The organism is Pseudomonas sp. Pdm06 (assembly GCF_014851795.1).
Lineage (GTDB): Bacteria > Pseudomonadota > Gammaproteobacteria > Pseudomonadales > Pseudomonadaceae > Aquipseudomonas > Aquipseudomonas fluorescens_AA.
Genome location: NZ_JACVAH010000001.1, coordinates 1 through 57,671, shown reverse-complemented (window position 1 = coordinate 57,671; position 57,671 = coordinate 1). Strand labels below are relative to the sequence as shown.

42 protein-coding genes are annotated in these 57,671 nt (G+C 61.3%); 11 read left to right on the top strand and 31 right to left on the bottom strand.

Translation table 11 applies throughout. The annotated features are described in order from the left end of the window. Window positions 1-102 precede the first annotated feature (102 nt). From IB266_RS00210 to IB266_RS00100, 23 genes are all read right to left on the bottom strand, one after another. Window positions 103-399, bottom strand: a complete 297-nt coding sequence (locus IB266_RS00210) for a flagellar protein FliT (RefSeq protein WP_072408529.1) — start codon at window positions 397-399, stop codon at window positions 103-105. An 11-nt stretch (window positions 400-410) separates the two neighbouring features. After that, on the bottom strand, window positions 411-806 hold the full coding sequence (gene fliS / locus IB266_RS00205) for a flagellar export chaperone FliS (protein ID WP_053178499.1): 396 nt from the start codon (window positions 804-806) through the stop codon (window positions 411-413). A 132-nt stretch (window positions 807-938) separates the two neighbouring features. Next, complete coding sequence (fliD, locus tag IB266_RS00200; RefSeq protein WP_192259444.1) at window positions 939-2,369, bottom strand: flagellar filament capping protein FliD; 1,431 nt, start codon at window positions 2,367-2,369, stop codon at window positions 939-941. 82 nt (window positions 2,370-2,451) lie between these two features. After that, a complete protein-coding gene (locus tag IB266_RS00195) occupies window positions 2,452-2,817 on the bottom strand; it encodes a flagellar protein FlaG (RefSeq protein ID WP_192259442.1) in 366 nt (121 codons plus the stop codon). A gap of 72 nt (window positions 2,818-2,889) precedes the next feature. Further along, window positions 2,890-3,738 carry a flagellin domain-containing protein gene (locus IB266_RS00190; RefSeq protein ID WP_053178496.1) on the bottom strand — a complete coding sequence of 283 codons (849 nt, stop codon included), beginning with the start codon at window positions 3,736-3,738 and terminating at the stop codon, window positions 2,890-2,892. Between the two features lie 274 nt (window positions 3,739-4,012). Continuing rightward, window positions 4,013-4,939 carry a ketoacyl-ACP synthase III gene (locus tag IB266_RS00185; RefSeq protein ID WP_027912745.1) on the bottom strand — a complete coding sequence of 309 codons (927 nt, stop codon included), beginning with the start codon at window positions 4,937-4,939 and terminating at the stop codon, window positions 4,013-4,015. 330 nt (window positions 4,940-5,269) lie between these two features. Further along, window positions 5,270-8,164, bottom strand: a complete 2,895-nt coding sequence (locus IB266_RS00180; protein ID WP_192259440.1) for a TIGR00180 family glycosyltransferase — start codon at window positions 8,162-8,164, stop codon at window positions 5,270-5,272. 64 nt (window positions 8,165-8,228) lie between these two features. Then, a complete protein-coding gene (locus IB266_RS00175; RefSeq protein WP_192259438.1) occupies window positions 8,229-11,810 on the bottom strand; it encodes a glycosyltransferase in 3,582 nt (1,193 codons plus the stop codon). A gap of 109 nt (window positions 11,811-11,919) precedes the next feature. Further along, window positions 11,920-13,485 (bottom strand): flagellar hook-associated protein 3, encoded by a 1,566-nt coding sequence (locus IB266_RS00170; protein WP_192259436.1) that lies wholly within the window; start codon window positions 13,483-13,485, stop codon window positions 11,920-11,922. A gap of 13 nt (window positions 13,486-13,498) precedes the next feature. Next, a complete protein-coding gene (flgK, locus tag IB266_RS00165; RefSeq protein WP_192259434.1) occupies window positions 13,499-15,565 on the bottom strand; it encodes a flagellar hook-associated protein FlgK in 2,067 nt (688 codons plus the stop codon). A 10-nt stretch (window positions 15,566-15,575) separates the two neighbouring features. Then, entirely contained in the window at window positions 15,576-16,880 is a 1,305-nt protein-coding gene (flgJ, locus tag IB266_RS00160; RefSeq protein ID WP_192259432.1) for a flagellar assembly peptidoglycan hydrolase FlgJ, read from the bottom strand. 10 nt (window positions 16,881-16,890) lie between these two features. Next, the gene (locus IB266_RS00155; protein WP_161798353.1) at window positions 16,891-17,961 is read right to left on the bottom strand and encodes a flagellar basal body P-ring protein FlgI; all 1,071 of its coding nucleotides are present in this window, start codon (window positions 17,959-17,961) and stop codon (window positions 16,891-16,893) included. Between the two features lie 45 nt (window positions 17,962-18,006). Beyond that, a complete protein-coding gene (flgH, locus tag IB266_RS00150; protein ID WP_060738659.1) occupies window positions 18,007-18,702 on the bottom strand; it encodes a flagellar basal body L-ring protein FlgH in 696 nt (231 codons plus the stop codon). A gap of 70 nt (window positions 18,703-18,772) precedes the next feature. Continuing rightward, a complete protein-coding gene (flgG, locus tag IB266_RS00145; protein ID WP_053146447.1) occupies window positions 18,773-19,558 on the bottom strand; it encodes a flagellar basal-body rod protein FlgG in 786 nt (261 codons plus the stop codon). A 49-nt stretch (window positions 19,559-19,607) separates the two neighbouring features. After that, entirely contained in the window at window positions 19,608-20,345 is a 738-nt protein-coding gene (locus tag IB266_RS00140) for a flagellar basal body rod protein FlgF (RefSeq protein WP_060738660.1), read from the bottom strand. A 174-nt stretch (window positions 20,346-20,519) separates the two neighbouring features. After that, entirely contained in the window at window positions 20,520-21,671 is a 1,152-nt protein-coding gene (gene rffA, locus IB266_RS00135) for a dTDP-4-amino-4,6-dideoxygalactose transaminase (RefSeq protein WP_192259430.1), read from the bottom strand. Window positions 21,672-21,722: 51 nt separating this feature from the next. Continuing rightward, window positions 21,723-22,400 carry a metallophosphoesterase family protein gene (locus IB266_RS00130; protein WP_192259427.1) on the bottom strand — a complete coding sequence of 226 codons (678 nt, stop codon included), beginning with the start codon at window positions 22,398-22,400 and terminating at the stop codon, window positions 21,723-21,725. Then, window positions 22,381-23,358, bottom strand: a complete 978-nt coding sequence (locus IB266_RS00125; RefSeq protein ID WP_192259425.1) for an ATP-grasp domain-containing protein — start codon at window positions 23,356-23,358, stop codon at window positions 22,381-22,383. Before IB266_RS00125 ends, IB266_RS00130 begins: the two co-directional genes overlap by 20 nt. Beyond that, on the bottom strand, window positions 23,355-24,203 hold the full coding sequence (locus IB266_RS00120; protein ID WP_192259423.1) for an NAD-dependent epimerase/dehydratase family protein: 849 nt from the start codon (window positions 24,201-24,203) through the stop codon (window positions 23,355-23,357). The genes IB266_RS00125 and IB266_RS00120 overlap by 4 nt, the downstream gene beginning before the upstream one ends. Further along, entirely contained in the window at window positions 24,200-24,928 is a 729-nt protein-coding gene (locus IB266_RS00115) for a class I SAM-dependent methyltransferase (RefSeq protein ID WP_192259421.1), read from the bottom strand. Before IB266_RS00115 ends, IB266_RS00120 begins: the two co-directional genes overlap by 4 nt. Before the next feature lie 45 nt (window positions 24,929-24,973). Next, window positions 24,974-28,510 (bottom strand): glycosyltransferase, encoded by a 3,537-nt coding sequence (locus IB266_RS00110; protein WP_192259419.1) that lies wholly within the window; start codon window positions 28,508-28,510, stop codon window positions 24,974-24,976. Between the two features lie 50 nt (window positions 28,511-28,560). Further along, window positions 28,561-29,262: a WbqC family protein gene (locus IB266_RS00105; RefSeq protein WP_192259417.1), complete on the bottom strand. Its 702-nt coding sequence runs from the start codon at window positions 29,260-29,262 to the stop codon at window positions 28,561-28,563. Window positions 29,263-29,383: 121 nt separating this feature from the next. After that, window positions 29,384-30,943: a sigma-54-dependent transcriptional regulator gene (locus IB266_RS00100; RefSeq protein WP_192259415.1), complete on the bottom strand. Its 1,560-nt coding sequence runs from the start codon at window positions 30,941-30,943 to the stop codon at window positions 29,384-29,386. A gap of 344 nt (window positions 30,944-31,287) precedes the next feature. Between IB266_RS00100 and phhA the strand changes: the two genes are divergently transcribed. The 3 genes from phhA (at window position 31,288) to IB266_RS00085 (ending at window position 33,722) form a co-directional block, all read left to right on the top strand. Further along, the gene (gene phhA / locus IB266_RS00095) at window positions 31,288-32,073 is read left to right on the top strand and encodes a phenylalanine 4-monooxygenase (RefSeq protein ID WP_060738668.1); all 786 of its coding nucleotides are present in this window, start codon (window positions 31,288-31,290) and stop codon (window positions 32,071-32,073) included. 99 nt (window positions 32,074-32,172) lie between these two features. Next, the gene (locus IB266_RS00090) at window positions 32,173-32,529 is read left to right on the top strand and encodes a 4a-hydroxytetrahydrobiopterin dehydratase (RefSeq protein WP_003184087.1); all 357 of its coding nucleotides are present in this window, start codon (window positions 32,173-32,175) and stop codon (window positions 32,527-32,529) included. After that, a complete protein-coding gene (locus tag IB266_RS00085) occupies window positions 32,529-33,722 on the top strand; it encodes an amino acid aminotransferase (RefSeq protein WP_192259413.1) in 1,194 nt (397 codons plus the stop codon). The genes IB266_RS00090 and IB266_RS00085 overlap by 1 nt, the downstream gene beginning before the upstream one ends. A 195-nt stretch (window positions 33,723-33,917) precedes the next feature. Here the strand turns inward: IB266_RS00085 and IB266_RS00080 are convergent, their stop codons facing one another. Beyond that, window positions 33,918-34,481, bottom strand: a complete 564-nt coding sequence (locus IB266_RS00080) for an NAD(P)H nitroreductase (protein ID WP_060738670.1) — start codon at window positions 34,479-34,481, stop codon at window positions 33,918-33,920. A 119-nt stretch (window positions 34,482-34,600) separates the two neighbouring features. Between IB266_RS00080 and IB266_RS00075 the strand changes: the two genes are divergently transcribed. Continuing rightward, window positions 34,601-36,055, top strand: coding sequence for a TrkH family potassium uptake protein (locus IB266_RS00075; protein WP_158457036.1), 1,455 nt, complete (start codon window positions 34,601-34,603; stop codon window positions 36,053-36,055). Here IB266_RS00075 and IB266_RS00070 read toward each other — a convergent pair. Beyond that, window positions 36,012-37,073: an AraC family transcriptional regulator gene (locus IB266_RS00070; RefSeq protein ID WP_192259411.1), complete on the bottom strand. Its 1,062-nt coding sequence runs from the start codon at window positions 37,071-37,073 to the stop codon at window positions 36,012-36,014. The genes IB266_RS00075 and IB266_RS00070 overlap by 44 nt on opposite strands. 139 nt (window positions 37,074-37,212) lie before the next feature. Between IB266_RS00070 and IB266_RS00065 the strand changes: the two genes are divergently transcribed. Together IB266_RS00065 and IB266_RS00060 are read left to right on the top strand one after the other, a co-directional pair. Beyond that, window positions 37,213-37,524 carry an Mpo1-like protein gene (locus IB266_RS00065; RefSeq protein ID WP_192259409.1) on the top strand — a complete coding sequence of 104 codons (312 nt, stop codon included), beginning with the start codon at window positions 37,213-37,215 and terminating at the stop codon, window positions 37,522-37,524. 12 nt (window positions 37,525-37,536) lie between these two features. Further along, window positions 37,537-38,115 (top strand): HD domain-containing protein, encoded by a 579-nt coding sequence (locus IB266_RS00060; RefSeq protein WP_192259407.1) that lies wholly within the window; start codon window positions 37,537-37,539, stop codon window positions 38,113-38,115. A gap of 136 nt (window positions 38,116-38,251) precedes the next feature. Here IB266_RS00060 and IB266_RS00055 read toward each other — a convergent pair whose 3' ends face one another. After that, window positions 38,252-39,070: a UDP-2,3-diacylglucosamine diphosphatase gene (locus IB266_RS00055; RefSeq protein ID WP_053162093.1), complete on the bottom strand. Its 819-nt coding sequence runs from the start codon at window positions 39,068-39,070 to the stop codon at window positions 38,252-38,254. Window positions 39,071-39,205: 135 nt separating this feature from the next. Between IB266_RS00055 and IB266_RS00050 the strand changes: the two genes are divergently transcribed. Both IB266_RS00050 and IB266_RS00045 read left to right on the top strand, forming a co-directional pair. After that, a complete protein-coding gene (locus tag IB266_RS00050) occupies window positions 39,206-39,955 on the top strand; it encodes a helix-turn-helix transcriptional regulator (protein ID WP_192259405.1) in 750 nt (249 codons plus the stop codon). Between the two features lie 228 nt (window positions 39,956-40,183). Next, on the top strand, window positions 40,184-41,074 hold the full coding sequence (locus tag IB266_RS00045; protein ID WP_192259403.1) for a DMT family transporter: 891 nt from the start codon (window positions 40,184-40,186) through the stop codon (window positions 41,072-41,074). Here the strand turns inward: IB266_RS00045 and IB266_RS00040 are convergent. Beyond that, window positions 41,068-41,355 carry a SelT/SelW/SelH family protein gene (locus tag IB266_RS00040; protein WP_060738678.1) on the bottom strand — a complete coding sequence of 96 codons (288 nt, stop codon included), beginning with the start codon at window positions 41,353-41,355 and terminating at the stop codon, window positions 41,068-41,070. The genes IB266_RS00045 and IB266_RS00040 overlap by 7 nt on opposite strands. 71 nt (window positions 41,356-41,426) lie before the next feature. On the opposite strand from IB266_RS00040, the gene IB266_RS00035 reads away from it, so the two are divergent. Then, window positions 41,427-43,628 carry a patatin-like phospholipase family protein gene (locus IB266_RS00035; RefSeq protein ID WP_192259401.1) on the top strand — a complete coding sequence of 734 codons (2,202 nt, stop codon included), beginning with the start codon at window positions 41,427-41,429 and terminating at the stop codon, window positions 43,626-43,628. 140 nt (window positions 43,629-43,768) lie between these two features. Here IB266_RS00035 and IB266_RS00030 read toward each other — a convergent pair whose 3' ends face one another. From IB266_RS00030 to recQ, 3 genes are all read right to left on the bottom strand, one after another. Next, window positions 43,769-45,727 (bottom strand): FimV/HubP family polar landmark protein, encoded by a 1,959-nt coding sequence (locus IB266_RS00030; protein ID WP_192259399.1) that lies wholly within the window; start codon window positions 45,725-45,727, stop codon window positions 43,769-43,771. Between the two features lie 119 nt (window positions 45,728-45,846). Further along, window positions 45,847-46,281, bottom strand: coding sequence for a MarR family transcriptional regulator (locus IB266_RS00025; RefSeq protein ID WP_003199001.1), 435 nt, complete (start codon window positions 46,279-46,281; stop codon window positions 45,847-45,849). A 117-nt stretch (window positions 46,282-46,398) separates the two neighbouring features. Beyond that, complete coding sequence (gene recQ, locus IB266_RS00020) at window positions 46,399-48,525, bottom strand: DNA helicase RecQ (protein ID WP_060738681.1); 2,127 nt, start codon at window positions 48,523-48,525, stop codon at window positions 46,399-46,401. Between the two features lie 422 nt (window positions 48,526-48,947). Here recQ and IB266_RS00015 point away from each other — a divergent pair, with 422 nt between their 5' ends. Then, the gene (locus IB266_RS00015) at window positions 48,948-49,535 is read left to right on the top strand and encodes a YecA family protein (RefSeq protein ID WP_060738682.1); all 588 of its coding nucleotides are present in this window, start codon (window positions 48,948-48,950) and stop codon (window positions 49,533-49,535) included. A gap of 8 nt (window positions 49,536-49,543) precedes the next feature. Further along, window positions 49,544-49,939: a YbaN family protein gene (locus tag IB266_RS00010; RefSeq protein ID WP_103307884.1), complete on the top strand. Its 396-nt coding sequence runs from the start codon at window positions 49,544-49,546 to the stop codon at window positions 49,937-49,939. A gap of 369 nt (window positions 49,940-50,308) precedes the next feature. Here the strand turns inward: IB266_RS00010 and IB266_RS00005 are convergent. Further along, a partial coding sequence (locus IB266_RS00005; RefSeq protein ID WP_225613360.1) for a beta strand repeat-containing protein occupies window positions 50,309-57,671 on the bottom strand: 7,363 nt, incomplete at its 5' end.

Below are 57,671 nucleotides of genomic sequence, written 5' to 3'. Positions count from 1 at the left end.
GTCATGCCTGTAGACGCCTTAAATCTGTAAACAGCTACTAGTTAAGTCAAAAAACCGTGCACAGTCAAATTTATGGCGCAACGGACTCGGATTAACTGAGCATTAACCGAACAGATGGTAAACCTTTGCGGCGTTCTGTGCTTGATGGATCTGTTGCATCTCGTCGACGATCGCCTGACGCTCTCCTGTGGCCGCCTCCAGCAATTGCCGGTACACCCCCAGTAGCTCCTCAAGGTTATTACGCAACGCTGCCTCATCCACCTCGGACTCGCTCAGGACGTCTTCCATGCAGGAACGGCAGGCCAGGTCCAATTGTCCGATGGCCTCCCAGTTGCGCTCAGCCAAGGCATCGACCAGGGCATCACGGGTGTGTTCGATTCGCTGCAGGACAAGACTCATGAGAGCACTCCTTAGAATTGCGGACCAGGTGCGGCAATGGCATCCCAGCCTTCCTTGACCGTACGAAGCAGATCGGCGACTTCATCGAGGATCTTCGGATCGGCCTTGATGTTGGCTTCAGCCAGACGTTTCATCATGTAAGCGTAAAGAGCATCCAATTCAGCGACCGACTCGGCCTGGTTTTCCAGGTCCAGGCCTTCACGCAAACCACCGACGATGCCGATGGCCTTGCTGATCAGGATGCCTCTGTTTGCAATATCCTTGCGCTCCATCGCGCCCTTGGCCTGGGCGATACGATCCAGCCCCCCTTCCATGAGCATCTGCACAAGACGATGGGGACTTGCTTCGGAGGTTTGCGCCTGGGCGCCAATCTTCTGGTATTGGCGAAGGGCTAACATCGGATTCATGTTCTACCTCATCAAAAAACTTCGGTTCGTATAAACAGCGTATCGACGCTGCGTCAAAAAACTTTAGACCGAAAAGCCGAAAGCCCGGAACGTTGTCAAAACGCTGCCGGGCTTTTTTGCATCGGTCGAAAATCAGCTGTTTTTCTGTTGCGCCGCCATTGCTTCAAACATCGAGGTGATATTGCTGGCAGTGGCCTTCAACTTGCCGACCAAGGCGTCCATGTCGTTGTACTTTTTGGTCAGCGTGGCGGTCAGGGTCACGACCCGGCGATCCAGGGCCTCCTGATCGTTCTTCAGGCGGGTCTGGGTCCTGGTCAGCGTCGTGCTCCGTTGATCGAGGATACCACCCGTCTGGCTGTAGGGTTCGATCGCCTTGCCCATGCGCTCCAGCAGGCCATTGGTGCCCGTGAACAACGTCTGGACTTCACCGCTGAGCTTCTTGTCGTTCATCGCCGCGCTGAACTTGGTGGTGTCGAAGTTCAATGCGCCCGTCTTCTGATCGGTGGTAATACCCAACTGGGCCAGCGACGTCAGCTTGTCGCCAGCGCCAGTTTCAGACAAAGGCGTTCGAATCGATGCCAGCAGCGCGCGAGGCAACGCATCACCAGTCAATTTTGCCGACACCGTCAGCTTCCCATCATCGTCGAGCGACGGCTTGGTCAGTGCGGTGACGCTATTGGCGATCGCGTTATAGGCATCGACGAATTTCTGGATCGAGGCTTTCAGGCCGTCGTTGTTCGGCGCCACCGTTAGGGTTGAAGTGCCGTCGCCTGCCACTCCGACCAAATTCAACGTCAATCCGGAAATCGCCGTGCTTACCGTATTGCTCTTGCTGGTCAGCACCATGCCATCGACAGAGAAATTGGCATCCAGGGCCAAAGCACCGATGGCACCCGCCGAGGTAGCCGTCAGCGGAGTATTGCCGGCACCTACGACATTCGTTCCATCGATCTCCAGCCCCGCGATGCCGCTCACCGAGATGTCGGAACCTGCACCGGTAGTGGTGGAACCCAGTACCAGGCGCGATCCGAACGAGTCGGTCACGATGTTGGCACTGACACCGGCGGCCTTGAGCGAAGTGTCGGCATTGATTGCGTCGCGAACCGACTGCAAGGTCGAACCATCTGGCACATTGAGGTTGTAGTTGACCCCCTTCTGCGCGATGGTCAGCGTACCAGTGGGGATGGCACTGGTCGTCCCCCCGGCAAAGGCCGCCGAGGTGACCTTGGACGCCGTGGCAAGGTTTGTGACCTTGATTGCGTAAGTGCCATTCACCGCCGAGTTGCCGGCGGTAGCCGTGACAACACCTGGAGCGGAGGATGTGGCAGCAAAACCCGAGAATTGCGGGGTCGTGGTGCTGGACAAGTCCTTCATGGCGGTCTTGAATGCCGCCAGCAACGACTTCAGGGTTCCCACCCCGGAGATACTGTCGTTAGTCTTCGTCGTCGCTCGGGTGATCTGACCTTGCTTGGCAGCCTTGTCGGAATCGACCAGTACCTTGACGATCGCGGTGGTATCAAGGCCAGAGCCTAGACCCAAGCCAGGTAGAATTGGACTTGCCATGTGGGACTCCCTTCAGTGTGTCGCCGGCCTTTTGACCTTTACAACGCCCAAAAGAACATAACAACAAAATTCGTGCCGGTTGTCAGGCTTCGGCGCTGAACAACAAGCTGTTTGCATCATTCAAACTGTTGGCCAGTTTCAGAACTTCTTCGTTCGGGATCTGGCGAATCACTTCACCGGAACCACTGGCAATTACTTTGACCACTACTTTGCCTGAAGGCTCATCAATAGAGAACTCCAGGTTGCGCTTGACCGACTGGACGAACTTCTCGATTTCCTGAACGGCCTTCTTGAGTTTGTCCTGCTCGGCGGCAGCGTCCTTAGGAGTTTCCTTGACCGGGGTCACGGTAGCAACTTCGGCTTGAGGCTTCTCCACGGGCTTGTCGGCCACTGTAGGTGCCGGCTTCGCCGCTGGATAAGACAAGTTCAGCTTCACGCTCATATCCATGTCCATCACCTCTTGAACGGAAAAAGCGAGAGAGCACGCAAGCGCACTCCCCCGCTAAAACTCATCCAGCTATTACTGAAGCAGCTTCAGTACAGCGGATGGCAGTTGGTTGGCCTGGGCCAGAACCGAGGTAGACGCTTGCTGCAGAGTCTGCTGCTTGGTCAGTTGTGCAGTTTCAGCAGCGAAGTCGGTATCTTGTACGCGACCCAGTGCAGCACTGGCGTTTTCGTTGATGTTTTGCAGGTTGGAGATGGTGCTGTTCAGACGGTTCTGGGCAGCACCGAGGTCGGCACGAGCACTGTTGATGGTGTCGATCGCGCTGGTGATTGCATCCATGGCGGCCGAGAAGTTGGTTTCCGAAGTAGCGCTGTCGGAACCAACGATGGTGATTGCCGAGTCAACACCCAGGGTGGCGGCGTCGAAGCTGGCGCTCAGAGTCAGGGTGATCTGGTTGTCAGAACCGTTTTCAGCACCGACCTGGAAGGTCATGGTGCTCGCGGTGCCGTCCATCAGGTTCTTGCCGTTCAGGTTGGTGCTGTTGGCGATACGGGTCAGTTCGTCGCTCATCTGCGAGAACTCTTTGTTCAGAGCGATACGGTCATCTGCGCTGTTGCTGTCGTTACGAGACTGGATGGCCAGTTCACGCATACGTTGCAGAATGTTGGTCTGCTCCTGCATCGCGCCTTCAGCGGTCTGCGCCATGGAGATACCGTCGTTGGCGTTTTTGATCGCCATGTTCTGACCGCGGATTTGCGAGGTCATACGGGTAGCGATCTGCAGGCCGGCGGCGTCGTCTTTGGCGCTGTTGATTTTCAGGCCGGAAGACAGGCGGGTCATCGAAGTGGACAGAGCATCGGAAGCCTTGTTCAGGTTCTTCTGAACGTTCAACGATGTGACGTTAGTGTTTACTGTTAAAGCCATGACGAATTCCTCGTTGGTTGGGTACTGCGGCTTCCGGCCCTGGCAACCGCCGGGTGTGGCCTAGAGAACCTTCGTAATAGTTATCGTCGGATTGGGAACTTGCTTGAGGGCTTTTTTCAAAAAATTTGCTAGCAGACTGCCACCCCTTGTGAAACAAGGGTTTAGCCATGGGGGAAGGCCCGAAAAATGGCGTCAATAAACCGCAGAACAATGTCGCGGGCAAAAAAAAGCGCCACAGGCCAACCTGAAGCGCTATTGGAAGAACGTGATTCGATCAATCGCGATACAGAATCGCCGAGCCCCACGACAGGCCCACACCGAAACCGCTGATCGCCACGCGCTTCCAGTCGGCATCCAGAACATGCTTTTCCAGCAGCAGCGGAATGCTCGACGACACGGTATTGCCGGTCTCGACCATGTCCTTGATGAATTTCTCAGGCTCACCCTCGAAACGCCGCGCGACGGCATCGACAATCGCCGCACTGCCCTGATGGATGCAGAATGCGTCGATGTCGCTGGCTTGCAATGAGGATTCGTCCAGCAATTCGTGCAAATGAGCCGGTACTTTCAGCAAGGCAAAGTTGAACACCTGACGACCGTTCATGAAAAACACCCCGTCGCTGACCTTCAGGTGTGGCGCGCCGGAACCATCGGTGCCGAACTTGGCCTTGCCCAACTGCCAGCTGGCGCCCTCGGCCATCCACGTGGCGGTGGCGGCATCGCCGAACAACATGGTGGTGTTGCGGTCTTCAGGGTCGACGATTTTCGAATACGGGTCGGCGGTCACCAGCAACCCGTTCTTCAACCCAGCGGCCTCCATGAAGCCTTTCAGGGCATAAATGCCGTATACATAGCCCGAGCAGCCCAGCGATATATCGAACGCCGCCACATGGGTCGGCAACCCGAGCTTGTCCTGCACGATGGCGGCCGTGTGCGGCAGCCCTTCTTCATCACCGTTCTGGGTGACAACGATCAACGCGTCGATGGATTCGCGCGAAAGCTGCGGGTTGTTGGCGAACAATGCATTCACTGCTTCGACACACAGGTCCGAGGTTTCCTGGTCAGCGTCTTTGCGCGGCAGGAACGCCGAACCAATCTTGCCAAGGATGAACTCTTCATCCTTCTCGAATTTGGCACCCTGAGCGTAGTTATCCACACCAGCGGTCGGCACATAACTCGCTATGCTTTTTATGCCAATCATCATGGCTTCCCGATCATGAACTGCGACTAGGTTCACCCCCGAAAGCTCAGGGGCGCGTCAAAAATGGTTGATTTCCAAGGGCGGACGCCTTATCAGGCGAACGAACAGGCCTCCACTCCGGGGAATACAATACAGTGAAGATGCACTTTATGACCTATGCGTCACGCTGTTTTGTCCTGAAGGGGCATTTTTTCATGACAAACGAAGCCGTGTCATTTCCCGCGACGGTATTGGGTACTGGACAGAAATCTTGAGGATGGCGGTGCAATTGGGCGAGAGCGCCGGCAGGTTTTACCTGCCAGCGTCGATGGCTCGCCTCGGAAGGCGGGGTTATACCAACAAGTCGGTCCAGGGTACGTTGCGCACCGGCCCCAGGGCGAAACCAGCGCCTTGCAGCGCCAGGTTAGCGTTATAGAACCGATCCTGAGCGAACACCGCGGACCACTTCTCACGCAGCGCCGCACGCGCCTGTGGCGTACTCGCCAGCACGCCGGACTGGATAACCTGCACATGCGGCGTCCATACCGTCAGGTAACCGGCCTGGCCGACCCTGAGGCACAGGTCCACATCACCCAAGGCATCGTCGAACAAATCGCTGTCTATGCCGTCAGCCGCTTCGAACAGTTGCTTGGAAATCATCAGGCAGGCAAACGACACCGCCGAACAGTTCTGCTCGACGACCAACCTGTTCATGTAGCCTCTGGCAGTCTTCGGCTCGCCCACGAATGCCGAGCCGACTGCGTCGTTCAAGCCCAGAATCAGGCCCGCCTGGGTGATACGTCCGTCGCGCTCGACCAGCTTGGCACCGACCACACCGACTTCCGGACGCAAGGCCTGGTTAAGCAGCGATTCGATCCAGTTGACGTTGACCACTTCACCGTCTGCCGCCAGCGTCACCAGATAGTCGCCCTTGGCCTCCTGGCTGGCAGCGTTGATCAATGAGCCCGTCGCCATACCTGGTTCGATATCCAACAAGCGAACACGACTTGCCTGGTGCCCCTGCCCCGGGAGCCAGGTACGCAGCACAGCATTGTCTGCCGCGGCGGCACAGAGCAATACCTCGTAGCGCTGATATCGCGTGCGCTGCAGGACGCTGAGCAGGCAGCGTTGTCGGGTCGTCAGGTCGCAGGCACCGTGGACAATGATCGACACCATGGGGCGCTCGGCAAAGCGGTAGTCGATTTTATGCGTGCCCGGCACGACCGCGCTCACATCGGCCTGATAACCGCGAACCGCCAGATGACGCAGCAACGTCTTGCGCTCATCGACGTTGTCTTCCACTGGAGGTGCCTGGCAAATCAGCAGCGGCTCATCCAGATGGGCAAGCCCCTCCAGGCCGTCCTGCTCGATAAGACGCAGCAGCAGGTCGAACTCCATCGCGTTCTTGAACTCGCGCGAATAACCGCCGAGTTTCACCAACGTCTCCCGGCGTACCAGCCAATGACGGGCCATCAACGCCGGGGCGCTTTGCAGCAAGTCGAGGTTGAACCCTGGCCGGAAGACATCGGCCAGGGTCCCGTCAGGCTGACGCTGGAACTCGTCCATTGCCACGGCCTGGCATTGCGGCGCGGCCAGCAATTCCACACCTGCGCGGAACAGCCCGCCGGGCGTCAATTCATCGCCGGCCTCGGCCATGACCATCCAATCGCAATCGCTCTGGCTGACAACCTGATTGATTTTGTCGATGTAATTGCTTTCGTTGACTTTGACGAAATGCAGGACTTGCTTTGGCGTCGTCTCGGCCGGCAGGTCGCCAGTGGTGAAAACAACAATCTTGAACGCCCGGCAATAGCCATTGAGCACACTATCGAAGGTGGCCTGCATCTTGAAAATGTCGGCCTCCAAATCCAGGATCAAAATGCCGAACGTAGGACCACCGTTGCGAGCAGCCAGGTACTCAGACACTTTCTGGGCTTGCTTGGCACTCGGTTCACGTGCTTCGAGCCAGCGCAGCAATTGACCGGAATGCATGGTGTCGAACAACCTGGCGGTATTTTCAAACGCCGCCGCCTTGAGCCGTTGGTCCCAGGCCTGGAGCATTTGCACGTAGCGCTTGTCACCTTTGGCCTGCATGACCTCCAGCAGTTGCTTCACCAGATCCTGGTTGAACGCATAGCTCAGGAAAGCCCTCGCCAGCTGTTCATCAAGCGGCTCGGCGCTGGTGTTGCGCTGGGGGCGAGACAGCTCCTTCTGCTTGAGCATGACGGCTTCCAGCTCTTTCAACTGCACCTGCCCGCTTGGCGCCGCATGCAGCAGGAATTCCAGCGAAGTGAGCACATCGAAAAAAGCCTGGTTGTAGAACGGCATCTCGACGTATTGGGTCGGTTCGAAACGACGGACCGGCTCGCCACGCCGCGAATCCCAGATCGACTCGAACAGTTTCCTGGTCTGTGGCACTGAACGCTCGTCCAGTTTCTTGACGATGACCTTGGCATAGTCCCGCACCGGGGCATCCGTACCGAAGGCACTGGCCAAGGCCGTGGCAAAACGCTCCTGCTCAGCGACCGCACGCAAGTCCACGGAGCCTGGCGCCGTGGCAAGCAGGCTCTGTGGCTTCGCCACGCGGCTACGTTCATGCAGGCCATAAGGAATGTCCAGCAAGCGAACCCTGGCATCCGCCACCACCCCATAGCAATGGCCGGCCTCCTGCAACCGCGAATCAAAACCGGCAGGCAACGCAGCGTAACTGCGCCGCAGGGTTTCAGTGCGCGTGAGGGCATTCACCAGGGACGGGCAATCCTCGGCAAACACGGCCAGCCGGGCTTCGGCCGATGGGCCGGAATAATCCTCACAGCCCTTGCGATCGAGCAAGTAATAGTCGACACGATCGGCATGGGCCTCGAACGCCAGGCTGTAGCCTTGGCAGGCACTGTAGTCAGCGTGCGCTTCCAGGAAATTCAACGCCTGTTCCAGCGCCGGCGGCAGCAGGAAAGTCTCGGCTTCGGCTATCGCCAGGTAAGGCGTGGCGACGCGCTCGACGGCCTGGCGAACCTTGTCGCCGAAACCAATGGCCGTGGGCGCGTGCAGGTATTGCACACCGGGGAACGCTGCCGTGATATCAGCGTCGACCAGGCTCGACGAGTCGATCACTAGTACGGCGAACGAACTGTCGCGGTAGTGGCGCAACGCCCGCCGCAGGGCAGTCGACTGGTCGTGAGCAAGCAGCACCAGGGTAAACCGTTCATTCAACGGCGCAGTCGATCCTGTTGGGACATTGCTTTGCATATTCATTCCTTAACAAGTGGGGTGACCGCATCAGCGATACCGGGAGTTTCGTGAGTTGAAACTCTCAATCCGGTAGCCAACCATTGGCCCAGTACTGCAGGTTATCGCCGCGCAAGATAAAGTCGCGCAGCACCACTTCACGTAATTCGTCGCCCATCCGGTAGCTGGCAATCGGATCCGCCAGGTGCATACGGATTGCCTCCAGCCATTCTTCGGTGCTGTTGGTGAGGACCCGGGTACAAGGCAGGTGCCCCCGGTAAGCCTCGGTATCCGAGCAAATGACCGGATAGCCGCACGCACCGTATTCCAGCAGGCGAAGGTTGCTCTTGCAGTCGTTGAAGATATGGAACTCCAACGGCGCCAAGGCCAGGTCGAGGTTCAGGCTGGCAAGCTTCGCCGGATAAGCCGCCAGGCTCACGCCCGGATGAAACTCATGGATATAAGGTTTGAGCAAATCGGGGCACATGCCAAAGAACACCCATTCGACTTCGTCGGCCAATTCCCGCACGACATCGGCAATCAGCTCCAGGTCGCCACGATGGCTGGTGCCGCCGCCCCAGCCGATACGCGGCTTGCTGGAGGTTGCACGCTGGCTTCTGAGCTGGTTCCACAGGCCGGCAGCAAGCATGTTCGGTACCACGCGGATATCGTGATGCATGCTCGACAAAGCATCCGCCAACGGATGAGTGGACACTACCACCCGATCACACAGGCCGATCCCCTGGCGCAGCAAGTCCTCGAGGTTGTCCGGCATATTGCGGCGGTGTTCGTTTTTTTCCGGGACCCTGGCGATGTAGTCATCCAATTCGTAGATGCGCATGGCGTTGGAGTAAGTCTTGACTTGAGCGATGTCCTTGAACTTACCCACGTTATAGCGACCCTGAAGGATGATCACATCCGGTGACTGGCGCTCGATGTCGATGATCGAGGGCGTATCGTAGGCAACACGCCCCACGATTCGCCCAGCCGCTTCCAGTTCGAATAACGGCTGGCTGACCCGGTAGTGCCCCACCGCCGAGGTATTGACCGCCAGCCCCAGGATCGAAGGGACGTTGCGGGTGATCAGCGGATTCCAGCCGGTGCGTGGCCCGGGCTCGAGACTGAAGCTTTTCCCGGTCAGGGTCAGGTTACGGTTGTAGGCAGGATCGTTGGCGATCCTGGGCAGCCAGCGCTGATAGAACGCCTCTTGTTCGAGTTCCAGCCGCTGCTTCCACGAAGGATCGCGACTGGCTTCCACACCGGACACCAGCACGACATCACTGTAAGGCGTGGTGACGATCAGGTAGCCGTTTTTTCCGACCTGCAGGCATAGCTCCAGAGCGTTGATGCGCTGCGTCGTGATCGACTCATCGAACCCACCGGCTTCTTCCAGAACCTGCTTGCGCACCAACAGGCAGTGATCGCCGACAGCGCTCCAGTTCTGCACCGTCTGCAAGCGTTGCATATAGCCGCCAGACGTTACCGACTCGTTGACGAAGGCCCTGCCCGCCAACCCACCCAGCCCCATGATCATGCCGGAGTCGATGACCCGGCCTTGCTGGTTGAGTGTGCGAGGCCCCACGATACCGACCTCGGGACGTTGCCCATGATTGAGCAACTCATCCAGCCAGGCGGCTTCCAGCACGATGCAATTGGGGTTGAGCAACAACAGGTATTCGCCACGAGCATGCTGCACGGCGAAGTTGCGGATCACCGCTTCGCTGCCGCTTTCCGGGTGCAGGAATATTCGCAACTTTTCACTGCCCAGCTCGGCCATGGCCCGCAGCCAATGCTGCAGCTCGGCGTTTTCACTGGCGTTATCGACAATGATGATTTCGTAATGCGGATACGCGGTCGTGCTGATCAGGCTGTTGACGCAACGCTCCAGCGTGCCCAGGTCATCCTTGATGCTGATGACGATCGACACCAGGGGTCGCTCGTCGAACAGGTATTCGATGCGCGGGACCAACGCCAGGAGCGGTCCTGGGTGAAGCCGGTAAGGCACGCCGATACGCTGTAGATGAGCTTCGATCAGCCGGGCGTTTTGCTCGATGACTTCCGGCAACGACAGCCATTGGGCAAACGAAAACGTCGACTCGACCTGGACTTCAGGAATGTGACCAATGACCTGTGGCCCGTCCGTCTCCACCAGCCGCCAGATCAAGTCATGGGGTGCCAACTCGCCCAGGCTCGAATCGAATCCACCCGAGGCCAGGAATCGGGCACGCTCGAAAGCCAGTGTCCGACCGACATAGGGGTAACCGCGCATCAGGTCGAGATTGAAGTCGGGTTTGAAGATCGGCTCCACCGACTTGTCATCCACCAGCGCACCTTCATCGCTGTAGAGACAGGCAGCAACCGGCGAGCTGACAATCCGATCGGCCATGATCAGCAGCGCAGACTCCGTCAAGCGATCGCCGGCACGCAGCAGGTAGAACCAGTCGGCGCCGTCCAGTTGAGGCAACAGCCCATTGAGCTGCTGCGCCCAGTCCGCTTGCAGGCCAAGGCGCAGGACATGGTTGTCCACGGCCTGGCGCCCATTGGACAGCAACAGCACCGATTCGCAGGCATAGGCTTGGGCAGCGATACTCTGCAGGGTAATACCCAGCGCATAAGGATCGTCCTGCTCATCGATGATGACGGGAACGATCATCGGCCGATAGGCCCAGCGGGCAATCTGTCGGGACAAGACTTGCTTGCGCAATGGACTGAAACGTCGACATGTCAGCCACTGCGCATAGAGGTCTGCGTAGCTTTCGATGTCCGTACCGACTTGCGAGCCGATGACGCCCTGGCGAGTCGCAATGACTGAATAGACGTTGATTTCTTCCCACTCGTGCGCCCCTGGCTCCTTGGGCTGCCCCAGCGACTGGTAACGCACCCAGCCACTGGCTGGCGCCGGCTCGCCGCTGCGCTGGGCCAGCATTTCCTTGAGCCAGGTCAGCTCCACCGTGGCCGCTTCAAGCATCTTGGCCTGACGCGCCAGGCGCTCCGGGTGCAACCGCTGGCCGCTTCCCTCGGCATAAAGCTGGACCATATTGCCGCGGCGCAACAGGCAGATGAACAAGGCAAAATCGAGGACAGCCTCGAAGCCTTCACCGGGCCGCGCCAACGCTGGCAGCAAGGCCTCGACATCTGTGCGGCGCATCAATGCGCCACTCAAACCACCGAGGATATTACGGGTGGTCTTTTCAAAATACGCCAGCATGTCGTTGCCGTTGAACAACGCATCGAACTGCGTGATGCCCGTATTTTCAACGCGGATCGGCAAGGCATAGTTGTCGGCATCGATTAAATGATGCTTGTTGATCACCAGCGATACTTGAGGATGCTCCTGCAAGATGGCCGCCTGTTGGCTGACGCAGAACGCCAGCAACTGGTCGTCATCGCACAGGAACTTGATGAACTCGCCCCGGGACTCTTCAAGGCAACGCAACAGATTCTGCTGGAACCCCAGTCGGGTCGGGTTGCGCAGGTAACGCACCGCAACAGTGGAGCCCATGCCAACTTCCTGGACAATCTGCTCGATGCCATCGGTGCGGCAGTCGTCGCAGATGACAATCTCCAGGTTCTCGTAGGTCTGCTCGAGCGCGCTTTGCAAGGCGAGGCGGAAAAAGCGTGGGTGGTACGCGGGGATGGCAATGCTGACAAGAGGAGCTGATTTCACACGCTTGGCTCTCAACCGGTGGGCGTCAACTCAGGCGAGAGCAGGACGTCCTGAATCTTATAAGGAACGAGTCAGGGACCGCTTATAGCGTCACGGTCCCTGCCCTGGATCAGATTTTGTTGAACAATCCCAATTGCGTGATTTTGCTGAACGCCAACTGCGACGCCTGCAGCATAGTCTGCTGCAAGGTCAGGCGCGTCATCACTTCGGCCGGGTCGGAATCACGAATCGCCGACTGGGTCTGCGAGTTGGCGAGGACAAAGCTCTGATTGGTATCGCTCTGGGTATCGAGCGACTGGCCACGACCACCGACCGAACTCAATGCACTGGTCAAGTGGTCAGTGCCGCTGGCCAGGTTACCGATAGCCGAAGCCAGTGACGCATTCAGTTTCTGGATGGCGATGTTGTCGCCATCGGCCGGCGTGTTCAAAGCCGTCCGCAACTGGTTCACGGTGTCCAGGACGTTCTGCGTCTCGTGGGTATTGACCGCGATGTTGAACTGATCGTTGGCGGCCGGGGCACCATTGAGGGTGAAACTCACACCGGATGCGGTGGCGACGTTACCCGCCAGGGTGCCGCTGGACACCGGTTTGCTGTCAGCGGTCAGTGGCGCGGCGTACAGATCGAAATCCGTGGCACTGGTGAACTTCAGCACCGCAGCTCCCGTCGGGAAGCTGGCGTGGTAGGCCGTCGGATCGGTGATTGCGCTACCGGTGACCTGGGTCGCGGTGGCGTTGCCCGGGCCACGGGCCGGAGTGAACGTATCGGGTTTGGCGGCCAGGGTGAACGTGTGGCCGGGCAAGACCGTGCCTGCAACGTCACCCGCATGAAGGTTGACGTTCAAGGTCAAGTCGACACCGCGAAAGCTCACCGTCTGCCCGATCTGGTTACTAGGCTCGATGACCCCGCCCTTGCTGGCTTCGGCGGTCACATCGTTACCACCCGAGTCGGTGATTTTCAATTGGGTGCCGCTGACGAATTCCACTGTGTACGGCTCGCCACTGCGGAACTGGCTGTTGTAGGTCACGCTGGACGACACTTGGCCGTTGGTCAGTACCACGCGACCATCATCCACCGCCGGCGCAGTCATGGTGACTTGGGTGCGACTGGTGTTGACAGCCTGTTGGAACACTTCCCAGCCGGTGCTGTTGGTGGCCATCGACATGGTGTCGCCAATCGGCAGATCCAGGGTCACCTGGTCGCCGTTGTAGCTGTAGGTGCCATCGCCGTTGCGGGTGAACGGTACGACATCGCCCTTGGAACCGGAAAAGATGTATTTGCCGTTTTCATCCTTGGTGTTCATCAGGCTCAGCAACTGATCCTCGATCGACCCCAATTCCGAGGCAACCGCTTTACGGTCCGCGTCGGTGTAGGCGGCGTTACCGGCACTGACGGCCAATTCCTTGGCGCGCTGCAGCACGTTGCCGATGCTGGTCATGACCGCTTCGGTCGTGCCCAGGGTCGCCTTGATGGTGGTGACGTTGGTTTCGTATTGGGAAAGCATCGAAGCCTGGTTGCCCAGTTGCAGCAAGCGCGAGGCGCCCACCGGATCATCCGCGGCGGTGTTCACGCGCACCAGGCTGCTGGCTTCCTCGCTGGTCTTGACCACCTTGGCGAAGTTTTTCTGGTAGTTCGCAGCCGTGCTTTCGTAGAACTGAGAGGTGGAAATGCGCATGGGCTACGGCTCCTTAAAGGCTGTTGATCAATGTGCTGAAGATTTGCTGCGCCGCCTTGATGATCTGCGAAGACGCGGTGTAGTACTGCTGGAACTTGACCAGGTTGCCGGTTTCTTCATCCAGGTCCACGCCCGACAGCGAATCGCGAGCGGTCTTGGCGTTGTCCAGGATCGCCCCAGTGGCGGCGCTGTCGAGCTTGCCCTGGGCGGCCTTGGCGCCGACGCCTTCCACCAGCTTGCCGTAGGCATCGTTCAGGGAAATACCCTTGCTGGCCGAACCGGTGTCGACGGTCTTGGCGGTCTGCAAACCGGCCAGGACAGTACCGTTACGGTTGTCCAGGCTGCCGGCCTGGCTGAGGCTGACATTGATCGAGGCGCCGTTGGATGGAGCACCGGCAATGGACATGTCGAACGTGACGGTGCGTTGTACCGGCGGCACGGACGAATCCATGATCGGGTTGCCACTGGCGTCCTTGAGCGGAACACTCAGGTTCAAGGTGTTGCTTTCGCCGGGCTTGATCGTGCCATTGCTGATCTGGACACCTTTGGCATCGAGCAATTGATAAGCCTGGCTGGTGCCATCGGCAGACGTCGCGCCGAACACCACCTTGACCGGCATGGAGTTCTTGATGCCGTTCTGGATAATGGTCGTGGTGGCTGCGTCGTAGATGTCCAGCTTGGTGGTCATGCTCGGCTGGCCGCTGGCCGGGATGGTCAGCGTGCCGCTGCCCCCTGGCACGATGGCGGCGCCCAACGGCGCGGCAATCGCCAGCCGCTTGGAGTCGGTCATCTCGGTCTTGATGTTGGTCGCCGCGTTGCGGGTCGGCGTGAGCTTGAACGAGTCGCCGGCGACGGCGGTGCCGTTGGCGAACGTCATCGAAAAACCGTCGATCACCGGCGGTGGCGTGGTCGCAGTGTTGAACGCGCCCATCGAGGTACCGTCCGGCAGGCGCTGGACGGTGTAGTCCGTGCCGCTGGTGAACGTCACCTTGTAGTCGTTGGTGGTCAGCTTGCCGGAGTCTTTGATGGCGATGTTGAAGTTGCCGGAGCCGGCGCTGTTGTTCAACGACGCAACGCTGCGCTGGCTGATCTGCGCGGCGCTGTTGATGTTAGTGAACAGGTTGGAGCCAAAGGCCCCGTTCATGTCGATGCCCGAGGCCTGGACGCTGTTCATCTGGTCGGCGACCACCAGGGCCACGCGCCCCAGCTCGTTCATGGCCGGGTCGAGTACGGTACTGCGGTAGCGCATCAGGCCACCGATCTCGCCGCCGGTGAGCACCGAGGTCAGGTCCATGGAGCTGGAACCGCTGTTGAGCTGGATGCCCATGCGCCCCGGATCGTTCTTGTCCGGCACCGCTTCCAGGGTATTGACGATGTTGCCCATTACCAACGGCTGACCGGAGCCCAGGTAGATGTCCAGGCTGCTGCCGTTCTCGACAACCTGCGTGCCGGTGAAGGTCGACAGCTGGCGAATGGTTTCGCTGCGGGCATCGAGCAAGTCGTTGGGGGCGCCGCCGGCGTTGGAAACTTCGGCGATTTTCTTGTTCAACTGCGCAACGGTGGCCGCCAGGTTATTGACCTGGTCGACCATGTTCGACAGGTTGCCATTGATGTTCTGGCTCTGCTCCGTCAACTGGTTGGAAATCGAATTGAAACGGTTGCTCAAGGCCTGGGCATCGCTGAGCAGCAACTGCCGGGATGCATCGTCACCCGGCTTGGCATTGACGTTCTGCACCGAGGCGAAAAACTTGGTCAGTGCGCCGTTGAGGCCGGTGCCGCTGTCCGACAGCAGCGAGTCGAGCGGAGTGATCTGCCCTTGGTAGGCCGCCGCGTCACTGTTGAGCGACGTGGTGGTTTTCAGTTGTGCTTCAAGGAAGGCGTTGTACACCCGGCGCACATCGGCCAGGGTCGTGCCGGAACCAATGAACACGTTGCCGTACTGGTTCGAGGCCTTGGTGGTCTGCACGGTCTGCTGACGCGAATACCCTGCGGTATCGACGTTGGCAATGTTGTTACCCGTGGTCACCAAGGCAGTCTGGCTTGCTGACAGACCCGACATCCCTATATTGAGCAAACTCATGGTTCAGACCTTATAAAGTCGTGGTGGCGCCTGCAGAAGCGTAGTTTTGGTAACTCGTCATCTGCCGGGCTATGTTCGAAATCTTGCTGGCGTAGTGCGGGTCGGTGGCGTAACCGGCCTTCTGCAACTCGCGTACAAACTGTTCGGGGTTATCGGCCGACTTCAGCACATCTTGATAGCGACTGTTGCTTTGCAGCAGGTTGACCAAGTCATGGAAACTGTCCCGATACGAGGCGTAGGAACGGAACTCGGCCGTCTCCTTGACCATCGCGCCATTGCGGAATTCGCTGGTGATCGCCCGTGCCGAATCACCCTTCCAGTTGGCGCTGGCCTTGATGCCGAACAGGTTGTGACTGCTGCTGCCATCGGGCTGGCGCATCACCGACTTGCCCCAACCGGTTTCCAGGGCGGCCTGGGCCACCAGGTAGCGTGGATCGACACCGATGCGGTCGGCGGCTTCCTTGGCCATTGGCAGCATGGCGTTGACGAATTCATCGGCATCGCGGAAGGCCTTGCGCGCCGGTGCCAGCGGTGGCTGGGCCACGGCACGACCATAGACCTGCATGTCCCCTTTCGACTCGGAAGCCTTGAGCGCGGCCAGCCAGTCGCCATTGGCCAGTTCGCCGGTGGCCGGCTTGACGGCGGCGATGGCGCGATCCGGCAGCAGGTTCTGCGCAGGGACATCGGCATTGGCCGAGGCCGAAGGCACCAGCCCGGCGAGCAGACGGTCGGCCAGTTTCGGCGGCAGGGCCAGGCGACGCTGGTTGAGCAATTCCATGTCGTTGCGGTGGACGCCCTCGGCACCTTGCGGCGCACTCACGGCCCGCGAAGCCCACAACGGACGCTGGCCACTGGTACGCGACAACGGACCGTCGGTGGGCAAGGTCCCGGCCGCCACCGGCGTCGGGACCGGCGCCTTGGCGACCTTGTCCAGGGCCTCTTGCTGCTTGGCCGCCGACAACGTCGCCGCCTCACCGGGCGCCAGTGGCTTGTTCTTCGACATCTGGCGCAGCAGCACATCGGCCAGGCCGATACCGCCACCCTCGCGGGACATGGAAACGGCCAACTGCTGGTCGTACATTTCCTGGTATTGCTTGGCTTCCGGCGTGTTCATCGGGTTGTCCTTGCCCAAGGCCTCGGTGGCCGAACGCATGGACTTGAGCATTTCACCGAGGAACAGCGATTCGAACTCCTGCGCCACTTTACGCAGGTTGCCGTCGCTGTTCTTGTCGCCGACCTTGAGCTGGTTCAGGCGATTCAAGTCCGAGTAGGAACCTGAATCTCCGCTGATCAAAGCGCCCTTGCGCATATCCATGACTCGCCCCTCAAATCACGATCAGGTCGGCTTGCAACGCGCCGGCCTGTTTCAAGGCTTCGAGAATGGCCATCAAGTCGCCCGGCGCCGCGCCGACCTGGTTCACCGCCCGGACGATTTCATCCAGGGTCGTACCCGGGCCGAACTTGAACATCGGCTTGGCTTCCTGTTCGGCATTGACCCGCGAACGCGGGACCACGGCGGTCTGACCGTTGGACAATGGGCCCGGCTGGCTGACGATCGGGTCTTCGGTGATGGTCACGGTCAGGCTGCCGTGGGTCACGGCGGCCGGAGAAACCTTGACGTTCTGGCCGATCACGATGGTGCCGGTGCGCGAATTGATGATGACTTTCGCCACCGCCTGGCCTGGATCGACCTCGAGGTTCTCCAGGATCGACAGATAGTCGACCCGCTGACTCGGATCCAGCGGCGCGGTGACACGGATCGACCCACCGTCGATGGCCTGGGCCACGCCTGGGCCAAGCATGTCGTTGATCTTGTCGACGATACGCTTGGCGGTGGTGAAGTCGGAACGGTTGAGGTTCAGCGTCAGGCTGTTGCCCTGGTTGAAACCGCTCGGTACCGCACGTTCCACCGACGCACCGCCGGGGATGCGGCCGGCCGACGGAACGTTGACGGTGATCTTCGAACCGTCGCGACCCTCGGCATCGAAACCGCCCACCACCAGGTTGCCCTGGGCGATGGCGTAGACGTTGCCGTCGATACCCTTGAGCGGCGTCAGCAGCAACGTACCGCCACGCAGGCTCTTGGAGTTACCGATGGACGAAACGGTGATATCCACTTGCTGACCGGGCTTGGCGAACGCCGGCAGATCGGCACTGATCGACACCGCCGCAACGTTCTTCAACTGCACGTTGCCAGAGCCGGCCGGCACCTTGATGCCGAACTGCGACAACATGTTGTTGAAGGTCTGCAGGGTGAACGGGGTCTGGGTGGTCTGGTCACCGGTGCCGTTCAGGCCCACGACCAGGCCGTAGCCGATCAACTGGTTGGAGCGCACACCGGAAATGCTGGCGATGTCCTTCAAACGCTCGGCCTGAGCGGTAAAGGCCGCGGACATCACCAAGGCACCGATCAACAGCTGCTTAAGATTCAACTGGGCCACCTAGAAAGGGAACTTCGGGCTGAGGAAGAAACGGTCGAACCAGCCTGGCTGACTCGCATCGGCAAAGGCACCGGTGCCCGAATAGGTGATGCGCGCATCGGCCACACGGGTGGACGAAACGGTGTTGTCGGTGGCGATGTCGTCGGCGCGAACCATGCCGGCGATGCGCACCAGTTCGTCACCGGTGTTGAGGGTCAGCCACTTCTCGCCGCGCACGACAATGATGCCGTTGGGCAGTACATCGGCGACGGTCACGGTAATCGAGCCGGTCAGGCTGTTGCTCTGGCCGGACTTGCTGTCGCCCTTGGTGGCACGGTCAGCGTTGTACCCGGCGTTCAGGCTCAGGTCGCCGCCACCGACCGGGTTGTTGGTGGTCAGGCTGGAGCCGAACAACGAGGTCAAGCCGACGCTGGTCTCGCTGGTCTTGTCGATCTGCGAGTTGGCGTTCTTGCTGGCCTGGGTCCGCTCGTTCAGGGTGATGGTGATGATGTCCCCCACCCGGAAGGCCTTGCGGTCGCTGTACAGGTTCTGCTCGAAGCCGGCCTGGTAGATCGAACCATTGTTGGCGGCAGCCGGCAACGGCGTACGCGGCAACACCGGAGCGTAATACGGGTCATTGGGCCTGGGTGTCGGCGCGACACAGCCCGCGAGTGCGGTGATGCCACTCAGTGCCAGAACAGATACGAAGCGTTTCATGACCCTACCTCTTGGTGTTGCAGGCGACCCTGGGGCCGCCCTGTCTACGTAATGACGGGCGTTGTGACGATTACAGATTCTGCGTAACGAACGAGAGCATCTGGTCGGCGGTGGAGATCACCTTGGAGTTCATCTCGTAGGCACGCTGGGTGGTGATCATGTTGACCATCTCCTCGACGGTGCTCACGTTGGACGTTTCCAGGGTGTTCTGCAGCGTGGTGCCGAAACCGTTCAGGCCCGGGGTGCCGACTTGCGGCGCGCCACTGGCAGCGGTTTCCAGGAACAGGTTGTTGCCCACCGCTTGCAGGCCGGCCGGGTTGATGAAGTCGGCGGTCTGCAGGTTGCCGATCACCTGGGCGGCCGGGTTGCCCGCCACGGTGATGGACACGGTGCCGTCACGGCCCACGGTGAAAGTCTGGGCATCGTTCGGAATGATGATCGCCGGCTCCAGGGCGAAACCGCTGGCGTTGACGATCTGGCCGTTGGAGTCGAGGTGGAACGTACCGTCACGGGTGTAGGACGTGGTGCCGTCCGGCTGCAGAATCTGGAAGAAACCGCGACCGTCGATGGCCATGTCCAGCGGCTGCTCGGTGGTCTGCAGGCTGCCGGCGTTGAAGTTCTTCTGGGTGCCGACAATGCGTACACCCGTACCCACTTGCAGGCCCGACGGCAATTCGCTGTCTTGGGTCGACTGGGCGCCAGGCTGGCGTTTTACCTGATACAGCAGGTCCTGGAACTCGGCGCGATCACGTTTGAAACCCGTGGTCGAAACGTTCGCCAGGTTGTTGGAAATGGTCGTCAGGTTGGTGTCCTGGGCGGACAGACCTGTTTTGGCAACCCATAGAGCCGGAAGCATTCGATTCTCCTCGTACGCCTGTTTTTCGGCGCGACGCTTTAATTAATGGTTAGATCTGCAAGACCCGAGCCATGGCCTCGTCGCCTTCTTTGGCGGTGTTCATCATCTTCACGTGAAGCTCGAACTGCTTGGCCAGGGCCAGCACCGAAGTCATTTCATCCACGGCGTTGACGTTGCTCGCCTCCTGAAAACCCGACACCAACTGCACGTTGGCATCGATGGGCGCCGGCTGGCCGTCCTTGGTACGGATCGAGCCGTCCAGGCCCTTGGTCATGTTCTTGAGGTCCGGGTTGACCAGCTTGATGCGGTCCACTTCAGCCATCACCCGCGGGCCTTCACCCATGGCGCGAATGCTGATGGTGCCGTCCTGGCCGATTTCGATTTTCTGTTCCGGCGGCACGGCGATCGGACCGCCGTTGCCCATCACCGGCATGCCGTTGCCGGCCCGCAGTACGCCCAGGGCATCGACATTGAGACTGCCGGTGCGCACGTAGCTTTCACCGCCGTCAGGGTTCTGCACGGCCATCCAGCCCGGCCCGCTCACCGCAACGTCGAGGTCACGACCGGTTTCCACCAGCGCACCTGGGGTGAAATCCGTGGCAGGACGCTCGGACAGGGCAAAGGCCCGCGCCGGAAAGCTGTCGCCGAACACCGGCATCGAGCGCGCCTGCTCCAGGTCTTTCTGAAAGCCATTGGTGGAGATGTTCGCCAGGTTGTTGGCATGGGCCCGCTGCGCCAGTGCGTTCTGGCTGGCGCCGGTCATTGCCACATAAAGGTACTTGTCCACTGTCGTTCCTCTGCATGCCGGACGTTTGCCGCCCACTGCTGTGTTGCACAGCCTCAAGCAATTTGCAGACCAACTTTTTTCTGGCGGGCCCAGGCCCGGGAAACAAAGGGCTCTGGGGATTCAGAGGGCACCGTTCAGTTGAGTCGAAGTCGAAAAACCGGCGGTGTTATGCCGCTAAGTGGCAAGGGCTGCCAAAGCACCGCCGAGCACATCGACCACCCGGTCTTGTTGATCCTTGGAGAGACCGAGCCACATCGGCAAACGCAACAGCCGCTCGGAATAACCATCGGTGATCTCCATTGAGCCATGCACACGCCCATAGCGCGCTCCACCGGGGGATGAATGCAGCGGCACGTAATGGAACACCGCATAGATGGCATGGCTCTTGAGCGCCTCGAGAACAACCTGGCGCTCCATACCAGGGGCCAGGAGCACGTAGTACATGTGCGCATTGTGCTGGCAATTTTCAGGAACGATCGGACGACGCAGCAACCCTTGCCGCTCAAGCCCCGCCAAAGCGGCATGGTAATGCTCCCAGATCGCCAGGCGGCGCTGGGTGATGGCTTGCGCCTCTTCCAACTGGGCCCAAAGGAAGGCCGCAGTCATTTCTCCAGGCAGAAACGAGGAGCCCACCTCTTGCCAGGTGTACTTGTCCACCTCGCCCCTGAAGAATCGACTGCGATCGGTTCCTTTTTCCCGGATGATCTCGGCTCGCAGCGCCATTGCCGGGTCATTGGCCAGCAAAGCGCCGCCCTCCCCCGAGATCACGTTCTTGGTTTCGTGAAAACTGAAGGCCCCAAGGTCCCCGATGCTGCCCAAGGCCCGGTCCTTGTAGGTAGACATCACCCCTTGCGCGGCGTCTTCGACCACCGCCAGCCCATGCTTACGTGCAATGGCCACGATAGTGTCCATCTCGCAGGCCACGCCGGCGTAATGGACGGGCACGATGGCCTTGGTCCGTGACGTGATCGCCGCCTCGATCAGGCGCTCGTCCAGGTTCAAGGTGTCAGGACGTATATCGACGAAAACCGGCACCGCGCCACGCAACACAAAGGCGTTGGCCGTGGACACGAAGGTATAGGAAGGCAGGATGACTTCGTCGCCGGGCTGGATGTCCAGCAGCAAGGCCGCCATTTCCAGCGCAGCGGTACAGGAGTGGGTGAGCAATGCCTTGCTGCAACCCGTGTGGGACTCCAGCCAGCGGTGACACTGCTTGGTGAACGGACCATCACCGGCGAGCATGTTGCCGAACTTGGCCTGGGCAATGTAATCCAGTTCCTTGCCGGTCATGTAGGGGCGGTTGAAGAGTATCGTTTCTTGGCTCATTGCAAACTTCCCAGGGTGGGCATGGTCATGGGTGACGCACAGCACAAAACTTCAAACCGCACTGATCCGCCCACCTATCTGACTGCCGATATCAAGATTTTCATAGAAGTACGGGGTGAACCCGGCCTTCTTCATTGCCTGTTGGGTTTCACTTCTATCGTATTCAACCCGATGCAGGTTGAAGACCTCGCCATCCCAGGTCGCGAAACCCGCCCGGGGATCACCATCACGTGGCTGGCCGACTGAACCGGGGTTGCAATAGGCCTTGCCTTCACCACTCCACAGGTACTGGACATGGGTATGGCCTGACGCGAAATACCGGCCAGGCAACGGGGCGAAATACGCCTGCGAGGGTCGTACGTATTCATCCAACGGATCGTTCCAGCCGCCATGGACAATGCTCAACTCATCCTGGGTCGAGCGCTCCGGAAGTGATCCCAGCCAGGCCAGGTTCTGCGAAGTGATGACGCCCTGTTGATAGTCCAGGCAGGCATTGGCGCTATTGGAACGAGGGCAGCGCTCATTCCTGGCCAGGTACCAATCATGGTTGCCCATCACGGAGAAGATGTTTCGCTCGCGCAGGGCCTCGCAACACTCATTGACTTGGCTGTAATAACCGGCCGTGTCGCCCAGGCAGATAATCCGCGACACACCCAGCCCATCAAGTTTGGCAAGCACTGTTCGAAGGGCGCTGTAATTGCCATGTACGTCAGAAATGATCCCGATCATAGACAATGAAATCCTCTATAAAACGAACAGCGAAACCACTGCGAAGGGTCGGCGGGGCCGGTGTCTTGCCGTCGAGATAATAGTCCAGGCACATCGCCGCCTCGTTGTAGCCAAATGCGCGACGTATCGAACTGGTCGAGGAGATTCGCGGATTGATCTCAAGCAGGCTCCATTCGCCATCGGAGCCCCGCCGGAACTGCAAGTTGGTCGGCCCGACCGGTTTGAAGGCGCGGCACAGCCTGGTGACCGTCTCGTCCAGCGAATCATCCTGATACACCCAGGCCTTGGCGGTAGACCCGTCCGAGGCCAACTTGCGCTGGAAGGCGATGATCGGACCGGTGTCGCCACCGCCATCACCGAACGCCGCCACGGTGAATTCGTCGGCCGCGCTGCCAATGATGGGCTGCGCCATGAGGTAATCACCGAGCAGGGCCGCGTGAGGCGTAAAGTCGCGTTCCTCGCGAACCCAGACCAGCCCTTTGGAAGCATAGCTTCGGCGCGGCTTGAGCAGAAACGGCAGGCCCAAGGTCGCCTTGAGCACGTGAAAATCCCCCGACAGCAGGCTGGGAATACGGCTGGCATCCCCCAGCGCCACCAGCGCCTGGTCCATTGCCCATTTGTCCTTGGAAAGATCGATCAATTGCTGGTTGTTGAGCACGACCTGACAATCGAATGTCGCCAACAACGCTCGGTTGTCCGACAGCCAATGGACGTCCTGTTCGATCCCGGGAATCAGCAGATCGACCTCGTGCCTGGCCAGGGTGTCATTCAGCCACTGGCCGTACCCCGGGTCGGCGGTCAAAGAGGCCTGCACGAATACATCGCTCCAGCCCCGACCGACAGCATCGTCGTAGATATCGGTGCCGACGAGCCGAACAGAAGGGTCGGCAGCGCGCAGCGACTTGAGCAGGCCGTAGCCCATGATGGCCCCTACACCCGTCACCATGACGGTCTTCATGACAGGCGCTCCCGGTGCGCTCTCATCAGCCCAAAGCCCCGGCGGACATCTATTTGCGGGACGAAACCTATTCGCTCGTACAACTCATGCCCGCAGTCGAAGGGGGGCAGATCGGGAATATCGTTTTTTTCTGGCAGGAAGCGGACATCCAGCGGCTTGCCAAATGCCTCGAACGCAGCCTGGGCAATCTCGGAAAGACGAGGGCTTTCGGGATGACCGCAGTTGTACAAACCAGTAACACCCTGCTCTGCCAGCCGTGCGCAGACCTCGGCAAGGTCACTCAGATGCAGGTAGTTGCGCCTGGCGTCGTTGCTGCCATACAGCTCGACGGTTCGCCCCGCCTGCGCCTTGTCGGCGATGGCGTACAACAGCGGTTGGTGAGGCCTGCACTGCTCGCCGTCGTCGTAGACCTGACTGATGCGCAGCACGCTCAATGCCATGCCGCGCTCTTGGCAATACAGGCTCGCCACTTCCTCGGCATGGCGCTTGGACAGCGAGTAGATGCCGAAGTAGGGATCTGTCGCCTGGTCACAGGCCGAACGCGACGACAACAGAATGAAATGACGCGCCCCGCATTGTTCAGCCAGGCGGCAGGCAACCAATGTACCGACACTGTTGACCCGTTCGGCGCGAACCAGGTCATCCGGCTCACGGCCGCCAAAATCGGCAGCGGCCAGCACGACGATGTCGAAGCGCTCGTCGATAGCAACGGCCACCGGGCCGCTCAAGTCAAAGGTGATATCGGCCTCCCTGCGCCCCGCCAACTTGACCTGGCCATAGCGCGACAGCGCCTGGGCGACGGCCTTGCCAATGACCGAAGTACTTCCGATTACCAGGCTTTTCATGGCTGGGGGACTGTCGCTTCGAGCATCAGCGCGCAACTGAGCTCTGGGTAATCGATACCTACGGTGCACATGGCCTGGACGATGTCTGCACCCAAGTTCAATTCCTTCAATTGTCCGGTGGTGAATGGCTTGAGGAACACGCCTTCCTTACGCACCACCTGGAACCCGGCGGCTTCCAGCTCAGCGGTCAGGGTCTGGACCGAGTAGCTGCGCACATGGCCCAGTTCCAGATCACCGCGTCCCAGCGCCATCATGTCGTCAAGCAGTCCGGCAGCATGACCGAACCGCCGATGCAGAGACTCGCCATTGGGAACCAGCACGAAGCAACGTCCACCCGGCGCAAGAAAGCGCTTGAACCTTTGCAGTACGGTCTGTGGATCTTCGACATGCTCCAGGACAAACCCCATCACGATGAGATCGAAGCGCTTGTCGGTGTCGAATGTCTCGAAGTAACTTTCGACGATCTCGGCCGTGCTATCCGGGTACTGGGCCTTGAACTGGGCGATCACCGAGGCAGAACCATCGATGACCGTGTGCCCACTGAAGAACTGCGAGAAGCGGTGGGTGCTGAAACCATGGCCCACACCGAGCTCCAGCAGGCTTTGCGCCTGGGTGCATAGCGCCATGATGCGCTGGGGATACCAATTGAGAATGATGTTGTTGTCATACGCATAGCCAAAGCTGTCGCTGTAGGCTGCGATGAAGGTATCCAGATCGCTACTCATGTCACATGCACTCCGCTGGGCGGCCAAAGTAATAGTTCATACGGATCAATCGGCCAACCAGGCCCGTCGCCAGGCGTCCAGGCGCTCACCTTCGAGCAGCCATTGCGCCCGCACGGTCGACTGCAAGGCGTCCCCCAGCGTCGCGGAGGCCTCACGGTCTTCCAGGTGCAAGCGAATCGCCCGGATCCAGTCTTGTGCCTCGTTGCTCACCCGTGACAGTGGCAATACCTCGCCGCCGACAAAACCCGGCACCCGACTGCAAATGACCGGATGGCCGCAAGCGGCATGCTGCAGGACACGCAGGTCGCCAGAACAGGCATTCCCCAGGCTCTCCGCCATGGGTACCAGCGCAAGATCCAGATTCAATGCGGCCAGGGCCGCTGCCAACTGCTGCTGCGCGACAGCTGGGTGCAGTTCCTTCAGAAAAGGCTGCAGTGACGCGGGGCAGTCGCCCAGCACCACCCAGTCTACTTCACCCGCGAATGCAGGCAGCACGTCGGCCAGCAGCTGGGTATCCTTGCCGCCCAGCCAGCCCAGGCGCGGTTTGGCCCCCATGCGCCGCTTGCTCTGCACACGCCCCCAGGCGGCCGGCAGCAAGGTTTCCAGCACACGGATGTCGTGGTGCTGGCCCTGCAACAGTTCGGCCAGCGCCGGCGTGGGGACCAGCACCCGATCAGCCTGCATCATCCCGACCCGCAGGCGCTCCAGCAGCTCATCGGCAGCGTAATCCCCCTTCAACTCCATCTGCGGCAAATAACCGTCCAGCTCGTAGACGGTGAACGCCTTGGAAAACGCCCTCAGGCGGCTCAGAGCCAGTAGCCCGGCGTCGTCCAGCGGGCGCTGCAACACCACGGTGGTCGGCGCCAGGCGCTCGAACTCCACCGGCGACAGCAAACTCGAAACAGCGGCGCCTTCGATTTGCCCCGCTTCAAGCAATGTGCTGAACGGCTGAACCAGTCGCGAATAAGCCCCCGCCTGCTGTTCGGTGACACAAACCAGCACCCTTGGCACGCTACCTTGCAGCGGATACCAGCACAGGTCGGTGTTTTCCCGGGTAAAACCCTCGCCGACACGCAGCGAAAAGTTGGCATTGTAGGCAGGGTCGCGTGCCAACTGCGGCAACCAGCGCGCGAGCAAGGCATCCTCCTGCTCGCGACTCGCACGGGTGTCTGCCACCGGGTTCATCAACAGTCGCGCGTAAGGCGTCCAGACGTTCAGGTAGCCGGCCTGCTGCAGCTTCAGACACAGGTCGACATGGGTCCAGGGCGCCAGCAGCGGATCGGTGTCGAAGCCATCGGCCTCGAGGAAAAGCCCTCGCCGCAGCATCAGGCATTCACCGCCCACTGCGGAGCAGTTCTGCTCAAGCCCCAGTCGCCCCATGTAACCCGCTGCCTGGGATGACAAGCCCTCAAAAGCCCGACCGACGGTGGCACCCAATCCCAACACAAGGCCCGCCTGGCGTATGCGACCCTGGCTATCCTGCAACTTGCCTCCCACCGCGCCAACTTCCGGGCGCTGGGCATGATTGAGCAACGCGTGTATCCACCCCGGCTCAAGAACAGCGCTTTGCGCATCGAGCCAGAGCAGATACTCGCCCCGCGCCTCCTGCGCCGCCGCATTGCACATGGCCGCACGAGACTGTCCCGGCATGAAACGCAACACCTGGAAACGGCCCTCGCCCATTTCCTCCACCAGCCCCAGCCACTCCAGCAATGCGGGCTCGTCGTTGCCCGGTTCTATCAGCAGGACCTCGAAGTCCACCGCGTCAGTCTGCGTCAGCAGGCTTTCCAGGCAACGCTGGAAATTCGCCAGCTGTCCTTCCAGGTAAATCAGAATACTGACCGAGGCCTGCCGCTCGTGGCCGTAGTCGATACGATAGCGGCCCGGCTCCAGTGCAATCGCTCGCGCCTGACCGTAGCCACGCGCTTGCAGGTGCGCATCAATGACCGCACGCTCATCGGCGCATTCCGACTGCCGCAGCTCGTTGGCGATCAACAGGGGTTCGCTGACATGACCCACACTCGCCACGCCCAGTTCGCTGATCAGGCGCAGTTGGTAGGCCAATTCGAAGGCCTCACCGCAGGTATTGTCAAAACCGCACAGGCGCACCAGCGCCTCGCGACGGTACATCCAGTGACGGGAAAGGCTGGCCGGAAACGCCAACAGCAAATCCAGATTCAGGTCGGGCCGCAACGAGAGGTCGATCACTCCGCCCATGTGCAGCGCCTCGTCGGCGTACACCGCCAGGCAACTGTCAGGCGCTTCGAGCAGATTCAGCGCCGTCACCAGCAGCCCTGCGGCAATGAATTCCTCCCCAGCCTCCACCAGCATGAACCAGTCGCTCCGGACGCCCTCGAGCAAACCATTGATCGCTGCCGCCGGTTGCTTCGGATCACACGCCAACCATTGAACGTTGGCTCGCCCCGGGTCAGTGCTACCTATCACGCACACATGGATGCGTTGGTATAACTGTCGGTCCAGGCTGTCCAGGGTGTGAGCCAGCGCCAACTGATTGCCGTCATCACGGACCAGGACAGTGAAGGCAGGCGCCGTCGAGCTCGCCAACCGCTCATTGATCAGACGCAGTTGCTGCGCCAAGGGGTAGCGCTGGCGCAACCAGTCGAGCACACCCAGACGGTTGCCGACTGCTTCACGCACGGCAGTCGCCTGGGTTTTGGCAATAAATACGTCCAACTGCTGCCAGAAAGACGCAGTACGCTCAACGTAACGCTGCAGGGCGTCACCGAGGCTTGCCCGCGCATGCTCCAACGGGTCCGGCTGATCGAACATGGCAAAGCCGACACTGCCGAAGAAACTGGTGTCGAGCAGTGGCTGGTCGACGCCATGTCCCGGAATGAATATCACCGGGCATCCACACAACACTGCCATGACGCAGGTCATCGACCACTCATAGCTGTACATCACCTCTGCATTGCGCAGCAGCTCGGCCAGCTCAGGCAGGGCCAGCGGATTAGCCATGCTTAACAGGCGGATATCCGCGGGCAGCAGCGAGTAGTCGACCTGATCCAAGGGGTGGCGGTTCTGGTAGAGATAGCTCCCCTTGCGGACGGCTCCAGCGCCCACCGCCGAGAACATTTCGACATCAATGGTCGGCAGGCATAACAGGTCACCGTCAGGGTCGCCACGGTGCTCGGCGAGCCTGGCTGCGTAATAGAAAAACAAGTCGGTGGGCGCGGCGTCCATGCCATTTCCCGTGAGAAATCCCTCGAAATTCAGTAAGAAACGCGCTACGACCGAACAGTTGAGTGGATTGCCAGGGAACACCTCGGGATAAACCGCAATCGGCACCTTGCCCGCTGCCGCATGGCGCTGCCTGATCGTCGAATTGAGCAGCGGCGTCTTGAGTTCCGGATTGACCACTTCGGTGCCGCAGATGTAGGCCTCACGACCACTGAGATTGAGCATATGGCAGAGGTAGTGCAGCGAGACGACGCCCGACGACGACTCACGGTATGCAGGCGCCAGGAAGTAGTAGGGATGTTCGGGTTTGGCATACATCAGCCGCAGACGCGCCAACGCCTGTTCGAGCGAGTAAGCGTCCAGCTGCGCAAGGTTCGACATCGGGTGCAATCTCCAAATCAAATCAAAAGGGTGTCACTGGCAAGGCCCGCTCAGGCAGCCCTTTTCTTCAGAAAAGCCGATGCATCCGCGCCGGTATTGAACAACAGGTCGATCACACTGACCGCATGCTGGAAGTCGCCGTACACCTGCCGATACTCGGGATAGCCGGCATAACTCATGTACGACACCGCGATCCCGTTGGCGGCGAATGCCGCTTCATCGAGGTAGTGACTGGCTGCGGGTCCAGAGAGGTATTCGTTGGCCCCGAGGGCCTGGCATAGATGGATCAAGCGTTCATTCTTGCCCTCTACCCCCCCCAGGTCCTCGGAACGGTAAAGCGGCGTGTGGATATCCAGCAGCGGGCACAAGCCGGCGATGAACAGGTGGTTGATCGCGGTCAGGTGGGTGAGGTCGGCGGCTTGCTCGTAGAGCGTGCGAATCGGCGCTTCCATCTGGGCGAAACAGGGTGCGCGCCGGTAGCTCTGCTCAATCGTCTTCCAGTGCGCGGCGGCCCAATCCGGACTGCTGACCTGGACTTCATTGATCAACTGGCCAAGACGGCCCTTCTTCTTGACCGCAATACTCAGCCAATGCTCACCCTGGGCAGTCTTGATCTTGTTGCGGTTGCGCCAGTCACTCCGGGTGTACTGGACATCGTCATACAGGATGAACGCATCGACGCTGCGGATCAGATCGAAATAACCCTTCCAGGGAATGTAATTCGACTGCACCACAGCTATCTTCTTTTGCATCCTGAACCTCACATACGCAGCGGGAATCGGGGCTCTGCCCTGTCAAAAAATCGCCACCAAATATGAATATGCGTGGACAGGTCTCGATGTAGCAAATCCCATACCAGCGAAACAACGCCCGCTAAGGCTCAGTCTTGCCCAGCTCATACTCACGCAATTTATTGGCAATGGTCGTATGGGAAACCCCCAGCCGCTTGCCCAATTGCCGGCTGCTCGGGTGCTCGGAGTACAGGCGCTCCAGCACGGCTTTCTCGAAACGCCCAACGATCTCGTCCAACCCACCTTCAAGGGAAAAATCGCCAAGGGGCTGACGCACGCCGTAGTCCGGCAGACGGATATGCTCGGCCTTCACCTTCCCACCGTCGCACAGGGAAACGGCCTGGAACAGCACGTTTTCCAGCTGTCGGACATTGCCTGGCCAATGGTAGTGACTGAGGCGGTCCATCGCCGCCGGGGCCAGCTTGGGCAGTGCGCAACCGATCTGGCGGCTGGCCTGGTCGAGGAAATGTTCCACCAGCGGCTCCAGGCCATCGAGGCATTCGCGCAGGGGTGGGATGTGCAAGGAAAGCACGTTCAAGCGGTGGTACAAATCCTGACGGAATTCGCCCCGGGCACAGAGTTCGGACAAATCGACCTGTGTCGCGCAGATCACCCTGACGTCCAGGTACACCTCTTCATCGCTGCCGACACGGCGGAAGCAACCGTCCTGCAGGAAGCGCAGCAATTTCACCTGCAGGCGCGGGCTCATCTCCCCGACCCCGTCGAGGAACAGCGTTCCCCCGGCGGTCAACTCCAGCAGGCCGAGCTTGCCTTCGGCCCGGGCGCCTTCGAAGGCCCCCGGCCCGTAGCCGAACAGTTCGGTCTCGGCCATGGACTCGGGCAGCCCGGCGCAGTTGAGTGCCATCAATGGCGATTGCCCGCGCGGGCTCGCCAGGTGACAAGCGCGAGCCAACAACTCCTTGCCAGTGCCGGTTTCGCCTTCTATCAATAGCGGCGCGTCCAGCGGGGCCATGCGCCGTGCCTCCCGGACCACCGCCGCCATCACTTTCGAACTCTGGAAAATACTGTCGAAGCCGCGCAACTCCTGTTTGCGCACGTTATAGATCCGCTCGCCCACCCGGTCGGCCCGGTGCAACGTCAGCACCGCACCGGCCATGGCTTCGCTGTCGTCGTGTTCCGATTGCAGTGGCGCGATGTCCGCCAGGAACACATCGCCCTTGACCTTGACCCGCAGGCCGTTGATACGCGACTGGTTGGCGCGCACCAGTTCCGGCAAGTCGAAATCCTCGGCGTAGCGGGACAGCGGGATGCCCGGCACCTCGTCGACACGCACCCCGAGCAACTGCGCCGCCGCCCGGTTGGCCGCGACGATGGAGCCCCCCATATCGATGGACAGCACCGGAAACTCCAAGGCGCCGAGCAAGGCGTTGAGTTCCATGTGCCGACGCTCACTGGGCATCAGTCCTACGCGCTTGACACCAAACACCCCGGCGATGCCTTCGAATTTCGGACGCAGTGCCTGGAACTGGATGTTGATCAGGTTTGGGCAGTGCAGGTAGATCGCGTTGCCATGCTCACCACCGACCTCCCCTCGGGCGACGTTGATGCCGTACTCCACCAACAAATTGAGAATGTCCCGCAGGATGCCGATGCGGTTCTGGCAATGGACTTTGATGCGCATGGAAAGGCCCGGGTGTGGATGAGAGAGACGCGCCATTCAAGCCCCGACACACACCTGTGGCGAGGGCTCCCTCTCCACAGGGTTTTGCGTAGGGCTTTTTGTCTAGGCACACAAATAGTTGTCAAGATTATGTGACAGATGTAGGCCGTTTCCCACTCAAAAATCCTGATACCGCCGAAGTATAGGCGATTGTGTAACGATAAGTTTACGAAATGAGCCATTCTTGGCCCCGCTAGCTGGCTCACCCCTACTGCACGTACCCCTGCTTCGCGCTATCTCTATTGCAGCGCTGGACATAACAACAAACACATCATCCCCCTGAGGGAAATCAGCAGGAGAGCAGCATGAAGCAGACGCAGTACGTGGCTCGCGAGCCCGATGCGCAAGGTTTTATCCACTACACCGCTGAAGAACACGCGGTGTGGAACACGCTGATCACCCGCCAGTTGAAAGTCATCGAAGGCCGTGCGTGCCAGGAATACCTGGATGGCATCGACAAGCTGGGCCTGCCCCACGACCGTATCCCGCAACTGGACGAAATCAACAAGGTGCTGGGCCAGACCACGGGCTGGCAAGTCGCCCGAGTGCCAGCGCTGATTCCCTTCCAGACCTTCTTCGAATTGCTCGCCAGCAAACAGTTTCCTGTGGCGACCTTTATTCGCACCCGGGAAGAGTTGGATTACCTGCAGGAGCCGGACATTTTCCACGAGATCTTCGGCCACTGCCCGCTGCTGACCAACCCTTGGTTTGCGGAATTTACCCACACCTACGGCAAACTCGGCCTACAGGCGTCCAAGGAAGAACGGGTTTACCTGGCGCGCCTGTACTGGATGACCATCGAGTTCGGCCTGGTGCAGACCCCGCAGGGCCGGCGCATCTACGGCGGCGGCATCCTGTCTTCGCCCAAGGAAACCGTGTACTGCCTGTCGGACGAGCCAGAACACCAGGCCTTCGATCCGCTGGAAGCCATGCGCACCCCCTATCGCATCGACATCCTGCAACCGGTGTATTTCGTGCTGCCCGAACTCAAGCGTCTGTTCGACCTGGCTCACGAAGACATCATGGGCATGGTCAAGCGCGGTCGGGAGCTGGGCTTGCATGCCCCGAAATTCCCACCAAAAGCGGCGTGAACCGCCTCTTTTAATCCCAATTGAGTCTGTTGCACGACGCCGCTTTGCTTTAGCGTGGGTGCATCGACGTTTTCCAAATATTCGATCCAGGAACACACCATGAACACTCTGAACCAAGCCCATTGCGAAGCCTGCCGCGCCGATGCCCCGCAAGTGAGCGACGAAGAACTGCCGGTGCTGATCAAGCAGATCCCCGACTGGAACATCGAAGTGCGCGACGGCGTCATGCAGCTGGAAAAAGTTTTCCTGTTCAAGAACTTCAAGCACGCCCTGGCGTTCACCAACGCCGTCGGCGAGATCTCCGAGGCCGAAGGCCACCACCCAGGTCTGCTCACCGAATGGGGCAAAGTCACCGTGACCTGGTGGAGCCACTCCATCAAGGGCCTGCACCGCAACGACTTCATCATGGCCGCCCGCACCGATGACGTGGCCAAGACCGCCGAGGGCCGCAAGTAATGCATTTCGATGCCATCGGCCGGGTTCCCGGCGACCCGATCCTCGGCCTGATGGAGGCCTACGGGGCGGACAGCAACCCGAGCAAATTCGACTTGGGCGTGGGTGTCTACAAGGACGCCCAGGGCCTGACGCCGATTCTTGAGTCGGTGAAACGGGCCGAGCAGCGACTGGTGGATCGCCAGACCACCAAGACCTACATCGGTGGTCATGGTGACGCCGCGTTCGGCCAGTTGATCAATGAGCTGGTACTGGGCGCCGACTCGCCGCTGATCAGCGAAAAACGTGCTGGCGCCACCCAGACACCGGGTGGTACCGGTGCCCTGCGCCTGAGCGCCGACTTCATCGCCCAATGCCTGCCGGGCCGTGGTGTATGGCTGAGCAACCCGACCTGGCCGATCCACGAAACCATTTTCGCCGCGGCCGGGGTCAAGGCCAGTCATTACCCCTACGTGGGCGCCGATAACCGCCTGGATTTCGAGGCGATGCTGGCGACCTTGAACCAGGCACCCAAAGGCGATGTGGTGCTACTGCACGCCTGCTGCCACAACCCCACCGGGTTCGATCTGTCCCATGAGCAATGGCGCCAGGTCCTGGAGGTGGTGCGCAGCCGCGACCTGCTACCGCTGATCGACTTTGCCTACCAGGGCTTCGGCGATGGGCTGGAGCAGGACGCCTGGGCGGTGCGGTTATTTGCCCAGGCCCTGCCGGAAGTGCTGGTCACCAGTTCCTGTTCGAAGAACTTCGGCCTTTACCGCGACCGTACCGGTGCGTTGATCGTCTGCGCCCGGGATGGCGAGAAGCTGGTGGACATCCGCAGCCAACTGGCAAACATCGCCCGCAATCTCTGGTCGACACCGCCGGACCATGGCGCTGCCGTCGTGGCGACCATCCTCGGCGACCCGGAACTCAAAAGCCTGTGGGCCGATGAAGTCCAGACCATGCGCCTGCGCATCGCGCAATTGCGCAGCGGTTTGCTGGAAGCCCTCGAATCCCATGGCTTGCGCGAGCGCTTCGCCCATATCGGCGTGCAACGCGGGATGTTTTCCTACACTGGCCTGACGCCGGAACAGGTCAAGCACCTGCGCGAGCGCCACAGTGTCTACATGGTCGGCACCGGCCGGGCCAACGTGGCCGGCATCGACGCCACGCGCCTGGACCTGCTGGCCGAGGCGATTGCTGACGCTTGCAACTAACCCAAGGCCGGGTGCTTTCCCTGTGGCGAGGGAGCTTGCTCCCGCTGGGCTGCGCAGCAGCCCTGAAACCTGGCACCTCGGAGTGTCAGGCGGCCTCTAACCAGGCATTTGGGGCGGCTTCGCCGCCCAGCGGGAGCAAGCTCCCTCGCCACAGTGGATCAAACACACCCAAAGTCATCCGCCGCCCTTGAGACGTTACGAGCCCGTCCACTCCTGGACAAACTGCCCGAGATCTTCCTGGGGCGCGGTGCGCGCTTCTTTCTGCGGTGTGCCCAGGTAGAGGAAACCGATCACCTCTTCCCCCTCCTCAAGACCAAGCCCCCTGGCCACATGCGGCGAATACGCCAGCTCACCGGTACGCCACACTCCACCCACCCCTTGGGCATACGCGGCCAGCAAGATGCCATGGGCCGCGCAGCCGGCCGCCAGCAGTTGCTCGGATTTCGGGATTTTGAAATGGTCCTGCAGACGGGCAATCACCACCACGACCAGCGGCGCGCGCAATGGGCCGTTGAGGGCTTTTTCCACGACGGCTTCAGGGGCGAGCGGGTCATTGAATTTCGCCGCTTCGGCCAGCAGTTCGCCCATGCGATGCCGCGCCTGTCCCTCGACCGTCAGAAAGCGCCAAGGCCGCAACTGGCCGTGATCCGGCGCACGCATGGCCGCGGCGAACATGAGTTCGCGCTGTTCCGGCGTGGGTGCCGGCTCCACCAGGCGCGGGACAGAAACACGATTGAGCAAAGCGTCGAGAGCCTGCATCGGCCACCTCCTGAAAAAATGTTTGGCTATTCTAGCGGGAAGCGCCGCCGGCTGCCGGTTTACATGCCGCTTGTCGCGGGTAGAATGGCGCCCTTCCCTTTACAGCCTGAGCGGACTTCATGGCGTTGCCGACCCTGCGGATCATTGGTTTCATCATCGGCATCTTCCTGATCACCCTGGCGATCTTCATGGTCGTGCCCATGGCCACCCTGTTGGTCTTCGAGCGCACCCGCGACCTGCCGTCGTTCCTCTGGTCGAGCATGATTACCTTCGTAGCCGGCCTGGCGCTGGTGCTTCCCGGGCGCCCGGAACACATCCACCTGCGTCCGCGGGACATGTACCTGCTGACCGTCAGCAGCTGGCTGGTGGTGTGTATCTTCGCCGCCCTGCCCTTCCTGCTGACCCAGCACATCAGCTATACGGATTCGTTCTTCGAAAGCATGTCGGGCATCACCGCCACCGGTGCCACCGTCCTGAGCGGCCTGGACACCATGTCCCCGGGCATCCTGATGTGGCGCTCGCTGCTGCACTGGCTCGGCGGTATCGGCTTCATCGGCATGGCGGTGGCGATCCTGCCGCTGTTGCGCATCGGTGGCATGCGGCTGTTCCAGACCGAGTCGTCGGACCGCTCGGAAAAAGTCATGCCCCGGTCCCACATGGTGGCGCGACTGATCGTGGCGTCCTATGTGGGCATCACCATCCTCGGCACCCTGGCGCTCTGGTGGGCCGGGATGAGCCTGTTCGATGCCATCAACCATTCGATGTCGGCGATCTCCACCGGCGGTTTCTCCACCTCGGACCTGTCCCTGGCCAAATGGACCCAGCCGGCGGTGCACTGGGTCGCCATCGTCATCATGATCCTCGGCAGCCTGCCGTTTGCCCTGTATGTCTCGACGCTGCGCGGTAATCGCCGGGCGCTGATCAAGGACCAGCAGGTCCAAGGGCTCATCGGCGTACTGCTGGTGACCTGGCTGGTACTCGGCACCTGGTATTGGGCGACCACCGACCTGCATTGGCTGGACGCGCTGCGGCACGTGGCGCTGAACGTGACGTCCATCGTCACTACCACCGGCTTCGCCCTGGGCGACTACAGCCTGTGGGGCAATTTCTCCTTGATGCTGTTCTTCTACCTGGGGTTCGTCGGCGGCTGTTCGGGCTCGACGGCTGGCGGGATCAAGATTTTCCGCTTCCAGGTCGCCTACATCCTGCTTCGGGCCAACCTCAACCAACTGATCCACCCCCGTGCGGTGATCAAGCAGAAGTACAACGGTCATCGCCTCGACGAAGAAATCGTCCGCTCGATCCTCACGTTCTCGTTCTTCTTCGCCATCACCATCTGCGTGATCGCGCTGCTGCTGTCGTTGCTGGGCGTGGAGTGGATGACGGCCCTGACCGGCGCAGCCAGTACCGTATCCGGTGTCGGCCCGGGGCTGGGGGAAACCATCGGGCCAGCCGGCAACTTCGCCCCACTGCCCGACGCGGCCAAGTGGATTCTGTCCGCAGGCATGCTGCTGGGCCGGCTGGAGATCATCACGGTGTTCGTGCTGTGTATCCCGGCGTTCTGGCGCCACTGACCGGTTCAGGCTGGCTCGCCAATCGCGCCCGGTATTCGCCGGGCGTAGTGTCAAACCAGCGGCGAAAGGCCCGGAAAAAATTGCTCGGGTCGGCGAACCCCAGCAGATAGGCGATCTCCAGCAGCGTCATGCCTGGCTGCGCCAGGTACTGCTCGGCCAGTTCACGACGGGTGTCTTCGAGCAGGTTCTGGAAACTGGTGCCCTCTTCCTGCAAGCGCCGCTGCAAGGTGCGCTGCGACAGGTGCAACGTCTGCGCCACCACGTCTCGCTTGGGTTCCCCCTGGGGCAACAGCCGACACAACACTTGTCGCGCCTTGTGGGTCACGCGGCTTTCCGAAAAACGCGCGAGGTACTCCCCGGCAAACCGGTCGTGAAGCTGTGCCATGGCTTCGTTGGCCGTCGGCAGCGGCGCCTCCATGTCGGCCCGCTCAAAGATCAGCGCGTCATAAGGCGCGCCAAACACCAGTGGCGCGGGGAAGGCTCGGTGATAAGGCGCCAGGTCCAACGGTTGCGCGCCCTGGAGCAACACCTTCACCGGGTGCAGGGCGCGCCCGGTCAACCAACTGCACAGGGCCAGCGCACACGCCAGGGACGCTTCGGCACTTTGACGGGTCGGGGGCAGATGGTCGCCATGCACCGTCAGGATCAGCCCGTAGCCCTCTTCCAACTGGCGAAAACTCAAATCGGCGCTTTCGGCAATGATCCGCTGATAACGCACCAGCCGCTGGAACCCCTCCACCAGGGTGCGACTGGACATCAAGGCGTAGCCAACCACATGGAACGAGGCCGGGCGCACCACCTTGCCCATGTTCAAGCCAATGGCCGGGTTACCCGACAACTCCACGGCCCGTTGCCAGAGCCGGGTCATCGAGTCCTGGGGGAAACGCGCATCCGGATCCTCCAGCGCATCGAAGTCCAGCCCCAGTTGCTTGAACAGCACCCGACAATCCAGGCCGTCCATTTCCAACGCCTTGACAATCCCCATCGCCCAGCTTGAAGAAGTGGTTCGTTCGCTCATGACGTTTTACTTGCATGACGAGCCGCAGGGTACGGCTGGATTTGCGAAGGATACTAAAGTGGCGCTGATTGTCACTGGCCGTAGCGATTGATGGCTCTAGACTTCAAGTACCAGAACAATAACCACAGAGCCAGCCGTCGTGGGAAACGCTAAACGATTCAATAGTTTCGCCGAGTTCTACCCGTATTACCTCAGCGAACACAGCAACAGCACCTGCCGACGACTGCATTTCATCGGCACGTCCCTGGTTATCCTGGTGTTCGTCCTCGCTCTGGTCGTGGGTAACGGGTGGCTGTGGCTCGCCCTGCCCGTGGCCGGCTACGGCTTCGCCTGGGTCGGGCACTTCTTCTTCGAAAAGAACCGTCCCGCCACCTTCCAGCACCCGCTTTACAGCCTGCTCGGCGATTTCGTCATGTACCGCGACATGCTGCTGGGCAAGGTCGCGTTCTAACAAGGACTGTCGATGAGCAACCACGCACGCTTTACCCACATGAAAGAAGGCACCCAACAAGACTGGGCGATCATCGCGGCCGACTTCAGCGCCTACGCGCGACAATTGCCGGGCCGGATCCTGGCCCACTTGAAGCTGCTGGACGGCGATTTCGGCGGGTTCCCGGTGGATCGCCTGACTCATTCCCTGCAAACCGCCACCCGCGCCTACCGGGACGGGCGGGACGAGGAATACGTGGTCTGCGCCCTGCTCCACGACATCGGCGACACCTTGGGTTCATATAACCACCCGGACATCGCCGCGGCGATCCTCAAGCCTTTCGTAAGCGCCGAAAACCTGTGGATGGTGGAGAAGCACGGGATTTTCCAGGGCTATTATTTCTTCCATCACCTGGGCATGGACCGACACCTGCGCGAGCAATTCAGTGGCCATCCGCAATACCAGGCGACCATTGAGTTCTGTGCGAAGTACGACGCGGCGGCATTCGATGCCGAATACGACACCCTGCCATTGAGTTTCTTCGAGCCGATGCTGGAAAGGGTCTTTGCCATGCCTAAGCAGTCGATCTACAAGGCGGCGATGGCTGAATAGCCTTCTGGCTGACAGATTGCTGGGGACCGCTGCGCGGTCCATCGCGGGCAAGCCTTGCTCCCACAAGTGTTGCCTGCTCTCATAGGCGGTGAGTACTTGTGGGAGCAAGGCTTGCCCGCGATGGCGTCATGAAGACCTACACCGGCTCAGTCACTTTCAACTCAGTCTTGGCCAGCGCTTCACGCGCCTGGGCTTCCGCCAGCCGATACAGCTCGATCGACCCGTCCCAATGCTCGATCAACGCCGTGCAGGATTCGACCCAATCGCCACAATTGAGGTATTCCACCTCGCCCACCATGCGCATCTCGGCGTGGTGGATATGCCCACAGACCACGCCATGCAGTTCGCGCTTCACACATTCGTGGGCGATGGCTTCTTCGAAATCGCTGATGAAGCTGACGGCGGTCTTGACCTTGTGCTTGAGGTACGCCGACAACGACCAGTAGCCGTAGCCATAACGGGCCCGCCAATGGTTGAGCCAGCGGTTCAACGTGAGGGTGAACTCGTAGGCCGAATCCCCAAGGAACGCCAGCCAACGGTGGTAACGGGTGATGACATCGAACTGGTCGCCATGGATCACCAACAAGTGCCGACCATCGGCGGTGACGTGCACCGCTTCGTCCACCAACTGGATATTGCCCAGGATCAGCTTCGAATAGCGCCGCAGGAATTCGTCATGGTTGCCGGTGACGTAGATCACTTCGGTGCCGCGCTTGCTCATGGTCAGCAAGCGGCGAATGACGTTGGTGTGGGCCTGGGGCCAATACATGCCACCGCGCAGTTTCCAACCATCGATGATGTCACCCACCAGGTAGATCTTGTCGGCGTGGTAGCCCTTGAGAAACTGCGACAAGTGCTCGGCCTGGCAATCCCGGGTGCCCAAGTGCACATCGGAAATCCACAGGGTGCGAACACGCTGCTTGCGGCTGGGTTTGGCGAGCTCGGCGCTGGTCATTGGGCAACCCTCTGATCGTTTTCGCCACTGTGCACGCCAGCGGTTAATGGCCCATGACAAACACAAGTCCATTACATGACAGCGCGGGGCGGTGCGCCCTCGGTGTATGCTGGCGGCCTGAGACGGGAGACCGCGATGAGACCGATCCTCACGCTACGCCACTACAGCCACGATTTGATTGTCCACAGCCACGACCACGCGCAACTGGTGTTCGGGTTGTCCGGCGCGCTGGATTTCGAGGTCGAAGGGCGTGGCAGCCAGGTGGTGCAGCAGAGTTTCGTGGTAGTACCCGCCGGAGCCCATCATGCCTGCGGCAGTCCCCAGGGCAGTCGCTGCCTGGTGCTGGATGTGCCCAGTGACGATTGGGTCGGGCAATGCCTGGGGGATCACGCCGACGCCAGCCGCCGCTTGCTCGACGCCACCGCTCGCCTGCCCCTGGACCCGGGACAAAGTCAGTTGGTCAGTTGGCTGGCGGGCAGCCGGGTGGACGACCCGGTGATCGCCCAGCAAGGCGCGGTGCTGCTGCTGGCGAGTCTCAATGACATTCGCCAGCGCCCCCTCGGTGGCCGGCGCCTGCCCTACGCCGCACTCAACGCCCACATCGACCAGAACGCCGCCTACCCGCTGCAAGTGGCGGATTTGGCGCGGGTCGCCGGCCTTTCCAGCGCCCGCCTGCATGCGCGCTTCATCGCCGAGTGCGGACAAACCCCGATGGAGTACATCCGCAGCCGCCGCTTGCACCAGGCCGTGGCGTTGTTGCGCGAGTCGGACCTGCCCATCGGCGAGATCGCCCACCGGGTCGGTTATAACTCCCAGAGTGCTTTCGCCGCGGCGGTGCTGCGGGAATTCGGCGCCTCGCCGGGCAAGCTGCGGCGTCAGCGCTAGATGCGCGCTAAAAATCGCTAGGATCGCGACAGACATAACCTCCTCACCCACGCTTAAATACTGACATCCGTGACGCAGCGGTCCTGTGGGAGCTTGCTCCGGACGGCAATCCGACGATTGCTATCTGTCAGTCAATATCTGCATTGCCTGAACCACCGCTTTCGCGAGCAAGCTCGCTCCCACAGAAGACACTCGCCAGTTGCCCCACTGTCTGTTGAAAGGATTGAAATGACGCCCCGTACCGCCCTCGGCGCCCTGCACATTGGTGCACTCATGTTTGGCCTGACCGGTGTCTTCGGCAAACTCGCCGCGGCTTCGCCAGCGGTCATCGTGTTCGGTCGCGCTGTCTTCGCCGTGCTGGCCCTGGCGATGTTCGCTCGGTTCGCCAGCAGCAGTCGCTGGCAGAAACTGCGGGCACAGGATGGCCGGCGATTGCTGCTGGGCGGCCTGTTGCTGGCCGGGCACTGGGTGAGTTTCTTCATCGCCGTGAAGGTGGCCGGCGTGGCGATCGCCACGTTGGGGTTCGCCAGTTTCCCGGCCTTCACGGTATTGCTCGAGGGGCTGATCTTCCGTGAGCGGATTCGCGCCAATGAAATCTGGCTGGTGGTGCTGGTGAGCGTCGGCCTGGTGTTGGTCACGCCGAACTTCGACCTGGCCAGCGGTGCCACCACCGGCTTGCTCTGGGCCGTGGCTTCGGGGCTGTTGTTTTCACTGCTGTCATTGACCAACCGTGCCGGCTCCGCGCATGTACCGCCCGTGCAGGCCGCGCTGTGCCAGAACGTGGTGGTCGGGTTGTGCCTGTTGCCGATGGCCGCGCCACAACTGAGCGACGTTCGCCCCCTCGACTGGTTGTGGATCGGCTTGCTCGGCGTGTTCTGCACCGGCCTGGCCCACAGCCTGTTCGTCGCCAGCCTGGCGGTGATCAAGGCCCGCACGGCGGCGGTGGTCTTCGCCATGGAACCGGTCTACGGCATCGCCATGGCCTGGTGGCTGTTCGACGAACGCCCAACGCTGCGCATGCTGCTAGGCGGCGTGGTGATCATCGCGGCCATCGTGATCTCGAGCCAGCTGGGCGGTTCGAAGAAACCGGAGGTGGGCGCCCAAGCCGCGTCTCACTGAACCCGGTCGTTGTGGCCCAGGTCCCGCTCCGGGTCGATCCGGTCGCGGACCCGCTGCTTGAGGACCTTGGCCTCGGGAAAACCACCATCGGCCTTGCGCTCCCAGATTTGCGCACCGTCGCAACTGATGTGGAACACACCGCCGGTGCCCGGCACCAGGGACACTTTGCCCAAGTCGTCGCCGAAGGTGCTGAGCAGCTCCTGGGCCAGCCAGGCGGCGCGCAGCAGCCATTGGCACTGGGTGCAATAGGTGATGACAACTTCGGGCTTGTGTTCGGTCATTACGGGGGAACTCCTGGGTTCGAAGGCGTCGTTATAATACCCGCCTTTGATCGCCCGCCCCGAGATAGACGATGCGCCGCCTGCTCCCCCTCCTGCTTCTGCTGCTGTTGCCCCTGTCCGGCCATGCCAACGAGCCCGCCGTCGAAGCGCCACGCCCGAAAATCGGCCTGGTGCTGTCCGGTGGAGCGGCGCGGGGCCTGGCCCACATCGGCGTGCTCAAGGCCCTGGAGGAGCAAGGCATCAAGATCGATGCCATCGCCGGCACCAGCATGGGCGCGGTGATCGGCGGGCTGTATGCCTCGGGCTACAAGATCGACGAGCTGGAAAAACTCGCCCTGGGCATCGACTGGCAACAGGCCTTGTCCGATGCGCCACCACGCAAGGACGTGCCGTTCCGGCGCAAGCAGGATGACCGCGACTTCCTGGTGAAACAGAAACTGAGCTTTCGTGACGACGGCAGCCTCGGCCTGCCCTTGGGGGTCATCCAGGGCCAGAACCTGGCCCTGCTGCTCGAAAGCCTGCTGGCCCACGCCAGCGACACGCGGGACTTCGACAAACTGCCGATCCCGTTTCGCGCCGTCGCCACCGACATCGCCACAGGCGAAAAAGTCGTGTTCCGCAAAGGCCACCTGCCCAAGGTCATTCGCGCCAGCATGTCGATCCCAGCGGTGTTCGCCCCGGTGGAGCTGGACGGCCGGCTGCTGGTGGACGGCGGCATGGCCGACAATATCCCGCTGGATGTGGCCCGGGACATGGGCGTGGACGTGGCCATCGTGGTCGACATCGGCACCCCGCTGCGCACCCGCAAGCAACTGGTCACGGTGGTGGATGTGCTGAACCAGTCGACCACCCTGATGACCCGGCGCAACTCTGAAGAACAACTGGCCACCCTGAAAAAAAGCGACGTATTGATCCAGCCGGCCCTGGCGAGCTTCGGTTCCACCGACTTCGGCCGGGCCCAGGACATGATCGACGCAGGCTATCGCGCCACCCGGATACTCGAGGCACGCCTGGCCCCTCTACGCCCTTCCGAGGCGCCCGACGCCGAACTCATGGCCGCGCGCGCGCCCAGCGAACGCACACCAGTCATCACCGCCATTCGCGTAGAGAACGACTCGAAAGTCGGCGATGACGTGATTCGCTACTACATTCGCCAGCAGATCGGCGAGCCGCTGGACCTGGGCCGCCTGCAGACCGACATGGGCACGCTGTACGGCCTGGACTACTTCGAACAGGTGCAATACCGCGTGGTCCACAAGGGCCCGGACCACACCTTGGTGATCAGCGCCCGGGGCCGACGCACCGGCACCGACTACCTGCGGCTGGGGCTGAGCCTGTCGGACGATATGCGCGGCGACAGCGCTTTCAACCTGGGGGCCAGCTATCGGGTCAACGGCATCAATCGCCTGGGCGCCGAGTGGCTGACCCGGGCGCAGATCGGCGACAAGCAGGAGTTGTACAGCGAGTTCTACCAGCCATTGGACGTCGGCTCGCGCTACTTCATTGCCCCCTATGGGCAATTCGAATCGCGCAATGTGGAGTCCATCCTGGACAACGATCCGGTGGCCCAGTATCGCGTCGAACGTTATGGCTTCGGGCTCAACGTGGGCCGCCAGATCGGCAACAGCGGCGAAATCCGCTTCGGTGTCGGCCAGGCCTGGGGCAAGGCCGATGTGCGCATCGGCGACCACGACCAGCCCAGCGAGAACTTCAACGAAGGTTTCTACGAACTCAAGTACTCGTTCGACTCCCTCGACAGCGTGTATTTCCCCCACGAAGGGGAAGACATCGGCCTGAGCTGGCGCCAATACGAACCGGGGCTGGGCTCCGACCAGCGCTACCGCCAGTGGGAATTCAAACTGGACAAGGCACTGAGCAGCGGCCCGGACACCTTCATCCTGGGCGGGCGCTACGGCCGCACCCTGGACACCGCGGAGGTCGTGACCTCCAGCTTTGTGCTTGGTGGCGCGCGGCAATTGTCCGGCTTTCGCGAAGATGGGGTATCCGGACAGAACATGAGCCTGATGCGTGCCGTGTATTACCGCCGCCTCACACCGCGGGCCTACCTGCCATTGGATTTCCCGTTGTACATCGGCGGCTCGTTGGAACGCGGCCGGGCCTGGAACAACGATAATGAATTCGACAGTGGCTACATCAACGCCGCCAGCATTTTCCTCGGTTTCGATACACCGCTGGGCCCATTGAACTTCAGCTATGGCTTCAACGACGACGATGAACAGGCGGTGTACCTGAACCTGGGGCAGACGTTTTGAGGGGCTGGGTGTTTGCCCGGGCTGGATTGATAACCTGACAGGCCGTCGTCGCGAGCAAGCTCGCTCCTACAAGGAGGCGCAGATTCCTGTGGGAGTGAGCTTGCTCGCGATAAGGCCAGCCGCTACAACCTCGATGACGCTTAGCGAATCCCCGCCAGCAGCACCCGGGCGGTCTGCTTGAGGGGTTCGTCACCTTCTTCGAGCAATTCTTCAAGCAGGGTGACGGCGGTCTTCAGGTCGCCATCGTCGATGCAGTTCTGTGCCTCTTCCAGCTTGACCGAATGCTCCGGGGCCTGGGGTTCGAGGGACAGGCTGTCCAGGGAAACAGGTTCAAGGGCCAGCGGCTCAAATTCCAGCGCCTGCTCTTCATCGGCAAAGCCATCGAGGAAATCATCGTCCAGCGACTCGGTTTCCAGGGGTGCTTCCCATTGCAACTCCGGTTCGTCGAAACCTGAAAGCGACAAGCCCTCGACACTGTTGTCGGGCAGTGGCGTCGCACGTTTCTCTTCGGCGAGGGTGCCCTGGTCATCCGCCAGGTCCCAGCTGGTTTCCATGGACAGTGCGTCCAGGTCCAGCTCGAACTCGTCACTGGGTGCCTGTTCACGTTCAGGCGCAAGAACCGGTACCAGGGGCTGTGCCTGTTCCGCTATCGGTGCGGGAATCAAGGCAACCTTGGGATAGCGCCCGCGGATATCCTCCAGCGTCCCGGCATCGACGCCTTGTGCCAGCAGATGATGTTCCTGGGCCTGGAAACCGATGACATCGCCCTGCTTGCCCAATACCTCCAACAACTTGAGGCCCAGGTCGGTGCGTTCCGGTTCGGCCAGCAATGCCGCGCGCAACAGCCCGGCGGCCTCGGTGAAACGGCCGTAGGTCAGGTAGATCCCGACACCCTCCAGCACATCCCCCTGGGGCGCATCACCGTTGTTGAACGAGTTCGCGGCCTCGGACGGCTCCGTCTCGGGGATTGATGCGAAGGTTTCGTCACCCGCTTCCAGCATCGGCTCGGGGCGCTCGGTCATCGGCTCCAACTCGCCTTGCTGCTGGCGACGCCGAATGAACAGTAACAATGCGAGCAACCCCAACAGGGCCATCAACCCCGCCACCCATGTCCAATCGATGCCCTCCGGCTCTGCAACCGGTTCGGTCACGGGGGAGACGTCCAGCGGCTCCGACGCAGGCTGCGCCGGTTGCGGTTGCGCCGACGCAACGGGGGCTGGAGTTTCGGCCAGCCGGGTCTGCAATTCGCTGATCTGCTTGCGCTGGCCGGCAATTTCCTCGTCCTGGGCCTGGAGCCGCGCCTGTAATGCCTCGATGGTCTTCTGTTGCTCCTGGTTCTGCAGCACGCTGGCGGCCAACTGCTCATCGGCCGCGGCCTGGCCAGCGGTGGATGCAGCCGCTGTCGGCAGCACGGCAGAGTCGGGCAGTAACAGGCGCTGGCCGATGGAGAGCCGGTCGCTGCCGGGATTCAAGGCCTGGATCCCTTGCATCAACTCATTGACCGAGGCGTTGCTACCGGCACCATGCAGGCGCTGGGCAATCACCCAGGGGTTGTCTCCCTGCACGACCGTATAACGCTTGCCCTGTACCGCCGGGGGCGGCTTGATGGCCGGAGTGGCCTGGCTCGGCGTCGCAGGCTGCTGGGCCGTGGACGGTTCGTCACGGGCCGGCACGATACCCGGTGAGCCCGGTGGGTCGATCAGCACAGTGTATTCGCGCAGCAGGCGCCCATTGGGCTGATTGAGCTGCACCAGGAAATTGAGAAAGGGCTCTTCCACCGGCTTGCTGGACGTCACCCGAATGAAGCTGCGCTCACCCCGCCATACCGGCGTAAAGCGCAGGTTGCTGAGAAAGAACACCCGCTCCACACCCGCACGACTGAAGTCGTCCGGGCTCGCCAGGCTGGCCGACAGATCCCCTTCACCGATCCCGGCCACATCGACCAGGGCGATATCGGCGCGCAACGGCTGGTTCAGGGCGGAATGGAGCGTGATCTCGCCAAGGCCCAGCGCGGACGCCAAGGCCGGAAACCCCAAGGCACCCACGACGATCGACACGTTGACCCAACTGCGCAACGTGGACTGCAAACTTTCAAGCATGGGCATCCCTTTCGATTACCAGAACCAACCGCGGCGTAAACGCTCCCAATAGGAACGCTTAGTACTGGTTATAGTTCGCTAACCGGCGAATCTCAAAAGTCTGACGCCAGGGATCTGCCTCAGGATTTTTCCAGGTTAGCCAGGATCGTGCCGTGAACCCGCATGCACACGCGCATGTCCGCCTCGTCGACACCTTCGAACAGCTCCCGCCGCAATTGCGTGGCAATGGTTTCGATCTGTTCGATCAACGGTAGGGCCGGTGCACAGAGCACGATTTTCTTGGCCCGACGGTCTTCGGCCACAGCCTGGCGCTGCACCAGCCCCTGGGTCTCCAGGCTGTCGAGCAACCGGGCCAGGGTCGGGCCTTCGACGGCGACACTCTGGGCCAGTTCACGCTGGGTCGGCGCCTGTTCGAAACGGGCCAGGTGCAGCAGCACCAGCCAGCGCGCCTGGGACAGGCCCAGCCCGGCCAGGCGGCGGTCCAGTTCGGCGCGCCAGCCTCGAGACATTTGCGCCAACTGCATGCCAAAACGGTGTTGATCGGTTAACGGCATAAAAAACTCATCAGATCTGAAATAGAGAAAAACTAATTATTAGTCAGCTAAGCATGAGCTTTGGATTCAAGCAAGGTTCGCCTTGTACTGAATCGTTAAAGGAGCGCAACTCACTGATCAGACTTCAAATTCCGACTGTAACGCAGCCCTGACGCAATACAGCACACCTTCGGGCACCCGTCCGACAAACAGCGCGGCGACTTCGGACACCGGCGGTAACTCGCCCTCGCCGTCCAGGAACGCGTCCTGTACCTCGCCCATCAGTTCCTCGGGCAAATCCAGTGCCTGTTCCAGGGACAACTGCTGTTTGCCGATGGCCTCGGCCAGCATCGTGTAGACGTTTTTCTCCGAGCACTGCAATTGCCCGGCGATCTGCAGCGGGGTCATGCCGGCCCGGGCCAGCGTGATGAGCTCGTGGCGCACATCGGCCACCGCTTTCGGCGCTTCGACCTCGCCCCCCAGGACCTGGAGGAAGGCCTCGCCATACCGCTCCAGCTTGCGCGCCCCCACGCCGCTGACCCGGGCCATTTCCGCCAGGGAGGTGGGCTGGCTGCGGAGCATTTCCAGCAGCGTCGAATCGGGGAAGATGACGTACGGCGGCACGCCGTGTTCCTCGGCCAGCTTGCGACGCAAGGCGCGCAAGGCTTCCCATTGATCGCGCTCTTCGCCACGGACCAATTGGCTGGCCTGGCTCTTGCTGCTCTTGATCGCCGTGGCCGGCTTGAGGTCGCGGCGCAGCTCCAGGGTAACCTCGCCCTTGAGCAAGGGCCGGCAGGTTTCGGACAAGCGCAGGCCGCCGTAGCCTTCCAGGTCAATGTCTGCCAGGCCGCGGGCCACCAGTTGCCGGAACAATGAGCGCCACTCACTCTCGGTGCGCGCCTTGCCCACGCCGAACACCGAGAGGTGCTGGTGGCCGAAGTTGCGGATCTTCTCGTTGTCCTTGCCCAGCAACACGTCCACCAGGTGCCCGACGCCATAGCGCTGGCCGGTGCGAAAAATCGCCGACAAGGCCTGGCGGGCCGGTTCGGTGGCGTCCCAGGTTTCCACGCCATCGACGCAGTTGTCACAGTGCCCGCAAGGCTGGGGCATGTCTTCGTCGAAATAGGCCAGCAGGGTCTGGCGCCGGCAGCGGGTCTCTTCGCACAACGAGAGCATGGCGTCGAGCTTGTGCTGTTCCAGACGCTTGTGGCGCTCATCGCCTTCGGAGTTCTGCAGCATCTGCTTGAGCATCACCACGTCTTGCAGGCCGTAGGCCATCCAGGCGTCCGCCGGCAAGCCATCACGGCCGGCACGCCCGGTTTCCTGGTAGTACGCCTCGAGGGATTTGGGCAGGTCCAGGTGTGCGACAAACCGCACGTTGGGCTTGTCGATGCCCATGCCGAACGCCACGGTGGCCACCATGATCAGGCCTTCCTCGTTGAGGAAGCGCTTCTGGTGGTAGGCCCGCAGGTCGTTGGGCAGGCCGGCGTGATACGGCAACGCCGGGAACCCCTGTTCACACAGGAACGCCGCCACTTCATCGACCTTTTTGCGCGACAGGCAATAGACGATGCCGGCATCGCTGCGGCGCTCGGCGAGGAACGCCAGCAGTTGCTTGCGTGGCTGCTCCTTGGGCACGATGCGGTAGAAAATGTTGGGACGGTCGAAGCTGGACAGGAACCGCTCGGCCTCCTGCAAGTGCAGGCGCTCGACGATTTCCTCGCGGGTGCGTTTGTCGGCGGTGGCGGTCAGGGCGATGCGCGGCACGTCGGGGAACAGTTCCGCCAATTGCCCCAGTTGCAGGTATTCACGTCGGAAATCGTGACCCCATTGAGACACGCAGTGGGCTTCGTCGATGGCGAACAGGGCGATTTCCAGGCTCTGCAGGAACGCCAGCATGCGCGGCTGTACCAGGCGTTCCGGGGCCAGGTACAACATTTTCACTTCGCCGCGCTTGATCCGCGTCGCCAGGTCCCGCTGTTGCTCGGCACTGAGGGTGGAATTCAGCGAAGCGGCGGCAACCCCCAGTTCCTCGAGGGTCGCGACCTGGTCGTCCATCAGCGCGATCAGTGGCGAAACCACCACCGCCAGGCCGTTGCGCAGCAGCGCCGGCACTTGGAAGCACAAGGATTTGCCGCCGCCGGTGGGCATGAGCACCAAGGCATCGCCACCGCTGGCCACGCGCTCAATAATGGCACCCTGGCGGCCACGGAAACTGTCGTAGCCGAAGATGTCCTTGAGGACGCGTTGAGCCTGTTCGAGCATAGAAACTCCAAAAATCACCGAAACATCCCTGCAAGGCTGGTTCAGAATCGCAAACGCCGCACCGGCAAATCGTAAGTGCGCGTTTCGAACCGGCGGGACGCCGCAGGGCATCACAAAACGCGGCAGTATACCCGAGGCCTTCGCTGCGAAGGGGGCTGCTGACAAGAGGTGCTTGAAGCGAGTGCTGGACGAGGCACGAACCTGTGGCGAGGGAGCTTGCTCCCGCTGGGTGGCGAAGCCGCCCCCAAAAAACAGGGCCGCTACGCGCCCCAGCGGGAGCAAGCTCCCTCGCCACGGGCGATATGTGCCAGGCATGCGCGCAGTTCAGCCCTCACCGACAAGGCAAATACGCCACGCGGCTGGCCTGTACGCTCAAGAAGGCCTAGAATTCCCGCATTGTTTATTCCCCAAGGTAGCCCGTAATGTCCTTCGCTGAGCAACTGACCCGCCTGCAAGTCTTCCTCGACGCCGATGAGCTGCACGAGGAAGCGCTGGACTACGTGGCCGCTCACGGCTATCTGACCGCCCTGTCGATCTGCGCCGAAACGGTGCCGGATCGTGAGTGGATCGACGCCCTGTTCGCCGAAGAGCCGCATTACAGCGACGAAGCCCAGCGCGCCGAAATCGAAGCCACCCTGGTCGGCCTCAAGGCCCATATCGCCCGTCAACTGGCCTCCGACGAAGAATTCGAGCTGCCATGCGAACTGGACCTGGGCGATGACCCGGACGACTCGGAACTGCGAGGCTGGTGCATCGGCTTCATGGAAGGCGTGTTCCTGCGCGAAGCCGCCTGGTTCGAAACCGCCGAAGAGGAAGTCAGCGAAATGCTCCTGCCGATCATGGTGGGTTCCGGCCTGTTCGACGAGCAACCGGAGTTTTCCGACATCGCTGCCGACGCGAACCTGATGGACGACATGATCGTCCAGATCCCCGAAGCCCTCACCGCCCTGTACCTGCTGTGCAACGCCCCGGACGAGAAACCGGCGATCCTCAAGCCTCGCCACCACTGAGTGACCGGGTGCCCTCGCCAGTCGGCAACCGCCCGCTGATCCTGCGTTACGCTCTACTGGCCATCGGCTGGCTGAGCGTGGTGCTGGGAGTCATCGGCATTTTCGTTCCCGTATTGCCCACCACCCCCTTCCTGCTGCTGGCCGCGGCCTGCTTCGCCCGCAGTTCGCCGCGCTTCTACCGATGGCTGGTCGAGCATCCCCGCCTCGGCCCGTGGATCAGTGACTACCTCAGCGGCAACGGCATCCCGCTCAAGGGCAAGGTCTATGCCATCGGGCTGATGTGGGCGAGCATTCTCTTTTCCTGCTATCTGGTGCCGCTGCCGTGGGCGCGGGGGTTCATGCTCACCAGTGCGGTATTGGTGACGATTTATATCCTCAGGCAGAAAACACTGCGCAGGCCCTAAGCCAACCCTGCAGATGCTCCGCCGGGCTCTGTAGGAGCTGGCGAAGCCTGCGATCTTCTGATCTTTCGCTTGAGACTCAAGTGTCTGGGGAAAGATCGCAGCCTCGCGCCGCTCGACAGCTCCTACCGCGCGCGCCAGCATGCCCTCGGAATCCGGCCCACACCGCAAGTCCTGTGGGAGCCGAGCTTGCTCGCCAAAGCGGTGTGTCTCGGATGGTGATGGTGGATGTGCCGCCGTCTTCGCGGGCAAGCCCGCTCCCACAGAGAGGCGCCGATCAATACTCATCTGGGACCAGGCAATCCCAACCTGGAATGTAGAAACCCCGCCATGTCCAATTTGGACATGGCGGGTTTGTCGTTTCAGCTCACCTCACACCGTATCCACCTTCAACGAATGATCATTCAACATGCCGTTGATGATCGTCGCCGTGTCCGCTGAGCCGATGATTCCCCCCGCGCCTGGCGCGACGCCGTAGTGACTGGCGAGGTTGACGCCGGCCAGGTCGATGGTCTGGTTCGGCGTGGCGCCGGCGATGGCGCTGACGTCGATGCTGGTGATAACCGACGCCCCGCTGCCGCTCACGCTGAAATGCAGGTAATCATCCAGTGACGCCGCGCTGCCGTTCTCCCCTTGCAACAGCTGGGACAGGTCGAGCTTGTCGATGCCGGGGGTGAAGTCGGTGATCACGTCGTGGCCGCTATTGCCCGCCTGCCATTGGAAGGTGTCGGCGCCGCTGCCGCCGGTGAGGGTGTTGTTGCCCAGGCCACCGATCAGCAGGTCGTCGCCGCCACCGCCATTGAGCACGTCATGGCCCAGACCACCGTCGAGGCGGTTGCTGGCACCGTCGCCAGTGAGGGTGTCGTTGAAGTTCGAGCCCACGAGGTTTTCGATGTGGCTCAATGTATCGGTGCCCGCGCCCAGGGTGTTCTGCGCCGCCAACAGGCCCAGGTTCACCGTGACTGCCGACGTGGCGTGGGCGTAGCTGACGGTGTCGTTGCCCGTACCGCCATCGAGCAGATCGTTACCCGTGCCGCTGTAGAGCAAGTCATTGCCGGCCCCACCGTTCAGGGTGTTGTTGCCCGAACCGGCGCTGAGTACGTCGTTGCCGTCGCCGGCGTTGAGGATGTTGTCGCCGTTGCCGGCCAACAGCACATCGTCGCCGCTGGTGCCTGTCAGGGTATGGCCCGCCTGATAGCTGATGCCTACCGCTGCGCTGTCACTGCCGCCGTGGTTGTCGCTGGCGGTGTAGCTGCCGTGGTAATCCGGTGTTTTGTCTTGCGCCCCGGCATAGTCGACGGTGAGGGTCAGTTGATAGTTCTCCGCAGTGTTGGAATTACCGCCGCCGGGATTGGCGATGTTGGTGACGTGGATCTGGTAATTGCCATCCGCTGCCGCGGTGAAGGAAGCCCCGTCGTTGATCGCAATGAATGGCCCGCCGTTGAGTGAATACTCCATCGCGATGCGACCGGCCGAAAGATTGTGGTCCAAGGTGAGGGTTTCGCCCTGTTTAAGGCTGATGTTGAGCCGGTCTTCATCGTTGGTGTTGTTATTGGACACCATCCCCAATGCACCGCTGACCACCAACATCGCCGTCATGCTCGCGGTATTGGCGACGAAAGCGCTGCGGCTGAGGTTGATCGACTGCACGTTGTTGCCGGTGAAGCTGGCCGTGCCGGTGCTGCCGGTGAAGTCCGCGCCTTTGGCGACCCAACCGGTATTGAAACTGGTGGGTGACGCGGTGAGCGGATCGCCGTTGGCGTCGCTGTCGTTACCCAGCAGCAACTCACCCGGGATCACGATGTTGCCCGACAGCACGTTGGTGATGATGTTGTCGTCGGCAGCGATCGGTGGGCTGTTGGGCACGACGTTGATCACCAGGTTGGAGCTCGCCAGGTCACCGTCATGGTCGCTGACGGTGTAGCCGATGTGCTCGGTGATCAAGGTGCTGGTGGCCGTCTGGGAGGTGTAGGTGAACGCACCGGTATCCAGGTTGATCACCAGGGTGCCGTCGTGGTCGGTGGCGATGCTCAATGTGTTGGTGGCTGTATTGAAGGAGCCATGGTTGAGCCCGCCGCTGGCGGTCAGCGCGCCATGGCCACCGTTGGCCGCCGGGTCATAGCTGTACGTGGTGCCATCGACCACCAGGCTTTTGATAAACCCGCCATCGGCGCCAAACGAGCCCCCCTCGCCCAGCAGGTTGCCGGTGACAGGCGCGCCTTGCACGGTACCGGAAAGCACCGAGTTGAGCTGGTTCAAGTCGGTGACCACCACCGCATTGGTGTCGGTGTGGGTGCTGCCGTCATAGGCCAGCGGGTCGAGATTGACGTTTCTGGCGCCGCTGCCCAGGCCGACGGCGTAATTCTTGATGCTGTTGGCATCGAGAAAGGCTTTCCACGCGACCTCGTCCGCCGAGCCGATTTCGCCCAAGGTCGGCTTGCCATCGGAGAAAAAGTAACCAATGTTCTGGGCGCCGGTCAGTTGCCCGGGGGTTGCGAACGCGGTCTTGGCCATCGCCACGGCCGCATCGTAATTGGTGTCACCGTGCGCGCTCAGCGCAGCGATCAGCGTCTTGGCAGTTGCCACGTCCACCCACACGGCACTCTGGTCGGTGGCACTACCGCTGAAGGTCACAAGCTGGACTTTGACGTCGCCCATGTCGTCGTATTTGTCGAGCAAGGCGCTGATTGCCTGTTTGGCCAGATCCATACGCGAAAGCCCCGGCACGCCGGAATCGTCTTTCATGCTGCCGGACACATCAAGCACGATCAGCAGGTTCGAATCGACCTCCACCGCCGTCACCGAACGCTCGGACGCAACGGCCTTTGGTATGTCATCGACGATGCTGACCACCAGGCTGCCGGTGGTGCTGTTGCCCAGGGCGTCCGTGGCCTGATAGGTGAAGCTTTCGCTCAGCACGTTCGGGCCGTCGTTCGCGGCGGGCGTCGTCGTGGCCGGCGAGGTCAACGTGTAGGTGTAGGAACCATCCGGATTGAGCAATAGTTGGCCATGGGCACCGACGCCATTGCCCACCAAGGCGAAAGACACGGCGCCCGTTGCCCCGGTGACAGACCCCACCAAGGTGCCCGTGGCGGTTTCACTGGTGGCGTTCGGGGCGCTGCCGGTGACGGTGCCGGGGGCCAGGTCCTGGCCGTCCTGATTCAGGTCGAGGGCTTTTTCGTAGACGGTCACGTCATGGTCGGTTGCTGCGACGAGGCAACTGTTGTGCACGTCGATGGTGATGGTCGTCGTGCTTTCATCGCCATCGGCATCGCGCACGGTGTAGGTGAACACGTCGGTGGCGCCCGGCGCGCCGACAGCATCCGGGTTGCTGTGATAAACGGCATTGCCGTTGGCGTCCAGGGTCAGGTAGCCGTAGGTGCCATTGATCTGGCTGTTGAGGCCGCCGATGGCTGGATTCGAGGTGTCGTTGCCCGCACGTACGCCGATGACTGCACCACCGTCGGCACCGAGTACGTCGTTGTCCAGCACATTGCCGTTGACCGTCCCGCCCTCCACCACCGAGGCGACATCGCAGTGAGCCTTGGGCATGTCGTCGACGATGTCGATGACGATGGTGCTGGTGACCGTGTTGCCCAACGAGTCCGTGGCCTGGTAGGTGAAGCTTTCGCTCTGCACGTTCGGGCCATCGTTGGCGTGAGGCGTGGTGGTGGCTGGAGAGGTCAGGGTGTAGGTATACGAACCGTCGGGCTGAAGCGACAGTTGACCGTAGGCACCGGTGGCGTTGCCCACCAGCGCGAAGGTGACTGCGCCAACGGCTCCACTGATCGAGCCGACAAGGCTGCCGCTGGCGGTTTCGCTGGTGGCATTCGGGGCGCTGCCGGTGACGGTACCGGGTGCCAGGTCCTGGCCATCCTGGTTCAGGTCGAGGGCTTTTTCGTAGACGCTGATTTCGTGGTCGGGCGTGGCGACGAGGCAGCTTTCGTGGACATCGATGGTGATGGTGGTGGTGCTTTCATCGCCATCGGCATCGCGCACGGTGTAGGTGAACACGTCGGTCGCACCGGGGGCGCTGACGGTGTTCGGATTGCTGTGGTAAACGGCATTGCCGTTGGCGTCCAGGGTCAGGTAGCCGTAGGTGCCATTGATCTGGCTGTTGAGGCCACCGACGGCCGGGTTCGAGGTGTCGCTGCCGGCGCGTACGCCAATCACCATGCCACCGTCCGCGCCCAGCACGTCGTTGTCCAGCACATTGCCGTTGACCGTGCCGCCTTCCTCCACCGAGGCCAAATCGGCATGGGCCTTGGGCACGTCGTCGACGATGTCGATGACGATGGTGCTGGTGACCGTGTTGCCCAATGAGTCCGTGGCCTGGTAGGTGAAGCTTTCGCTCAGCACGTTCGGGCCATCGTTGGCGTGGGGCGTGGTCGTGGCTGGCGCCGTCAGGGTGTAGGTATACGAACCGTCGGGCTGAAGCGACAGTTGACCGTAGGCACCGGCGGCGTTGCCCACCAACGCGAAGGTCACTGCGCCCACGGCTCCGCTGATCGAGCCGACAAGGCTGCCGCTGGCAGTCTCGCTGGTGGCATTCGGGGCGCTGCCGGTGACGGTGCCGGGGGCCAGGTCCTGGCCGTCCTGGTTCAGGTCGAGGGCTTTTTCGTAGACGCTCACTTCGTGGTCGGGTGTGGCGACAAGGCAGATATCGTGGACATCGATGGTGATGGTGGTGGTGCTTTCATCGCCGTCGGCGTCACGCACGGTGTAGGTGAACACATCGGTCGCGCCTGGGGCGCTGACGGTGTTCGGGTTGCTGTGGTAGACGGCGTTGCCGTTGGCGTCCAGGGTCAGGTAGCCGTAGGTGCCATTGATCTGAGTGTTCAAGCCGCCGATCGCCGGGGTCGAGGTGTCGTTGCCAGCGCGCACGCCAATCACGGCACCACTCGTGGCCGGCCCGTCGGCACCGCCTTCGTCGTTGTTCAGGACGTTGCCACTGACCGTCCCGCCCTCATCCACCGAGGCGGAATCAGCATGGGCGGTCGGCAAGTCGTCGACGATGTTCACGTCCAGGTTGCCGTTGGCCGTGGTGCCGTTGTCATCGGTCACGACTACCGCAAATTGCTCGCTGAGGCTGTTGGCGCCGTTGGCATTTGGATGAGTTTCGTTGTCCAGCAAGGTGTAGCTGTAGGTCACCACGCCCGTCGCGGCGTTGAAGCCGGTGATGGTCAGGGTGTTGCCCAGCGCAGTGGTGATGGACTGAGGGAACCCAGCCGCCACGCCACCGGTGACGACGTTGATGCCGCCAACACTCAGGGTCTGAACACCGTCCAACGCAGTGACGGTAAAGGTGCCGCTTTGGGTCAGCGCCGATGCATCCGGGCTGCTGCCGTCGCTGAGATTTTTCTCCTGGACCGTCAGCTCACCGCCCTCGGTGTCGAGGCCGCGGATGATCACCGGATCGTCATTGTTGTGCACTTGCAGCACCAGGTTCGCGGTGCTGGTGTCGCCATCGGCGTCGGTCAGGGTGTAGGTGAAGGTTTCGCTGCCATTGCCGCCGCCGTGCAAGCCTTTGAAATCGGCGTCAGCGGTGTTGAGGGTGTAGGTGTAGGAACCGTCGGCGTTGAGCACCAGGGTGCCGTAGGTGCCGGTGAACGTACCGGGCGTGATTGGGCCGGACGCCACGTGATCCGCGCCTTGGGTGTCATTGGTCAGGACGCTGCCGGTCAGGGTCAGGTGGGTTTCCGAGGCCGTGCTGGCGTTGTTGTCGTCCACGGCTTTAGGCAAGTCGTCGACGATGTTCACATCCAGGTTGCCGTTGGCCGTGGTGCCGTTGTCATCGGTGACGACGACCGCGAATTGTTCGCTAACGCTGTTGGCGCCGTTGGCGTTTGGATGGGCTTCGTTGTCCAGCAAGGTGTAGCTGTAGCTCACCACGCCGGTGCTGGCGTTGTAGCCAGTGATGGTCAGCGTGTTGCCCAACGCAGTGGTAATCGATTGTGGGAAACCGGCTGCCACGCCGCCGGTGACGACGTTGATACCTCCAACACTCAGGGTCTGAACACCGTCCAGCGCGGTCACGGTGAACGTGCCGCTTTGGGTCAGGGCCGATGCATCCGGGCTGCTGCCGTCGCTGAGGTTTTTCTCCTGCAACGACAGCTCGCCGCCCTCGGTGTCGAGGCCGGTGATGATCACCGGATCGTCGTTGTTGTGCACTTGCAACACCAGGTTCGCGGTGCTGGTGTCGCCATCGGCATCGGTCAGGGTGTAGGTGAAGGTTTCGCTGCCATTGCCGCCGCCATGCAAGCCTTTGAAATCAGCATCGGCGGTGTTGAGGGTGTAGGTGTAGGAACCGTCGGCGTTGAGCACCAGGGTGCCGTAGGTGCCGGTGAAGGTGCCGGGCGTGATTGGGCCGGACGCCACCTGATCCGCACCTTGGGTGTCGTTGGTCAGGACGCTGCCGGTCAGGGTCAGGTGGGTTTCCGAGGCCGTACTGGCGTTGCTGTCGTCCACGGCTTTGGGCAGGTCGTCGACGATATTTACGTCCAGGTTGCCGTTGGCTGTGGTGCCGTTATCGTCGGTGGCGACTACAGCGAACTGTTCGCTAACGCTGTTAGCGCCGTTGGCAGTTGGATGGGCTTCGTTGTCCAGCAGCGTGTAGCTGTAGCTGACCACACCGGTGCTGGCGTTGTAGCCAGTGATGGTCAGGGTGTTGCCCAACGCAGTGGTAATCGATTGTGGGAAACCGGCTGCCACGCCGCCGGTGACGACGTTGATACCGCCCACGCTGAGGGTCTGCACGCCGTCCAGCGCGGTCACGGTGAACGTGCCACTTTGAGTCAGGGCCGATGCGTCCGGGCTGCTGCCGTCGCTGAGGTTTTTTTCCTGCAACGACAGCTCGCCACCTTCAGCATTCAGGCCCACCAACACCACCGGATCATCATTGTTGTGCACTTGCAGCACCAGGTTCGCAGTGCTGGTGTCGCCATCGGCGTCAGTGAGTGTGTAGGTGAAGGTTTCACTGCCGTTGCCGCCGCCGTGCAAGCCTTTGAAATCGGCGTCAGCGGTGTTGAGGGTGTAGGTGTAGGAACCGTCGGCGTTGAGCACCAGGGTGCCGTAGGTGCCGGTGAAGGTGCCGGGCGTGATTGGGCCGGACGCCACCTGATCCGCACCTTGGGTGTCGTTGGTCAGGACGCTGCCGGTCAGGGTCAGGTGGGTTTCCGAGGCCGTACTGGCGTTGCTGTCGTCCACGGCTTTGGGCAGGTCGTCGACGATGTTCACATCCAGGTTGCCGTTGGCCGTGGTGCCGTTGTCATCGGTGACGACTACGGCGAATTGTTCGCTAACGCTGTTGGCGCCGTTGGCGTTGGGATGGGCTTCGTTGTCCAGCAAGGTGTAGCTGTAGCTGACCACACCGGTGCTGGCGTTGTAGCCAGTGATGGTCAAGGTGTTGCCCAACGCAGTGGTAATCGATTGTGGGAAACCGGCTGCCACGCCGCCGGTGACGACATTGATACCGCCCACGCTGAGGGTCTGCACGCCGTCCAGCGCTGTCACGGTGAACGTGCCGCTTTGGGTCAGGGCCGATGCATCCGGGCTGCTGCCGTCGCTGAGGTTTTTTTCCTGCAACGACAGCTCGCCACCTTCAGCATCCAGGCCCACCAACACCACCGGATCATCATTGTTGTGCACTTGCAGCACCAGGTTCGCAGTGCTGGTGTCGCCATCGGCGTCAGTGAGTGTGTAGGTGAAGGTTTCACTGCCGTTGCCGCCGCCGTGC

Coding starts and splice junctions, on each gene's coding strand:
- IB266_RS00210 (WP_072408529.1), bottom strand. CDS start 399: ATGAGTCTTGTCCTGCAGCGAATCGAACACACCCGTGATGCCCTGGTC.
- fliS (WP_053178499.1), bottom strand. CDS start 806: ATGAATCCGATGTTAGCCCTTCGCCAATACCAGAAGATTGGCGCCCAG.
- fliD (WP_192259444.1), bottom strand. CDS start 2,369: ATGGCAAGTCCAATTCTACCTGGCTTGGGTCTAGGCTCTGGCCTTGAT.
- IB266_RS00195 (WP_192259442.1), bottom strand. CDS start 2,817: ATGGATATGAGCGTGAAGCTGAACTTGTCTTATCCAGCGGCGAAGCCG.
- IB266_RS00190 (WP_053178496.1), bottom strand. CDS start 3,738: ATGGCTTTAACAGTAAACACTAACGTCACATCGTTGAACGTTCAGAAG.
- IB266_RS00185 (WP_027912745.1), bottom strand. CDS start 4,939: ATGATTGGCATAAAAAGCATAGCGAGTTATGTGCCGACCGCTGGTGTG.
- IB266_RS00180 (WP_192259440.1), bottom strand. CDS start 8,164: ATGCAAAGCAATGTCCCAACAGGATCGACTGCGCCGTTGAATGAACGG.
- IB266_RS00170 (WP_192259436.1), bottom strand. CDS start 13,485: ATGCGCATTTCCACCTCTCAGTTCTACGAAAGCACGGCTGCGAACTAC.
- flgK (WP_192259434.1), bottom strand. CDS start 15,565: ATGAGTTTGCTCAATATAGGGATGTCGGGTCTGTCAGCAAGCCAGACT.
- flgJ (WP_192259432.1), bottom strand. CDS start 16,880: ATGGATATGCGCAAGGGCGCTTTGATCAGCGGAGATTCAGGTTCCTAC.
- IB266_RS00155 (WP_161798353.1), bottom strand. CDS start 17,961: ATGTCCGCGGCCTTTACCGCTCAGGCCGAGCGTTTGAAGGACATCGCC.
- flgH (WP_060738659.1), bottom strand. CDS start 18,702: ATGAAACGCTTCGTATCTGTTCTGGCACTGAGTGGCATCACCGCACTC.
- flgG (WP_053146447.1), bottom strand. CDS start 19,558: ATGCTTCCGGCTCTATGGGTTGCCAAAACAGGTCTGTCCGCCCAGGAC.
- rffA (WP_192259430.1), bottom strand. CDS start 21,671: ATGAGCCAAGAAACGATACTCTTCAACCGCCCCTACATGACCGGCAAG.
- IB266_RS00130 (WP_192259427.1), bottom strand. CDS start 22,400: ATGATCGGGATCATTTCTGACGTACATGGCAATTACAGCGCCCTTCGA.
- IB266_RS00125 (WP_192259425.1), bottom strand. CDS start 23,358: ATGAAGACCGTCATGGTGACGGGTGTAGGGGCCATCATGGGCTACGGC.
- IB266_RS00120 (WP_192259423.1), bottom strand. CDS start 24,203: ATGAAAAGCCTGGTAATCGGAAGTACTTCGGTCATTGGCAAGGCCGTC.
- IB266_RS00115 (WP_192259421.1), bottom strand. CDS start 24,928: ATGAGTAGCGATCTGGATACCTTCATCGCAGCCTACAGCGACAGCTTT.
- IB266_RS00110 (WP_192259419.1), bottom strand. CDS start 28,510: ATGTCGAACCTTGCGCAGCTGGACGCTTACTCGCTCGAACAGGCGTTG.
- IB266_RS00105 (WP_192259417.1), bottom strand. CDS start 29,262: ATGCAAAAGAAGATAGCTGTGGTGCAGTCGAATTACATTCCCTGGAAG.
- IB266_RS00100 (WP_192259415.1), bottom strand. CDS start 30,943: ATGCGCATCAAAGTCCATTGCCAGAACCGCATCGGCATCCTGCGGGAC.
- phhA (WP_060738668.1), top strand. CDS start 31,288: ATGAAGCAGACGCAGTACGTGGCTCGCGAGCCCGATGCGCAAGGTTTT.
- IB266_RS00090 (WP_003184087.1), top strand. CDS start 32,173: ATGAACACTCTGAACCAAGCCCATTGCGAAGCCTGCCGCGCCGATGCC.
- IB266_RS00085 (WP_192259413.1), top strand. CDS start 32,529: ATGCATTTCGATGCCATCGGCCGGGTTCCCGGCGACCCGATCCTCGGC.
- IB266_RS00080 (WP_060738670.1), bottom strand. CDS start 34,481: ATGCAGGCTCTCGACGCTTTGCTCAATCGTGTTTCTGTCCCGCGCCTG.
- IB266_RS00075 (WP_158457036.1), top strand. CDS start 34,601: ATGGCGTTGCCGACCCTGCGGATCATTGGTTTCATCATCGGCATCTTC.
- IB266_RS00070 (WP_192259411.1), bottom strand. CDS start 37,073: ATGAGCGAACGAACCACTTCTTCAAGCTGGGCGATGGGGATTGTCAAG.
- IB266_RS00060 (WP_192259407.1), top strand. CDS start 37,537: ATGAGCAACCACGCACGCTTTACCCACATGAAAGAAGGCACCCAACAA.
- IB266_RS00055 (WP_053162093.1), bottom strand. CDS start 39,070: ATGACCAGCGCCGAGCTCGCCAAACCCAGCCGCAAGCAGCGTGTTCGC.
- IB266_RS00050 (WP_192259405.1), top strand. CDS start 39,206: ATGAGACCGATCCTCACGCTACGCCACTACAGCCACGATTTGATTGTC.
- IB266_RS00045 (WP_192259403.1), top strand. CDS start 40,184: ATGACGCCCCGTACCGCCCTCGGCGCCCTGCACATTGGTGCACTCATG.
- IB266_RS00040 (WP_060738678.1), bottom strand. CDS start 41,355: ATGACCGAACACAAGCCCGAAGTTGTCATCACCTATTGCACCCAGTGC.
- IB266_RS00035 (WP_192259401.1), top strand. CDS start 41,427: ATGCGCCGCCTGCTCCCCCTCCTGCTTCTGCTGCTGTTGCCCCTGTCC.
- IB266_RS00030 (WP_192259399.1), bottom strand. CDS start 45,727: ATGCTTGAAAGTTTGCAGTCCACGTTGCGCAGTTGGGTCAACGTGTCG.
- IB266_RS00025 (WP_003199001.1), bottom strand. CDS start 46,281: ATGCCGTTAACCGATCAACACCGTTTTGGCATGCAGTTGGCGCAAATG.
- recQ (WP_060738681.1), bottom strand. CDS start 48,525: ATGCTCGAACAGGCTCAACGCGTCCTCAAGGACATCTTCGGCTACGAC.
- IB266_RS00015 (WP_060738682.1), top strand. CDS start 48,948: ATGTCCTTCGCTGAGCAACTGACCCGCCTGCAAGTCTTCCTCGACGCC.